The following is a 54,767-nucleotide window of genomic DNA, read 5'->3' as shown; positions in this document are numbered from 1 at the left end:
TATGCGCGACTGCTGCGCGGCTATCCGCAGGTCGGCATCGGCGGCATCGATGCGGTGCGGCTGCCGGAGGTGCTGGCCACCGGCGTGGGCTCCGTCGCCGTGGTGCGCGCGCTTGTCGCGGCCGACGACCCGGAAGCCACGGCCGCGCAGTGGATCGCGGCCATCGATGCCGCTGCAGGCGAATGAACAGAATGAAAAAGACCGAGCTTCCCTTCGATTCTTCCGGCCGGCATCGGCTTTCTCCCGTTTCTCGTGCGCTGGCGGCCCTGTTCTTCGCGGCGGCATGTTCAGTGCATGCGCAGCAGCAATCGGCGCTGCCCGAGATCACCGTCAGCGAAGGCACGGCGGCGCCTCAGGCCGACGTGAGCGGCTTCGGCGACGTGCCGCTGCGCGAACTGCCGATCTCGGCCACGGTGATCGACAGCCAGCAGCTGCAGGCCAGAGGCGCGCGCCGGCTCGCAGATCTCACGCAGTTCGACGCCTCGGTCACCGACGCCTACAACTCCGCGGGCTACTGGGACTACCTCACGGTGCGTGGCTTCGTGCTCGACAACCGCTTCAACTATCGGCGCGAGGGCCTGCCGATCAGCGCCGAGACATCGATCCCGCTCGACAACAAGGAGCGCATCGAGATCCTGCGCGGCACCAGCGGCATACAGGCGGGCACCAGCGCGCCGGGCGGACTGGTCAACTACGTCGTGAAGCGCCCCACCGACCAGGACCTGCGCACGGTGCGCATCGAGACCACGAGCCGTGGCAGCCTGCTCGGCGCCATCGACCTCGGCGGGCGCTTCGGCGAGAACCGGCAGTTCGGCTACCGCATCAACGTGGCGAGCGAGAACCTCAAGCCGCTGACGCACAACCTCGACGGCAACCGCAACCTGTTCTCGCTCGCGGCCGACTGGCGCATCACGCGCGACTCGGTGCTGGAGTTCGAGATCGAGCAAAGCCGCAAGACGCAGCCCAGCCAGAACGGCTACAGCCTGCTGGGCAGCGTGCTGCCCGCGCCGGTGGATCCGCGCATCAACCTCAACAACCAGCCGTGGTCGCAGCCCTCGGTGTTCAAGGCGCTGACGGGTACGGTGCGCTTCAGCCAGGCGCTGAATGCCGACTGGCGCTGGAGCGCGCAGATCGGCCAGCAGCGCCTGAAGAGCGACGACCGACTCGCCTACGCCTTCGGCTGCGGCGCCGAAGGCAACTACGACCGCTACTGCTCCGACGGCACCTTCGACTTCTACGATTTCCGCAGCGACAACGAGCGCCGCACGCTGACGGCCGGCAGCATCAACCTCAAGGGCAACGTGACGACGGGCAGCGTGCGGCACGAACTCGGCTTCGGCCTGCTGCAAAGCCGCGTGCGCAACCGCTTCGACAACCAGGCCTACAACTACGCGGGCACCGGCAACATCTGGGGCACGGCCATCGTGCCGCCGGCGCCGGATGCCACCACGCCGCAGACCAATCGCGACGAACGGTCGACCGAGTTCTCGGTGCAGGACGCGATCCGCTGGAACGACCGCTTCACCACCTGGCTCGGCGCGCGCCACACGCGGCTCGACCGCAGCAGCATCGGCAACGACGGATCGAACCCGACCGGCTACAAGCAGGACGTGACCACGCCGTGGATCGCGGCGAGCTACGCCATCCAGCCGGGGCTCCTGGCCTACGCGAGCTGGGGGCGCGGTGTCGAATCACAGGTGGTGCCGAACAGGATCTCGCAATACAGCAACGCGGGGCAGGCCTTGCCGGCACTGCGCTCACGGCAGTGGGAGCTGGGCCTCAAGGGCGGCAACGATGCCTTCAATTGGCAGCTCGCCTGGTTCGACATCTCGCGGCCTCTGACCAACATCGACCTGTGCACCGGCCTGTGCGAAGTGCGCAACGACGGCAAGGCGGTGCATCGCGGCCTCGAAGCTGGCGCGCAGTGGTACCAGGGGCCGTGGCGCGTCGGCGGCAGCGTGACGTTGATCGATGCCAAGCGGCGCGGCAGCACTGCCGATCCGGCGCTCAACGGGCAGTCACCCACCAACGTGCCCAAGCAGGTGCTGCGCGCGCAGACCGCGTATCGCTTCGCGTCGGTGCCGGGCCTCGAAGTGGCCGGACAGCTTTCGTACGAAGGCCGCCGCAACGTGCTGCCCGACGGCTCGGTCACCCTGCCCTCGTGGACGCGCGTCGATGCCGTGTTGCGCTACGACACCAAGCTGCGCGGCGCGAACGCGAGCTGGACGCTGTCGGTCGACAACCTGTTCGATCGCCGCTACTGGAAGGAATCGCCCTACCAGTTCGGGCATGTCTACCTGTTCCCAGGCGCGCCGCGCACGCTGCGCCTGGGGCTGAGCGTTGCGCTTTGAACGCGCGGCCTAAAAGTCGCGAAAAATGACGCTATAATCTAAGGCTTGTTCCTCGATAGCTCAGTCGGTAGAGCGCCGGACTGTTAATCCGTAGGTCCCTGGTTCGAGCCCAGGTCGAGGAGCCACCATCAAGCCGCAAGGCCTCTGGATGCCCCGCTACTCACAAGGTAGCGGGGCATTTCATTTGAAGTGGTGCGCGGTGTTTGTCGCAGGCAATCGTCGCATCGATGCAAAAAATGCAGTCGAAGAGCCAAGATCGGCAAATCCATTGCATATAATTTAAGGCTTGTTCCTCGATAGCTCAGTCGGTAGAGCGCCGGACTGTTAATCCGTAGGTCCCTGGTTCGAGCCCAGGTCGAGGAGCCACCATCAAGCCGCAAGGCCTCTGAAGAGCCCGCTGTCTTTCCGGACAGCGGGCTTTTTCTTTGGGCCAGCCTGCTTCACTGCGATCTGCGCAAAGTCGGCTAAGCGCCCTTCACGCGCAGGGCGCACACTCGCGCGCATGGAAAGCAGCCGCCGCACCGAGCAGGACTACCGCGCCCGCGTCGCGCGCGCCGTCGCAGCCATCGTGGCCGATCCAATGGCCGAGCACCGGCTCGAAGATCTCGCACGGCTCGCGCATTTCTCGCCCTTCCACTTCCATCGCGTCTACGCAAGCGTGGCCGGCGAAACCGTTGCCGCCACCGTGCGGCGCGTGCGGCTCGCGCTCGCGACACGGCTGCTGGAAGCCGGCGACCAGAGCATCACCCAGGTCGCGCTGGCAGTGGGCTACGAGAGCCCGCAGGCCTTCACGCGGGCCTTCGGGCAGTTCACGGGACAGTCGCCGCGTTCGTTCCAGCAGAAGGTGGTGCGGGCGATCCTCGATGTCGACGCATTGCCGCAGCCGGATGAAGGCATCGCCGCGCCGGCCGTGCGGATCGTCGAGCACCACACGAGACGACTTCATGCACTGCGGCACCAGGGGCCGTTCTCCACCATTCCCCATACGCATCGGCGGCTGCGCCAGCACGCAGGCTCCGCACGCATTTCGGACCGCTGGGGCGCTTCCTTCGGCGATCCCGAGAGCGGCGTCGGCTACAGCTACTACGCCGCGGTGGATTCCCCCGATCCCTGGCCCGACGCCGTCGACGTGGAGATGCTCGACATTCCCGGCGGCTGCTACGCGGCGCATCGCCTGGCCGGGCCGTACTCGCAGATCAACGCCGCCGTGCGCGCCCTCTACATCCGCTGGCTGCCCTCCAGCGGCTACGAGCCCGACGACAGGCCCACGCTGGAGCACTACCTGAATTCGCCGCGGCAGGTTTCGCCGTCCGAACTGCGCACCGACCTGCTGATCCCGATCCGCCGCGCGATTGCGGCTTGAAACAGCACAGCTAGCGGGGCTGGAAAGCCATGAGCCCCATGCCCGCGAGGCACACCGCCACGCCAGCCACGTCCCACGTCGTCGGCCTCACGCCATCCACCGCCCAGAGCCAGGCGATCGCCACGCCGATGTATACGCCGCCATACGCGGCATAGACACGCCCGGCGGCCGTCGCGTGCAGCGTGAGCAGCCATGCGAACAGGGCGAGGCTGATCGCAGCGGGCACCAGCAGCCATACGGAGCGGTCCTGCTTGAGCCAGAGATAAGGCAGATAGCAGCCGACGATTTCCGCGAGCGCCGTCGCGACGTAGAGAAGAAAGGTCCGCATGCGTGGATTGTGAGGCGCGGCTCGCAGCGCGCTTACCGGCAACGAACGCGGGGCCATTGCTTGATGGGCCCGGGAGGCATCCCTACACTCGCGCGAATGGCCCGTCTTTCGTTCGACTCCCGCAAGCACGCTGCACTCGATGCAGCGCGCGTCGGCGATGTCGCGACCACGGCGACCATGGCCGTCTACCGACGCACCTGCGCACTTTCCTGAGCCCGGCGGTCCGCTACCCTTCCTTCTGATGCGCAAACCATTGACCGCCGGGCACCCGCCGCGCGGCCGCGACGCCGTTCATTTCATTCCTCATTGACGGCGCCGCACTCGATTGGAGTGCTTCATGCTTGCAACCATTCACGGAGAGCGCACGCTCACCGAACTCGACTTCGTCCGGCTGGGCAAACTCGCCGATCAACAACTTCCACCAGCGCTCGCCGAACTGCTTGACGCGGCGGACGTGCTGCCCTCGCGCGAAGTCCCGGCCGATCTTGTGACGATGAATTCGCAGGTCGAGATCGAAGACCCGGCCACGGGCCAACGCCAGCAGATCACGCTGTGCTATCCGGGCGACTCGCAGCCCGGTGCAGGCTTCGTTTCGGTGCTGTCGCCGGTCGGCATCGGCCTGCTGGGCGTGAAGGCCGGCACGCTCGCCTGCTGGCGCATGCCCAACGGGGTGGAGCGCTCCGCGCGCGTGTCGGCGGTGCTCTTCCAGCCGGAAGCCAGCGGGGACTTCACGCGCTGAAGCGGGGCTTTCGCTCAGTGCTTGATGACTGCGCTGGTGCGGTCCTTGGCGCTGTCGATGGTCGCACTCACGGAGCTCGTGTTGATCGCCAAAGCGACCAGGACGGCGCCGACGAAAGCAGGATCGGCGGGACTGTTGAAGTTCGAAGCGCCCGCGATGGCCAGCGCCTGCTGTACCTGCTGGCGGGTCAGTTCCGGAGCCGCTTCTCCAACGATGTTCTTCTTGGTCGCCATCTGAAACTCCTGGGAGTAAAGGAGCGACTGTAACTTTCGAGACAGCGCGTTCGCTGTCCGGTCGCTCGCAGGCTGCGGGTACGGACTCGTGCCTGGTTGCAGCGTGTTCCAGGAAGTATCCAAAGTAATAGAATCGCCGCGCCCTACCCGCCCGTCCCCCGGTGCAGTGCGCCGGCCGACGCCGCGGCCCAGGGCGATCGAGGACATGGGCTGCCGCAGCCCGTACCTCCCCACTTCGGGCTCCGGCCGATGCACCACCCGCGCGGTGGAAACCACTCGGCCGCACCGCGTGCATGCACATGACTTTCGGCACTGGCGTGCCGGATTCACGGGTCGTATCGTCGCGCGGTCGCCGGCGGCGCGTCGAATCGGGAGGTCATACAGGCCAAGGCAGATCCATCTTCGATCTTGACAAGTGACGTCCGCACCGGGCGCCGCATTCTTTTCACTTGACAGATCGGGACATGGCTTTTTCTAAACTCTCTCTCGCAAGCGCACTCGCCGGCCTGCTGGCCCTTTCGGGCTGCCAGACCATGGACATGCAAATGGGCAGCCAGTCGGCCAAGACCGTGGCCACCGGCAGCGCAGCCGGCAGCGCGACCTCCGGTGAAAGCAGCCAGCTCGAGCGCTGCGATTCGCCGCTGGGCACGATCTCGCTGATCGAGAACGTGAACGCGGGCTGGTACACCATCCTCACCGGCGAATACAAGCTGCCTCCCACGGCCAACCTGCTGCGCCTGCTGGTGCAGCAATCGAACTGCTTCGTGGTGGTCGAGCGCAGCGCCGCCGGCATGAACGCCATGACGCGCGAACGCGCACTGCAGCAGTCGGGCGAAATGCGCGGCGGCAGCAATTTCGGCCGCGGCCAGATGGTCGCCTCCGACTATGGCCTGTCGCCCGAGATCGTGTTCAGCAACAGCGATGCCGGCGGCATCGGCGGCGCGCTCGGCGGGCTGGTGGGCGGCGGCCGTGGCCGTGCGCTCGCAGCCATCGGCGGCAACATGCAGACCAAGGAAGCCAGCGCGCTGCTGACGCTGATCGACAACCGCTCGGGCGTGCAGGTCGCGGCCTCCGAAGGCAGCGCGTCGAAGACCGACTTCGCGGGCTTCGCAGGCTTGGGCGGTCTCTCCGCTGCCGGCGGCATCGGCGGCTACACCCGCACGCCGCAGGGCAAGGTGATCGCCGCGGCCTTCATGGATGCCTTCAACCAGATGGTCCGCTCGCTGCGCAACTACAAGGCGCAGACGGTGCGCGGCCAGGGCCTAGGCGGCGGCGGCCGGCTGGGCGTGGATGGCGGCGCGGCACCGTCGCAGACCTACGTGCCGTCGGAGAAGGCCCCGGCACGCCGCCGCAAGTAAGAGGCAATGCCCCGCCGGCCGGCCCACCTCGCTCAGAGGTAGCGCGTCTCGGCCGGCGCCTCGAACCAGTTGTTGTTGCGCCCGTCCATGTACCGGACGGGTGCCGTCGACAGTTCGTCCAGCGTCACGTCGTCCAGGCAGTTCACCGCCACGCTCACGTAGGCGCCGCCGATCTGGGGCACATTGCCGCGCCCGAACGAGCGCACGCCGCAGTTCCGGCAGAACAGCCACTCGGTGCTGTGCGAGTTGAACTGGTACAGCGACAGCTCCTCCTGCCCCGACAGCAGCGTGAAGGCGTCCGGCTTCACGATCGCGCCCCATGCGCGGGTCTTGGTGCAGATCGAGCAGTTGCACTTGCCCGTGCCTTCGGCCAGATCGATCAGGGCCTGGAAGCGGACCTTGCCGCAATGGCAGCTGCCGTTGTACGTTTTCTTCATGGTCTGTGTTCCTGTTTTCCTCGCTGCGGAGGCTGTTGAGCGAAGACCCGAGGCTACGCCCCATTGCGGACAGTTCCTGTCCTCGATTGCAGGCATGATGTGCGCATGCTGTCTGCCACCGCACGCCTGATCCGGCTTCTTTCCCTGTTCCAGGCGCAACGCTCCTGGACGGGCGCCGACCTTGCCGCCCGGCTCGAGATCACCGAGCGCACGCTGCGCCGCGACGTAGACCGCCTGCGCAGCCTGGGCTACACGGTCGACTCGACCTCGGGCGTGGCCGGCGGCTATCGGCTGGGTGCGGGCACAGCGATGCCGCCGCTGCTGCTGGAAGACGAGGAAGCCATCGCGGTCGCCCTCGGCCTGGGCAACCCCGCAGGCGCGTCGGCAGACATCGGGAACGCCTCGATGCGCGCGCTGGCCAAGCTCGAACAGCTGATGCCGCCGCGCCTGCGCCGCCGGCTCGACAGCGTCCGCGCATCGGTGGTGCCGGTGATGCAGGACAAGTCGCCCGTGCGCCTGAAGGCCGTGTCATTGCTTGCCGAGGCCTGCACGGAGCGGCTGGAGTTGCGCTTCGGCTACCGCGACCACCACGACGCCCCGACCGAGCGCACCGTGCAGCCTCATCGCGTGGTGCAGACCGGCACGCGCTGGTATCTGCTGGCCTGGGACGTGGCGCGCGAGGACTGGCGCACCTTCCGGCTCGACCGCATCGTCGAGCCCGTGCCGACCGGCGAGCGCTTTACCCCGCGCCGGCTGCCTCATGGCGACGTGGCTGCCTACATGGAGCATGCGCTGAAGGTGTCGCCCTACCTGCACCATGCGCAGATCGTGGTCCACGCGCCCATCAAGGCGCTGGAGCCCTATCTCGCCTGGGTCGGCGGAACGCCCCAGGCCGTCGGCGATGGTTCCACGCGCATCGCCACGGCGGCCAATTCGCTCGACGCGCTGGCCGTCTGGCTCGGCTGCATGCCGCACGATTTCGAGGTCGAGTCGCCGCCGGAGCTGGTCGCGCACCTTTCGCTCGTGGCGGGGCGGCTGGGCAAGGCGGCGTCCCGTGCATCCCGCCCATCCCATAGGCCACCGAAAGCGGTAGGCCGCCTCCCCCGTATATAGGATGGGCAGCGAACCAGCCGCCCCCTACCCTCTGCGACATCAGCAACCCAGGCCTTTTCTTCCCATGCGCCTCGTCACCACGCCATGCATGAGCGCATGCAGCTTCTCCTCCACAGGCCCGGTCCACGCATGATCGCGGAAACACAGGTCGCCCTCGTCGAAGACGACACCGGCATGCGCGAGCGCATCTCGCGCGTGGTCGATGCAGACCCCTCCCTGAGCCTGGCCTACAGCGCCTCCAATGCGAGCGACATCCTGCGCTGGCTGATCGACAACCCGGTCGACGTGCTGCTGGTGGACCTCGGCCTGCCCGACCGGCCCGGGCTGCAGGTGATCAGCCAGTGCCGCAACATGCAGCCGGCCTGCGCGGTGATGGTGCTTTCGATCTTCGGCGACGAGGCCAACATGGTCCAGGCCTTCGAGGCCGGCGCCAGCGGCTACCTGCTGAAGGACGGCACCGAGGCCGATCTCGCCACCCACATCCGCCACCTGCGCGCCGGCGGCTCGCCGATGTCGCCGGTGATCGCGCGCAAGCTGCTGCGCCGCTGGCAGGCCCACTCAGGCGGTGCATCCAGGGAACAGGCTGCGGCCAAGGCCGCCGGTGCCCCGACGGTCGCGCCAGAACGACTTTCGCCGCGCGAGTTCGAGGTGCTCGACCTGGTCTCTCGTGGTTTCACCTATGTCGAAGTCGGGATGCAGATGGGAGTCTCGGCCTCGACCGTCCAAACCCATATCCGCAATATCTACGGCAAGCTGGATGTGCACAACAAATCGGAAGCTGTTTTCGAGGCCCGCAACCTCGGCTGGCTTCCCTAGCGTGACCGGCGGCGGCCTGTGCCGCCTGCTGCTCGCCGCCCTGTGCCTGTGGCTCGTGCTGGCGTCGGCAGGGACCCCAGCCAACGCGGCGGAAGCGCCTGATGCCTTCGACGTGATCTGGGCCGAAGCGGAACTCGAACCCGATGGCCAGCCCGCGCTGCAACGCCGGGTACAGCTGCCCTTCCGCTGGGACCACGAGTTTCCGGGGCGCGGCGGCAAGGCCACCTACCGCATCGAGTTGCCCGCCTCCGCGGTACCGGTGGGCCAGTCCGCGGCCCTGCTGCTCTCGGGTGCGGGCAACCAGGTGGCGATCTCCTTCAACGACGCGCTCGTGGCCAGCTACGGCACCCTTGGCGCGCCGAACTACGACGCATCCAAGAGCAACCTGCTGGTGCCGGTGCCCACCGTGCTGCACCAGCAAGGCCAGCCGCAGTTGCTGGTGGTGCGCACCACCATCCAGCGCCAGCGCGGCGCGGGGCTGGCCAGCGTCCACTACGGCCCGGAGACGTCCCTCGCGGCGGTCTACCGGGCCAGGCAGAACTGGCGCAACACATCGGCCATCGTCTATGCCGTCAGCCTGCTGCTGATGGGCGGCATCGCCGGAGGGCTCTGGCTGCGCCAGCGCGACGCACTCTACGGCTGCTTCGCGCTGGCCGCGCTCTCGGGCGTGGCGCGCAACCTCGACCGCGTGTGGCCCGACGTGGCCATCCCCTGGCCGCTGTGGGGCGCCATCGTGGCGGTCTGCTACGCCTGCCACATCGGGCTGATCGCGCGCTTCGTGCTGCTGGTGCTGGAGCGCAATCCGCCGTGGCTGGTGCGCTCCATCTATACCGCGCTGGCGCTGTCGGTCACGCTGGCCTGCGCTTCTTTCGCGTTCGCGCAGCCGCTGCTGTGGACCGGCGGGCTGGTCATCCTGCAGCTCACCAGCATCATCTGCCTGCCCTACGTGGTGTACGGCGCGCTGGTGGACCGGCGACGCATTGCCGGCGTGCTGATGGCCGCGGGCACGCTGGCCATCCTGGCCGGCGCGCATGACCTGCTGCTGGTGCGCATGGGCCTCTTCGGCGGCGCCTACTACACGCTCACGGCGCACGCGATGTTCTTCTTCGTGATGATCCTGGCCGGCCTGGTTGTCGAGCGCTACAGCCGCACCGTGGCCGACTACCGCGCACTCAACGCCAACCTCGCGGCCCGCGTGGCCGAACGCGAAGACCAGTTGCGCAGCGCCTTCGACACCATGCGCCAGCAGCAGCAGGAACAGGCCGTGCTGCTGGAGCGCCAGCGCATCATGCGGGAGATCCACGACGGCGTGGGCTCGCAGCTGGTCGGGCTGCTCAACGTGGTGACGCAGGCACGGCCCGACCGCTCGGTGATCGAGGAACACGTCAAGCTCGCGCTCGACGAGATGCGCATGGCCGTCGATTCGCTGCAGCCCACACACGACGACCTGGCCACCGTACTGGCCACGCTGCGCTACCGCCTGCAGCCGCGGCTCGATGCCGCCGGCATCGAGCTGGTGTGGGACGTGGAAGTGATCCCGCAGTTGGAGCCCTTCGCCGCGCAGGCGGCCCTGCAGCTGCAGCGCATCCTGCTGGAGGCCTTCACCAACGTGCTCAAGCACGCGGGTGCCACGCGCATCGTGATGCATGCGAGCTGGCACGGGGAAGAGACGCCCTCGCTGGTGCGCATCATGCTCACCGACAACGGACGCGGCCTGCCTTCGGCGCCGGCCAGCGGCGGGCGAACGGGCCACGGCATCGCCAACATGCGGGCACGCGCCCAGTCCATCGGCGCGCGGCTGCAGATCGAGACGGTGGATCCGGCCGCTGGAGGCACGCGCATGCAACTCGACTGGCCCTGCTCGCCGGCCTGAGGCGCTGCCCGGTCAGCGCAGGGCGAAAGCCAGCGTCACCGCGCCCAGCGCCAGCAGCCCGAGGCCGGCGATGAACACCATCTCGCCCCACGCCTCCAGCTTCGCGCCGGAAATGCGTGAGCGCATCGAGATGAAGGACAGCAACGCGCTGGCCAGGAAGACCAGCGCGTCCACTGCGAGCAGGCGGTCGATCAGCAGCCGCATGTCGTCGCGCGGCCCGAGGTGCCCGATGGACATCACCGTCATGCACACGCCGATCATGGTGGCCGACGTGGGCAGGATGTGCGCCGAGAGGCTCTGTGCAGGTGACGTCATTCGAGCGGCGGTTCTGAAGTCTCGGTTCCTTCGTGGAACACCGAGGAACCGGCCTCGCCGGGCCTCGGGTGTTTCCCGCAGGGGTTGGCGGCGCGACACGAAGTGCGCGTAGCCCGGGGGGTCAGCCAATCCTCACGGGCACGAAGATCTTGTCTTCGCCGCGCTGGATCAGCAGCGCCACCGACTTGTTGCTGGCCTTCGCCACCACTTCGCGCACCTGCTCCACGCTCTGCGCCGGCGTACCGTTGATGGCCAGCAGCACGTCGCCCGCCTGCACCCCGGCCTGGGCGGAGGGGCCGGCCGCGTCCTCGATCAGCAGGCCGTTGTCGACGGAGGCTTCTCGCTTTTCCTGCGGCTGCAGCGGCCGCAGCGCCAGGCCCAGCTTGCCCTGGCCCACGTCGGCATCGGCCTTCGCGACCTTGGCGGGCTTGTCGCTCGCATCGCCGAGCTTGGCCTGCAGCTCCTGGCGTTCGCCCTGGCGCCACACTTCCAGCGTGACCTTCTTGCCCGGAGCCTGTTGGCCGATCACAGCCGGCAGGTCGCCCGAGGACACGATGGGCTGGCCGTCGACCTTGCGGATCACGTCGCCCGCCTTCAGGCCGGCCTTGTCGCCGGGGCCGCCCTTCTCGATGTTCGAGACCAGCGCGCCTTCGGGCTTGTCGAGCTTGAACGAATCGGCGAAGGCCTGGTTCACCTCCTGCACCGCAATGCCGAGGCGTGCGTGCTGCGCCTTGCCGGTGGCGACGATCTGGTCCTTCACCTGGATCGCCACGTCGATCGGGATCGCGAACGACACGCCCTGGTAGCCGCCGCTGCGGCTGTAGATCTGCGAGTTGATGCCGACCACCTCGCCGCGCGTGTTGAGCAGCGGGCCGCCGGAATTGCCGGGGTTCACAGCCACGTCGGTCTGGATGAAGGGCACGTAGCTGTCGTCGGGCAGCGAGCGGCCCTTGGCGCTCACCACGCCGGCCGTCACGGTGTTCTCGAAACCGAAGGGCGAGCCGATGGCCAGCACCCATTCGCCGACCTTCAGGTCCTTCGTGTTGCCCAGCGCGAGCACCGGCAGGTTCTTCGCGTCGATCTTGAGCACCGCGATGTCGGTCTTGGCGTCGGCGCCCAGCACCTTCGCGCGGTATTCGCGGCGGTCGGTGAGCTTGACGGTGACTTCCTTCGCGTCCTTCACGACGTGGGCGTTGGTGATGATGATGCCGCTGGGGTCGACGATGAAGCCCGAGCCCTGCGCACGCACCGGCACCTCGCGCTGCTGTTGCTGGCCGCGCGGATTCATCTGGCCCTGGAAGCGGCGGAAGAACTGGAACATCGGATCGTCCGGATCGACGCCCTGGATCTCGGCGGCGGCCTCGTCGTCGGACGCCTTCATGGTGCCGGTCACGCTGATGTTGACCACGGCCGGGCCGTCGCGCGAAGTGATCGTCGAGAAGTCGGGCAGCGTGACCATGGCGGCCGGCGCTGTCGCGACGGCGTTGGTGGTCGGCGCACCCACGGCGCGGGCGCTGGTGTAGGCGCCGGCGCCGACGGCACCGATCACGCCGGCGCTTGCCAGGGCGATGGCCAGGGCACGGGGAGAAGTCAGACGTGAGTTCATTCGTCGGTTCCTTTCAAGGCGTATGGACGCAAAACGATGAAAGGAATGTCGCGGGTTTGACTTAAGCGCCGCTTAAACGGCGCGGCGCCGCCGCAAGGGACTCAGGCGCGCGCCGGAAAGCGCACCAGCACGCGCAGGCCGCCGAGGCTGGACGACTGGTCGAGCGCCACCGTCGCCCCGTGCAGGTCGGCGATCGACTTGACGATGGCCAGCCCCAGCCCGCTGCCCGGCGCCTGCGACTCGCCGGAGCGGTAGAACCGGTCGAGCACCCGCTCGCGCTCCTCGGGCGGCAGGCCCGGTCCGCTGTCGTCCACGGTGAGCTCGACGGTGTCGCCCACGCGGGCGATGCCGGTGTCGACCCGGCCCTCGACCGGCGTGTACTTGATGGCGTTTTCCAGCAGGTTGCGAAGCAGCATTCGCAGGGCCTCCGACTGTCCAAGCACCACCGCAGCCTCGTCGGCATGCGCGATGCCGATGTCGATGCCTCTCGCCTGCGCAGCCGCCACCGCGTCGGACACCGCGAGCCGCGCGACCTCGGCCAGGTCGACCGGCTCGGGCCTGGCGCCGGCCGCGATGCTGGCCTCGTGCCGGGCCAGCGCGAGCATCTGCTCGACCAGCCGCGTGGCGCGGTCGATGCCCGCCACCAGCCGGCTCACGGCGAGTTCGCGCGAGGCATCGTCGGGTGCGCGCTGCAGGCCCTGCACCTGCAGCTTGAGCGCGGCCAGGGGCGAGCGCAGTTCGTGCGCGGCATCGGCGACGAAATGCTTCTGCGCATCGAAGGCATGGCGCACGCGGTCGAAGAGCAGGTTCAGCTCCTGCACCAGCGGACGCACCTCGTCGGGCAGATTCTCGTCGCTCACCGGGGAGAGATCGTCCGCCTGCCGCGAGGCGACCTGCCTTCGCACGCGCGCCACCGGCGCAAGCGACCTGCTCACCACCCACCACACGACCAGCATCAGAAGCGGCGCCATCAGCGCCACCGGCGCGATGGTGCGCAGCGCCAGCGTACCGGCCATGTGGCGGCGCGCCGCCATGTCCTGCGCCACCTGGATCACCAGCCCGCGCGTCTGCATCGAGAACACGCGATACGTGGTGCCGCGCGCGTTCACGTCGGCAAAGCCCAGCACCGCCAGCTGCGGCAGCGCGGCCTGCTCGGCCGATTCGAAGATGCGCACGCCGTCGGCTGTCCACACCTGCACGACGAAGTCGAAGTTCTGCTCGGCGGCGCCCGGCCCTCCCACCGCGGCGCTCGGCGGCAGGCCCGCGCGCAGCGACAGCGCCATCTGCTGCATGTGATAGTCGAAGATGTCGTCGGCCTCCGCGAGCACCGTGCGATAGGCCACCAGCGCCTGTGCGCCCGCAGCCAGAACGATGGCTGCAAGAAGGAACCACAACAGGCGCGCGCGCAGCGAGCCGGTCAGCGACCCAAACAGCCGCCTCATGCCCCCTCCCTTCGCGGGACGTCACGGAACCGGCTTCGCTGGTCAATAGACGTCGCCCCCGGAAGGGGGTTGGCGAAGCGACACGAAGTGCGCCAAGCCTGGGGGCGAGTCATAGCTTCGGCACCATGTAGCCGACCCCCCTCACATTGCGGATGAACTCCGCGCCGAGCTTCTTGCGCAGCCCGTGCACATAGACCTCGACCGCGTTGCTGCTGATCTCGTCCTTCCAGCTGTAGAGCTTCTCCTCGAGCTGCGCGCGCGACAGCACCATGCCGGGCCGCGCCAGCAGGGGCTCCAGCACGGCCCATTCGCGCGCCGACAGCACCACCGGCTGGCCGGCCACCGTGACCTCGCGCGTGGCCGGGTTGATGCTCACGCCCATGTGCTCGTACACCGGCTCTGCGCGCCCCGCCGCCCGGCGCAGCAAGGCGCGTATGCGGGCGAGGAGCTCGTCGAGGTCGTAGGGCTTGAGCACATAGTCGTCGGCGCCGGCATCGAGGCCTTCGATGCGCTGCTGCACCGAGTCGCGCGCGGTGGCGATCAGCACCGGCATGCGCTGCTTGCGCGCGCGCAGGTTGCGCAAGACCTCGAGGCCGTCGCGCCTGGGCACACCCAGGTCGAGCATCACGAGGTCGTATTGCTGGGTCCGCAGCGCCGTTTCGGCGGCCTCGCCGTCTTTCACCCAGTCCACCGCGTACTGTTCGGCGCGCAGCAGGTCGAGCACCGCTTCGCCGATCATCACGTCGTCTTCGAGGAGGAGCAGTCGCATGGTTGTGTCCGTTTCGGGGGTTCGAGGCGCGGGCTTCGGCCAAAGTTCAGATCGGGCCGGCGCTCAGAGCAGAGACCGGACTTCGCGCGCGGCTTCGAAGAGCAGCGGCAGCATCTCGCGCTGCAGTGTCTCCTCCTGGTAGCGCGTGCCCGAGAGCACCACGTTGAGCGCCGCCACCGTGCGGCCCTGCATGTCGCGCAGCGGCACGGCCAGCGCCTGCACACCCAGCTCGTGTTCCTCGCTGGCGAAGCAGTAGTCGTCCTTGCGCGTGCGGGCGATCAGCTGCCGCAGGCCCCGTGCCTGCGTCACCGTGCGGGGCGTGAGCCGCGCCAGGTGCCGGCCCTTGAGCCATTGCGTGAACTGGGTCGGCGCCATCGCCGCCAGCAGCACGCGCCCGGTGGAGGTGGCATGCGCGGGCAGCCGCGCGCCCAGGTGCAGGCCGTAGGCGAGCACCCGGGTCGGCGTGCCGTAGGTGCCGCTGCGCGCAACGATGACGACCTCCTCGCCATCGAGCACCACGGCCGAGAAAGACTCGCCGGTCTGCGCCGCGAGCCGGTTCAGCGTCGGCTGCAGCGCGCGCGGCAGGCGCGACGAGGCGAGATAGCTGCCCGAGAAGCGAAGCACCTTCGGCGCCATCCAGAAATAGCTGCCGTCGGTCTCCAGGTAGCCCAGGTGGGTCAGCGTCAGCAGGTGGCGGCGGGCGGCGGCGCGCGTGAGGCCGGCGCGCTCGGCGGCCAGCGTGGCGTTCAGGCGCTGGCGCTCGGTGTCGAAGCTTTCGAGCACGGCCATGCCCTTGGCGATGCCCTCGATGAAGTCGGCCTTGGCGATGCTCATTCGGCGGGATGGTTCGTCGTCTGTGGAAGTGTTGCGCGATGATCGCGCACGCATTCGCATGATCGCACACAGCCGCGCAAGCGGCCTCCACGGAACGCCCCGCGCGCCCTACGCTCCGCAAAACCCTTTCGGAGACACCCACATGCGCACCCAGGTCGCCATCATCGGAGCCGGTCCCGCCGGCCTGCTGCTCGGTCAGCTTCTGTACAAGGCAGGCATCGACAACGTCATCGTCGAACGCCAGAGCGGCGACTACGTGCTCGGCCGCATCCGCGCCGGCGTGCTGGAACAGGTCACCATGGACCTGCTGGCGCGTGCCGGCGTCGACACCCGCGCCAAGGCCGAGGGCCTGCCGCACGAGGGCATCGAGCTGCTCTTCAAGGGCGCGCGCCACCGCATCGACATGCACGGCCTCACCGGCGGCAAGCAGGTGACGGTGTACGGCCAGACCGAAGTGACGCGCGACCTGATGGAAGCACGCGCGGCCGAGGGCCTGACCACCATCTACAGCGCGGCCAACGTGAGCCTGCACGACTTCCAGTCGGGCAAGCCGCGCGTGCGCTACGAGAAGGACGGCCAGACGCACGAAATCGAATGCGACTTCATCGCCGGCTGCGACGGCTACCACGGCGTGAGCCGCGCCAGCGTGCCGGCCGACGCGATCCAGACCTACGAGAAGATCTACCCCTTCGGCTGGCTCGGCGTGCTGGCCGACGTGCCGCCGGTTTCGCACGAACTCATCTATGCCAACACCGCGCGCGGCTTCGCGCTGTGCAGCATGCGCAGCGCCACGCGCAGCCGCTACTACGTGCAGGTGCCGACCGAGGAGCGGGTGGAGAACTGGAGCGACGAGGCCTTCTGGAACGAGCTGCGCGAGCGGCTCGACCCCGAAGCGCGCGAGCGCCTGGTGACTGGCCCTTCGCTGGAAAAGAGCATCGCGCCGCTGCGCAGCTTCGTCGCGGAGCCGATGCGCTTCGGCTCCCTCTTCCTGGCGGGCGACGCGGCGCACATCGTGCCGCCGACCGGCGCCAAGGGCCTGAACCTCGCCACGGCCGACGTGGGGTATCTCTCGCGTGCCTTCGAAATCTTCTACGGCGAGAAGTCGGCCTCGGCGCTCGACCGCTACTCCGACCTGTGCCTGCGCCGCGTCTGGAAGGCCGAGCGCTTCTCGTGGTGGTTCACTTCGCTGATGCACCGCTTTCCCGAGACGGGCGCCTTCGGGCAGAAGATCCAGGAGGCGGAGCTCGACTACCTCGTGCACTCGACCGCAGCCTCCACCGCGCTGGCGGAGAACTACGTCGGGCTGCCGCTCGAAGACTTCTAGGCCGCAGCCGTAGCCTTGGCCGCAACAGGCCGGCCTTCCAGCGCGGCCTTCATGGCCGCCCCGCCCTGCTCCATCATCGGTGCGATGTAGGCAGCCATGGCGTCGGGCAATACGTCGGTGATCCAGACGAAGCGAGAGCGGCCCTCGCCTTCCTCGAACACCTGCGCCGTCGCATGGTGATGCGTCGCCTTGCCGCCTGAGACGGTGTAGGCCAGCCGGCGATGCGCCTCGTCGATGCCCACCAGCACCTCTCGCGCAACGAGGCCGTTGGCGAAGGTCAGGATGCGGGCGCCCTCCGCGTCGATCGTGCAGGCCGTGAGAAAACCCGGCGCGAGCCGCGTGTGCACGGCGTTGAAATCCCGCAGCGCATCCCAGACCTGCGCTGCGCCTGCCTCGACGACGAATTCCTTGTAGACCGTGGCCATGGTGCCGCTCCTCTCGTTCAGGGGCAGACCGTCTCGACGTTTTTGCCGTCGGGATCGATCAGGAAGGCCGCGTAATAGGTCGGGCTGTAGTCCGGCCTCGGGCCTGCACCGCCGTTGTCGGTGCCTCCGGCTTGCAGGCCTGCCTTGTGGAAGGCGGCCACGGCCTCGTGGCTGGGTGCGCGGAAGGCGATATGGGTGCCCGGCCCTTTTGCCGCGCCCTTGGCGGCATAGAGCCACAGTGCCGGCTCGTCCGCAGGGCCGATGCCGGCGTAGCTGTCGTCGTGCGGGCCCGGCACGTGGCCCAGCGGCGCGAGCGCGGCCTCGTAGAAGCGGCGGCTCGCGGCGAGGTCCGCGACTTTCAGTCCGATGTGGTCGTACATGATGGTTTCCTGCTCGATGTGTTGATCAGGAGTCCATCATCGAAGAGCGCCGCGATCCGCTCTTGGAGAATCTTGCGATCGCCCTTTGCCGCCCTGCGGAAGCCGCCGGGCGACACCCCTGCGGCCCGATGGAAGGTGCGCACGAAGTTGCTCAGATCGGCAAAGCCCACGTCCAGCGCGACCTCGGTCACCGGCCGGTGATCGTCTTCGGCCAGCAGCCGCGCGGCGCGCCGCAGGCGCGAGCGCACGAGGTACTGGTGCGGCGTGACGCCCAGCACCTGCGAGAACAGCCGCAGGAAGTGGAAGGAGCTCAGGCCGGCTTCGGCAGCGGCGCCGTCGAGGCCGATGTCGTGCTGCAGGTTGGCGTCGATCCACATCGCGGCGTCGACCGCGCGGCGGCGGTCGCGGGAGATGGCCGACGAAGGCAGCTTCGGCTTCGCCCGCCCCGAGACGACCTCGACGAAGCGGCTCGCGAACCACATGCCCAGCTCGTCCAGCCCCACGTCGCTTTGCCCGTCGGCCGCGGCCTGGGCCAGTTCGCCGATGACCACCAGTTCCGCCAGCGGCGGCACACCACCGGCGCGCCAGGTCTTGCCGTCGCCGCCGATCAGGTCGACGAAGCCCGGCGAGAGGTGAAAGGCCAGGCACTCGTCGCCGCAGACGTGGTGGTCGTGCGTGCAGACGTACTCGTCGCCCGGGCAGCCGACCAGCACCGAGCCGGCGACCAGTTCATAGGCATTGCCGCGCGTGCGATAGCCGAAGCTGCCCTTGCGCACGTACGAGACCGAATATCCTTCGTGCATTTCGGTGAAAGGCTGCGCGTCGGGACCCGCATCGCAGCGGTAGCTGGCGATGCGGATTGCGTCGGTCTGTACTTCGTTGGTGACAAGCATGGCCGACGCCCTCGTGCCCCACGAAAACGATTGCTCAATCGACCGTTTGCATCGCCTGCCAGACGCGTGCGGGGCTCAGCGGCATGTGCAGGCGCGGCGCGCGCGTGGCGAGGCCGTTGCGCGCGAAGGCATCGGCCACCGCGTTCACGATGGCCGGCGTGGCGCCGATGGTGCCCAGCTCGCCCACGCCCTTCACGCCCAGCGGGTTGTTCTTGCAGGGCGTGGACTCGTCCATCTCCATGTTGAACATGGTGTCGACGATGTCCGCGCGCGGCGCCGCGTAGTCCATCAGGCTGCCGGTGACGGGCTGGCCGGTCTCGTGGTCGTACACCACCTGCTCGTACAGCGCCTGGCCGATGCCCTGCACAGCGCCGCCCTCGAGCTGGCCGCGCACGATCATCGGATTGATCACGCGACCCACGTCGTTGACCGAGCTGTAGGCCACCACGCTGATCTCGCCGGTGGGCGGATCGATCTCGATCTCGCAGATGTGGCAGCCGTTGGGCCAGGTGGGTCCCGCCACGGTGCTGGTGGAGTCGACGAAGATCTCGCGCCCGGGCTGCTTCGCCGCCAGCGTGAACAGGTCGAGCTCGAGGTCGGTGCCGGCCACGTTGAACACGCCGCGGCTGTAGACGATGTCGTCGAGCGAGGCCTCGAACTCCTGCGCTGCGAGTTCGCGCGCCTTGTCGATGGTGCGCTCGGCGCCGATGCGCACGGCCGAGCCGCCGGTGAAGAGAGAGCGCGAGCCGGCGCTGCCGAAGCCGTCGCCGCGGTCGGTGTCGCCGAGCACTACGCGGACCTTCTCGATGGGCACGCCGAAGGCGTCCACAGCGAGCTGGGCCAGCGAGGTGGCGATGCCCTGCCCCATGGCGTTGACGGCCGAGAAAACCTCGATCACGCCATCGGCCTGCACCGAGACGGTGACGCGCTCCTCGAAGACGTTGCCGCCCGTCCACTCCAGGAAGGTAGCGATGCCCAGGCCGCGGTGCTTGCCCCGGCCGGCCGACTCGGCGGCGCGGGCCTCGAAGCCCTGCCAGTCCGCGAGCGTAAGCGCCTGGTCCATCACCGACTCGAAGTTGCCGGTGTCGTAGGTCTGCGCCATCGGGTTCTTGTACGGCATCTGCTCCGGGCGGATGAAGTTGCGCCGGCGCAGCGCGACGCGGTCGATGCCGGTCTGCCGCGCGGCCTCGTCCATGAGCCGCTCGATGGTGAAGATGGCTTCGGGGCGCCCCGCGCCGCGGTAGGCGCCGGTGGGCGCGGTGTTGGTGAGCACCGCCTTGAAATGGAAGTCGATGGTCTGGATGTCGTAGACGCTGGTCTGCACCCAGGGGCCGATGAGCAGTTGTATCGCGACGCCCGTGCCGGTGGCGTAGGCGCCGACGTTGGCGAGCGTCTTGATGCGCAGCGCGAGGATCCTGCCGTCGGCGTCGAGCGCCATCTCGGCGCGCGCCTCGATGTCGCGGCCGTGCGCGCTCGAGAGGAACTCCTCGCTGCGGTCGGCCACCCATTTCACCGGCCGGTCCACCTGCAGCGCCGCATAGGCGACGGCGATGTCCTCCGGATAGGCACCGGTCTTCATGCCGAACCCGCCACCGACGTCGCCCACCACGACGCGCACCTTCTCCTTCGGCAGGCCGATGGCGGCGCAGATGGCGTCGCGCACGCCGGACGGCATCTGGGTGCTCATGCGGATCGTGAGGCGGCCGGTCTTGGGGTCGCGCGCAGCGAGCACCGAACGCGGCTCGATCGTGAGGGCGACCACCCGCTGGTTGATCACGTCGAGGGCGATCACGTGGCTGGCCCGGGCGAAGGCAGCCGTGGCGGCCTCGCTGCTGCCGTGGCGCATTTCTGCGCTGATGTTGCCGGTGGCCTCCTCGCACAGAAGCGGCGCGCCCTCGGCGGTGGCGCTGGCGAGGTCGACCACCATGGGCAGCTCTTCATAGTCGACCATGATGGCTTCGGCCGCGTCGCGCGCCTGCTGCACGGTCTCGGCCACCACCGCGGCCACCACCTCGCCGACGAAACGGGTGCGCTCATGGGCGATGGCCCGGCGCGGCGGGCTGGCGCTGTCGCTGCCGTCCGCGCGCTTGAAACCCGCGGCGCCCGGCAGGGGCTTGACGCCGGCATCGGCCATCTCGGCGCCGGTGATCACGCGCAGCACGCCGGGCATGGCGGCGGCGGCGCTGGTGTCGATGGAAACGATCCGCGCATGCGGATACGAGGATCGGAGGAAGACGAGGTGCGCCTGCTCAGGCAGCGTGACGTCGTCGGTGTAGCGTCCGGCGCCCGAGAGAAGGCTTTCGTCTTCGAGGCGGCGAACTGCCTGGCCGCTGCCGAAGCGGGTGGGATTGGGTTCAGTGGTCAACGTTGTCCTCTTGTACTTATCCCCGGCGTTCGCTCGGGCCTGCCTGATCTGGTCGTTGATGCTGCAAATGCAAGCTGTGCACTATAGGGTTTCCGGCGGGTCTTGTGGCGCCGGGTCGTAGGAGCCGACTGCTGGTGGCGATGTCGACCGGACGCGATTTTCACCGACTGGCCCCATGTTTGCGAAGCCGTGTATACCTATGGACATGCGACAACTGCCCTGGCTCGAACCCGGAGATGCCCTGCCCGACCCCGCTTCGGCCTGGGGAGCAGCCGACCCGGTACCCGGTCTGCTGGCCGCCGGCGGCGCGCTCGACGTCGATACTTTGATGCAGGCCTACGGCAACTGCGTCTTCCCCTGGTTCAGCGAGGATCAGCCGATCCTGTGGTGGAGCCCCGACCCGCGCATGGTGCTGCAGGTGAACGAGTTCAGGCTGCACCGATCGCTGCGCAAGACCCTGGCGCGCTTCGTGGAAACACCCGGCTGCGAGGTGCGCATCGACCACGGTTTCGAGGCCGTCATCAGGGCCTGCTCGGCCTCGCCGCGGGTGGGCCAGTCGGGCACCTGGATCGTGCCGGACATGGTGGCGGCCTATACGGATTTGCACCGCGCGGGCCACGCCCACAGCGTCGAGACCTGGATCGACGGCGAGCTCGCTGGCGGCCTGTACTGCGTTTCGCTGGGTCGCGCAGTCTTCGGCGAGTCGATGTTCACCCGCCGTCCGGACGCATCGAAGATCGCGCTGGCGGCGCTGGTGTCGCTCTGTCGCCACTTCGGCGTGCGGATGATCGACTGCCAGCAGAACACCGCCCACCTCGCGAGCCTCGGTGCCCGCGAAATGCCGCGCAAGCGCTTCGTCGCGCACGTGGCAGGGGCACGGCAGGAACAGGGCCCACGGTGGCGATTCGAGCCCGTATACTGGTCCGAACTCCTTTCAGCGCGACCTCCCTCCCTGACGTGACGCACCTCAAGGATCTCCCGCTCCACACACTGCAGTTCTATGCGACTGCACCCTACCCCTGCAGCTACCTGCCGGACCGGCAAGCCCGCTCGCAAGTGGCCACGCCCAGCCACCTGATCCACAACGACGCCTACTCCGACCTCGTGCTCAGCGGCTTCCGGCGCAGCGGCATGTTCACCTACCGGCCCTATTGCGATGGCTGCCGCGCCTGCATCCCGCTGCGCGTGCTGGCCAACTCCTTCCGTCCCAACCGCAGCCAGCGCCGGGCGGTGAAGCAGCATGCCAACCTGCAGGCCCGCGTGCTCAAGCTGTGCTTCATGCCGGAGCACTACCAGCTCTACCTGCGCTACCAGAACGGCCGTCACGCCGGCGGCGGCATGGACCACGACAGCATCGACCAGTACACCCAGTTCCTGCTGCAGAGCCGGGTCAATTCGCGGCTGGTGGAATTCCGCGAGACCCTGCCCGACGGCAGCGCTGGCGCGCTCAGGATGGTGTCGATCCTCGACGTGCTCAACGACGGCATCTCGGCCGTCTACACCTTCTACGAGCCCGACTCGAGCGCCGGCTACGGCACCTACAGCGTGCTCTGGCAGATCGAGCAGGCCCGCAAGCTGGGGTTGCCGCACGTCTATCTGGGCTACTGGATCGAACACAGCCCCAAGATGAACTACAAGGCGCGCTTTTCCCCTCATGAAGTGTTGTTGGACGGCCGCTGGCAGGCACCAGGCGATTTCACAAGATAAAATGGCGCTCGGTCATCACCGCAGAGCGCCATGAGAAAAAACCAATCCGACATTCCCGCCGTTCCCGTGATCCAGGTGATCGAGCGCATGTTCGCGCTGATCGACGTCCTGGCCTCCCGCGAGGACGCGATTTCGCTGAAGGAGATCAGCGAAAAGACAGGGCTCCACCCGTCGACCACGCACCGCATCCTCAACGACCTGGCCGTCGGCCGCTTCGTCGACCGCCCCGAAGCAGGCAGCTACCGGCTCGGCATGCGCCTGCTGGAGCTCGGCAACCTGGTCAAGGGCCGGCTCAACGTACGCGATGCAGCCCTGGGCCCGATGCGCGAGCTGCACAAGCTGACGCAGCAGCCCGTCAACCTCAGCATGCGCCAGGGCGACGAGATCGTCTACATCGAGCGCTCCTACAGCGAGCGCTCCGGCATGCAGGTGGTGCGCGCCATTGGCGGCCGCGCCGCCCTGCACCTGACCTCGACCGGCAAGCTGTTCCTGGCAGCCGACGACCCGCAACGGGTGCGCAGCTACGCCACGCGCACCGGGCTGGCTGGCCACACCCGCAACAGCATCACCCAGCTGCCCGCGCTGGAGCGCGAACTGTCGAAGGCACGCCAGTACGGCATTGCCCGCGACAACGAAGAACTGGAACTGGGGGTGCGATGCATGGCTGCAGGCATCTATGACGACCAGGGCAAGCTGGTGGCCGGCTTGTCGATCTCGGCGCCAGCCGACAGGTTGGACGAAGGCTGGCTACCCAAGCTGCAGGCCACGGCCAACGAGATCTCGGGCGCGCTGGGGTTCAAGGAAGGCATGTCGGCCACGCCCTCGCCTTCCGCCAGCTCCTCACCTTCCGCTGGTGCTTGACCTGGCACCGGCAGCAGCCACGCCGCCCGTCAAAAACAAAACAGGCCCTCGCAGGGCCTGTTTTTCGTTGGGGGCAGGATCTGCCTGATCAGCCAGCCACCTGGTATGCAGCGTTGCGCGACGAGGCCGCCGGCGAACCGACCGCATGCGTGGCTTCCACCCAGCGGCGCACGCGCTCCGCATCGGCAATGCGGCTGAACTTGCCGGCCGAATCCAGGAACACCATGATCAGCTTGCGGCCGGCAACCCGGGCCTGCATCACGAGGCATTGGCCGGCCTCGGAGATGTAGCCGGTCTTCTGCACGCCAATTTCCCAATCGGGGCTCTTCACGAGACGGTTGGTGGTGTTGAACTGCAGCACGCGGTTGCCGACTTCGACCTGGTACTCAGGCGAGGTCGACAGCGAACGCACGGTGGCATCGGCGTAGGCGGCGTTGACCAGCAGAGCCAGGTCCTGCGCACTCGACTGGTTGCGGCTCGACAGGCCGGTGGGCTCCACGTAGCGCGTGTCCTTCATGCCGAGCATCTTGGCCTTGGCGTTCATGATGCTCACGAAGGTCGCCAGGCCACCCGGATAGGTGCGGCCGAGCGCGTGCGCTGCACGGTTCTCGCTCGACATCAGCGCCAGGTGCAGCAGTTCGCCGCGCGAGAGCGTGGTACCGACGGTCAGACGCGAGCTGCTGCGCTTCTCGGTGTCGACGTCGTCCTGGGTGATGGTGATGAGTTCGTCGTTCGGCAGATGGGCCTCGCTGATGAGCAGGCCGGTCATGAGCTTGGTGAGCGACGCGATCGGCAGCACGGCGTGGTCGTTCTTGCTGAGCAGAACTTCGTGGGTGTCCTGGTCGATGACCAGCGCAACGCTCGACTTCAGGTCGAGCGCATCTTCGGTTCCATGCAGGCCGGCCATCTGGCCGAAGGATTGGCGCGGAGCCTCCACGACGCGAACCACCGAGCGGCGCTGCACGGCCACCACGGTCTTGCCGTTCTTCTTGTGGATGGTGGCGACGACGTTGCGGCCGCCGCGAACCACCTTCTCGGCGCGTTCGGCCTTTTCGGCACGGCCGCCGCGCTTGGCGACGACGGCGGTCTTCGAGGAAGCGGCGCTGCGCTTGACTTCGACGGGCACAGGCCCCTTCGCCTTCTTGGCGGCGACGGCGGTCTTGGCGGCGGGCTTTTCCTTCTTTGCTGCCTGGGCGCCAGGCAGCAAAAACGCCGTGGCGCAGAGCGCGACGGCGATGACTTTGAAAGCGGGCAGGAACCGCTGGCTGGAAACTCGGCTTAGGCGGGCTTCAGGCATTAATAAATCTCCAGCGGCGACAAACGAGGACCGCAGTGTATCGAAATCAAAAAAGACACGCAATATCAGTTACTTGCATCCTCTTCTTCATTCGAATAACAAGGATCGCCCGACAACCTAACCTTGTGCCGCAACTCTCTCAGCTTGGCTCTGTAACTTGTTGAGCGCACTCAAATAAGCCTTAGCCGAAGCGACAACGATGTCCGGATCTGCACCCACACCGTTGACTACCCGCCCTGCGTTTTGTAACCGGACTGTAACTTCTCCCTGGCTTTCCGTCGAGCCGCTGATGGCGTTTACAGAGTAAAGAACCATCTCGGCACCACTCTTGACATGCGACTCGATGGCCTTCAGGGAAGCATCAACCGGGCCATTCCCGTCGGATTCGCCGGTGACTTCCTTGCCCTGGACGGTGAACACGATTTTCGCCTGGGGGCGCTCGCCGGTTTCGCTGTGCTGGGAGAGAGAGACGAAAGCAAACTGCTCACCAACGTTCGACACCTCCTCCGCGCTGACGAGCGCGAGGATGTCCTCGTCGAAAATCTCGGACTTCCGATCGGCCAGTTCCTTGAAGCGCAGGAAGGCAGCGTTGATCTCGCCTTCGCTGTCCATGGCCACGCCCAGCTCCTGCAGGCGCTGCTTGAAGGCGTTGCGGCCGCTGAGCTTGCCCAGCACGATCTTGTTGGCGGTCCAGCCCACGTCTTCCGCACGCATGATCTCGTAGGTGTCGCGCGCCTTCAGCACGCCGTCCTGGTGGATGCCCGAGGCATGCGCGAAGGCGTTGGCGCCCACCACCGCCTTGTTGGGCTGCACCACGAAGCCGGTGGTCTGGCTGACCATGCGGCTGGCGGCCACGATGTGCTGGGTGTCGATGCGCAGGTCGAGCCCGAAGTAGTCCTTGCGGGTCTTCACCGCCATGACGACCTCCTCGAGCGAGCAGTTGCCCGCGCGCTCGCCCAGGCCATTGATGGTGCACTCCACCTGGCGCGCGCCGCCGATCTTCACGCCGGCCAGCGAGTTGGCCACGGCCATGCCCAGGTCGTTGTGGCAGTGCACCGACCAGATCGCCTTGTCACTGTTGGGAATGCGCTCACGCAGCATCTTGATGAAGTTGCCGTAGAGCTCGGGGATGGCGTAGCCGACGGTGTCGGGCACGTTGATGGTGGTGGCGCCTTCGGCGATCACGGTTTCGAGCACGCGGCACAGGAAGTCGGGGTCGCTGCGATAGCCGTCCTCGGGGCTGAATTCCACGTCGCCGATCTGGTTGCGCGCGAAGCGCACCGCCAGTCTCGCCTGTTCATGCACCTCCTCGGGCGACATGCGCAGCTTCTTTTCCATGTGAAGCGGCGAGGTGGCGATGAAGGTGTGGATCCGCCCGCGGGCCGCGCCCTTGAGGGCCTCGGCTGCTCGGCCGATGTCGCGGTCGTTGGCGCGCGAGAGGCCGCACACCGTCGAATCCTTGATCGTGTTGGCGATCGCCTTCACCGCCTCGAAGTCACCGTTCGAGCTGGCCGGGAAGCCCGCCTCGATGACGTCGACCTTCAGCCGCTCCAGCAGCTTGGCGATGCGCATCTTCTCGTCGCGCGTCATCGAGGCGCCCGGCGATTGCTCGCCGTCGCGCAGGGTGGTGTCGAAAATGATCAGCTGGTCGGTCATCGTGGTTCTCCTTCGTACGCGCCTTTCCTGCGCGTCCGGACCGGACCAGCGCTTCAGCGTCAGGCGACTTCAACCACCGATTGTGCGCTGTGCGCGCCCCGGGTACGCGCACGTTGCACGCCCGAGACGATCGCCTTCAGCGAAGCGGTGACCACGTTCGCGTCCACGCCCACGCCGAAGAGCGTGTGCGTGCCGTCCACGCGCAGCTCCAGGTAGGCCACCGACTTCGCGTCGGCACCCGCGCCGATGGCATGCTGGTGGTAGTCCATCACACGCACGGAATGACCCGTGGCCTGGCTCAGCGCCTGCGTGAAGGCGTCGATGGGACCGTTGCCGCGGCCCTCGATGGCGCGGACTTCGCCGTCCCATTGCACGTCGGCCTGAATCGCCACGGCAGCCTCTGCGCCCTCGCCCTTTTCCTCGATCAGGCGATGCGGCAGCGACTGCGCGGTCTCGATGCCGTATTCGCGCACGAACAGCTGCCAGAGGTCGGCCGCGGTGAGCTCCTTGCCGGCCACGTCCATCACACGCTGCACCGACTGCATGAACTCCATCTGCAGGCGGCGCGGCATCTCGATGCCGTACTCGCTCTCGAGGAGGTAGGCCATGCCGCCCTTGCCCGACTGGCTGTTCACGCGGATCACCGCCTCGTAGCTGCGGCCGACGTCCTTCGGGTCGATCGGGAGGTACGGAATCTCCCAGACGTCGCCGTCCTTGCGCGCCGCGAAGGCCTTCTTGATCGCGTCCTGGTGCGAGCCCGAGAACGAGGTGTAGACCAGGTCGCCCACGTACGGATGGCGCGGGTGCACCGGGATCTGGTTGCAGTGCTCGACGGTGGCGCGGATCTCGTCGATGTTCGAGAAGTCGAGCTCCGGCGATACGCCCTGGGTATAGAGGTTGAGCGCGACGTTCACCAGGTCGAGATTGCCGGTGCGCTCGCCGTTGCCGAAGAGGCAGCCTTCGATGCGCTCGGCGCCGGCCATCAAGGCCAGTTCACCCGCCGCCGTGCCGGTGCCACGGTCATTGTGCGGATGCACGCACAGCACGATGGAGTCGCGGCGCGCGAGGTTGCGGTGCATCCACTCGATCATGTCGGCAAAGATGTTCGGCGTGGAGTGCTCGACCGTGGTGGGCAGGTTGATGATGCACTTGCGCTCGGGCGTCGGCGCCCAGACTTCGGTCACCGCATCGACCACGCGCTTGGAGAAGTGGACGTCGGTGCCCGAGAACATCTCGGGCGAGTATTGGAAGGTCCACTTCGTGTTCGGCTGCTTGGCAGCGAACTCGTTGAACATGCGGGCGTGGCTGCTGGCGAGTTCGACGATCTGGTCCTCGTCCATGCCGAGCACCACGCGGCGCATGACGGGCGCAACCGCGTTGTAGAGATGCACGATCGCGCGCGGGGCGCCCTGCAGCGCTTCGAAGGTGCGGGCGATGAGGTGGTCGCGCGCCTGCGTCAGCACCTGGATCGTCACGTCGTCGGGAATGCGGTCTTCCTCGATGAGCTTGCGCACGAAGTCGAATTCGATCTGCGAAGCCGAGGGGAAGCCGACCTCGATCTCCTTGAAGCCGATGGCCACGAGGGTTTCGAACATGCGCATCTTGCGCGCGATGTCCATGGGTTCGACCAGGGCCTGATTGCCATCGCGCAGGTCTGTCGACAGCCAGATCGGCGCCTTGGTCAGCACGGCATCGGGCCAGGTACGGTCCTTGAGGCCGATCGGGGCGAATGCGCGGTACTTGCTTTGAGGTTGCTTGAGCATGTCGATTTCTCTGTGATGGTTGGTAATCGACCAGCAACCCCAAAAAACAAACGGCCCGTTGCTGGTGCGAACGGGCCGTGATGAGGGATTTGCGCGTGCGCTACCGTCTCCGCCCGTGAGGGAGGGCTAGTAGGGCCAGAAGCGAAATCTTGTTCATGAGGGTGTCGAATGTAGCACAAGCCACGCTCAGTTATGCAAGCCCCGTTCGTCGGGCTCCTCCGTCGAGGTGCTGATCACGCTGGCCTGCTGGCCCTTGGCCTTGCGCCAGGCATAGACCACGTAGCCGCTCAGGCCGTAGACGACGAACAGGCCGAACAGCACCGTCGGCGGGTGGATGTTGATGACGGCGATGCCCAGCGCGATCAGCACGATCACCGCGAAAGGCACGCTCTTCTTCATCTGGATGTCCTTGAAGCTGTAGAACGGCGCATTGGTGACCATCGTGAGGCCCGCGTACAGAGTGAACGCGAAGGTGACCCACGTGATCTGCGTCCACGAGAGATACAGCACCTCGCCGCCGCGCTTGCCCCACTCGTTCACCAGCCAGATGAAGCCCGCCACGAGCGCAGCAGCTGCAGGTGAAGGCAGCCCCTGGAACCAGCGCTTGTCGACCACGCCGGTGTTGACGTTGAAGCGCGCGAGGCGCAGCGCCGCGCATGCGCAATAGACGAAGGCAGCGATCCAGCCCCAGCGGCCCAGCCCCTTGAGCGACCACTCGTAGGCGATGAGCGCCGGCGCTGCGCCGAACGACACCATGTCGGACAGCGAATCCATCTGCTCGCCGAACGCGCTCTGCGTATTGGTCATGCGCGCAACGCGGCCGTCGAGGCTGTCGAGGATCATCGCCGCGAACACGCCGAGCGCCGCGAGGTCGAAGCGCGCGTTCATGGCCATCACGACCGAATAGAAGCCGCCGAACAGCGCCGCCAGCGTGAACAGGTTCGGCAGGATGTAGATGCCTTTGCGGCGCTTGCGCGGCGGCACATCGTCGGGAAGCGTGTCGTCATGCATCGAATTTGCCTCCATCCCTCGTGCGTGCTGCGTGGGTAGCTATCCATTCGATAGCATCTTGATCTGTGAATCGCATGGTTCGCAGTGTAGTTCAGGGGCCCGCGTCGTCCCCTTTCAAACAAAAGGGCCACCGCAACGGGTGGCCCTCGGGAAACGGGCGCCGAAGCGCCCTCCTGGCTGGCAGATCAGTTGCGGGTCTGGTCGACCAGCTTGTTCTTCTTGATCCAGGGCATCATCGCGCGCAGCTTCTCGCCGACGACTTCGATCTGGTGCTCTGCATTCAGGCGGCGGCGGCTGATCAGCGTGGGAGCGCCAGCGGCGTTTTCCAGCACGAAGCTCTTGGCGTATTCGCCGGTCTGGATGTCCTTCAGGACCTGCTTCATGACCTTCTTGGTCTCTTCGGTCACGACACGCGGGCCGGTGACGTACTCGCCGTACTCGGCGTTGTTCGAGATCGAGTAGTTCATGTTGGCGATGCCGCCTTCATAGATCAGGTCGACGATCAGCTTCAGCTCGTGCAGGCATTCGAAGTACGCCATTTCGGGCGCGTAGCCGGCTTCCACCAGCGTTTCGAAACCAGCCTTGATCAGCTCGACCGTGCCGCCGCACAGAACCGCTTGTTCGCCGAACAGGTCGGTCTCGGTTTCTTCACGGAAGTTGGTCTCGATGATGCCGGCCTTGCCGCCGCCGTTGGCAGTGGCGTAGCTCAGCGCGAGGTCGCGCGCCTTGCCGGTCTTGTCCTGGTGCACGGCCACGAGGTGGGGCACGCCGCCACCCTGGGTGTACGTGCTGCGCACGGTGTGGCCCGGGGCCTTGGGAGCGACCATCCACACGTCGAGGTCGGCGCGCGGCTGCACGAAGCCGTAGTGCACGTTGAAGCCGTGCGCGAAGACCAGCGAAGCGCCTTCCTTGATGTTCGGGGCGACGTCGTTCTTGTAGACGTTGGCGATCTGCTCGTCGGGCAGCAGGATCATGACCACGTCGGCGGCCTTCACGGCCTCGGCCACTTCGGCGACCTTCAGGCCGGCCTTCTCGACCTTGGGCCAGGAAGCGCCACCCTTGCGCAGGCCGACCACGACCTTCACACCGCTGTCGTTCAGGTTCTGCGCGTGCGCATGGCCCTGCGAGCCGTAGCCGATGATTGCAACCGTCTTGCCCTTGATGAGGCTCAGGTCAGCGTCCTTGTCGTAGTAAACCTTCATTTGAATCTCTCCTAAAAAATCTCTCGCACCCGTGCGGGATGCATTTCACTCAAAGGCCGGAGGAATTCCGGTCCTTCATCTGCCGGTTGATGGACACGAGGCTGTCGTGGATGCGGAACAGCACGATGAGCAGTTCGCTGTAGATGCGTACGCCGATGGTGCCGAAGATCAGGACCGTGAAGGCCGGCAGGTACTGGCGCTGCAACAGCGCTGCCACCGCCAGCACGACCACGCCCAGCAGGCCGAGGAAATAGAGCACCCGGACGATCGCCGGGGTCACCATCCTGTCGAAACCAAGCAGTCCTCGCATCACTCTCGCCTCATGTGTGGATGAACGTATGAACTGAGGGCGCCTTCACCCTCCTACACGCGCAGGATGCGCTCGCCGCGCCCGATGCCGCTGGCACCGGTACGGACAGTCTCGAGGATAGCGCTACGCTCGATCGCTTCCAGGAAAGCGTCGTTCTTGCCGTGGTCGCCGGTGAGTTCGATGGTGTAGCTCTTGTCGGTCACGTCGATGATGCGGCCGCGGAAGATTTCCGCCATGCGCATCATCTCCTCGCGTTCCTTGCCGACCGCGCGCACCTTCACCATCATGAGCTCGCGCTCGGTGTAGGCGCCTTCGGTGAGGTCGACGACCTTCACCACCTCGATCAGCCGGTTCAGGTGCTTGGTGATCTGCTCGATCACGTCGTCCGAACCGGTGGTGACGATGGTCATGCGCGAGAGGCTTGCGTCCTCCGTGGGCGCCACCGTGAGCGATTCGATGTTATAGCCGCGGGCCGAGAACAGGCCCACCACGCGGGAAAGAGCACCCGGCTCGTTTTCCAGCAGCACTGCGATGATGTGTTTCATGTTTGCGTGACTCCTCTTTTCGCCGCCCTCCCCCGTGCACGGTAATGCGCGGGCTTGGCGGGCAATAGATTCGTCAGTAGTAAAGAGTTGAGCGAATGTCCGTTCCGTCGATCCGGTCAGAGATCTTCGGAACCCAGCAGCATCTCGGTGATGCCCATGCCGGCCTTCACCATCGGGAACACGTTCTCGGTCGGATCGGTACGGAAGTCCATGAACACCGTGCGGTCCTTGAGCTTGCGCGCCTCGCGCAGCGCCGGCTCCACGTCTTGTGGACGCTCGATCAGCATGCCGACGTGGCCATAGGCCTCGGCGAGCTTCACGAAGTTGGGCAGCGCATCCATGTAGCTGTGGCTGTAGCGGCCGGAGTATTCGATCTCCTGCCACTGGCGAACCATGCCCAGGTAGCGGTTGTTGAGCGAGCAGATCTTGATCGGCGTGTTGTACTGCAGGCAGGTGGAGAGTTCCTGGATGCACATCTGCACCGAGCCTTCGCCGGTGATGGTGAACACTTCCGAATCGGGCTTGGCGAGCTTGATGCCCATGGCATAGGGAATGCCCACGCCCATGGTGCCAAGGCCACCGGAGTTGATCCAGCGGCGCGGCTCGTCGAAGCGGTAGTACTGGGCGGCCCACATCTGGTGCTGGCCGACGTCCGACGTGATGTACGTGTCGGTGTCCTTGGTCATGTTCCAGAGGGTCTCGACCACGTACTGCGGCTTGATCACGTCCTTGTTGCCGCGGTCGTACTTCAGGCAGTCGCGCGAACGCCATGCCTCGATCGTCTTCCACCAGTCGGCCAATGCGCCAGCGTCGGGCTTGGTGGTGCTCTCGCGGATCATCGAGATCAGCTCGGTGAGCACGTCCTTCACGTCGCCGACGATCGGGATGTCGACCTTCACGCGCTTCGAGATGCTCGAGGGGTCGATGTCGACGTGGATGATCTTGCGTTCGTTCTGCGCGAAGTGCTTGGGGTTGCCGATCACGCGGTCGTCGAAGCGCGCGCCCACGGCCAGCAGCACGTCGCAGTTCTGCATCGCGTTGTTGGCTTCGATGGTGCCGTGCATGCCCAGCATGCCCAGGAATTTGCGGTCGCTCGCCGGATAGGCGCCCAGGCCCATCAGCGTGTTGGTGACCGGATAGCCCAGCATGTCGACCAGCGTGCGCAGTTCGTTGCAGGCGTTGCCCAGCAGCACGCCACCGCCGGTGTAGATGTAGGGGCGCTTGGCGGCCAGCAGCAGTTGCAGCGCCTTGCGGATCTGCCCGCCATGGCCCTTGCGCACCGGGTTGTACGAGCGCATCTCGACCTTGTCGGGATAGCCCGCATACGGAATCTTCTTGAACGAGACGTCCTTGGGCACGTCCACCACCACGGGGCCCGGACGGCCGCTGCGCGCGATGTGGAAGGCCTTCTTCATCGTCATGGCCAGATCCTTGGGATCCTTGACGAGGAAGTTGTGCTTGACGATGGGGCGGGTGATGCCGACCGTGTCGCATTCCTGGAAGGCGTCGAGGCCGATGGCTGCCGTTGGCACCTGGCCCGAGATGATCACCATCGGGATCGAGTCCATGTACGCCGTCGCGATGCCGGTGACTGCATTGGTCAGGCCGGGACCGGAAGTGACAAGCGCCACGCCGACCTCACCGGTGGCACGGGCGTAGCCGTCGGCAGCGTGGACGGCGGCCTGTTCATGGCGCACCAGCACATGCTGGATGGTGTCCTGCTTGTAGAAAGCGTCGTAGATATAGAGAACCGCGCCGCCCGGGTAGCCCCAGACGTACTGGACGCCTTCGGCCTGCAGTGCCTTCACCAGCACTTCGGCGCCCATGAGTTCTTGAGTCGAATTGCCTGCGCCAGCGGACGCAGCGGCTGCGGAGACGATTTCCGCCTTGGAGATTTCCATGATCAACCTTTGTTTATTTCGGGAACGAAATACCTTGGGTGCCCCTTGCCAACCCTTGTGAGGTCGCGCCAGGACTTGAGGCCAAAGCCATGGACGGACTGATGTTCCGCCGGACCGTGACCCGTTTGCCTTTTGACTTGCAAGGCGGATTATGACATTTCCGGGCGTTCATATTCGCTTCAGCTGCCTTGTAAAGCTACAAAGGCATAATCCGCGGCGATAAACGTAGCGATCGCTAGACCCCATTCCCACGCGGCGCGCCCTGCGCGCCCCCTCTCGCTTGGCCACTGAACAAGAACTCTCCGACTTCCTGAAAAGCGTCGAACGGCGCGCTTTCAAGCGCTCGGTCTACCACGTGCGGGATGAAGAAGCGGCCCTCGATATCGTGCAGGACAGCATGATGAAGCTGGCCCAGCACTACGGGGACAAGCCCGCGGCCGAGCTGCCGATGCTGTTCCAGCGCATCCTGTCGAATTGCACGCTTGACTGGTTCCGCCGCCAGAAGACCCGGCGCGCCCTGTTCTCCAACCTCAGCGATTTCGATTCGGTCGACGAAGACGGAGATTTCGATCTGCTGGAGAACTTCGTCTCGCCCGCCGACTCTAGGGAGGCGGAGAGCGCCGAAGACACCACCCGCCGCGCCCAGATCTTCAAGGAGATCGAGGAGCAGATCGCAGCTTTGCCGGGCCGTCAACGCGAGGCTTTCCTGATGCGTTACTGGGAGGAAATGGACGTCGCAGAGACGGCCGCTGCGATGGGCTGCTCCGAGGGCAGCGTCAAAACCCATTGCTCGCGAGCCGTCCACGCTCTGAGCAAGGCGCTCAAGGCCAAGGGAATATCGCTATGAACACTAAGGTTCCAACCTCGATCAACACCGTTGCCGAAGACCAGTTCGGCCAGCGTCTGGCAGCCCGCCTCTCGGCTGGCAACCAGGAACTGCCGCACGACATCGGCGAGCGGCTGCGCGTGGCGCGTGCGCAGGCTGTGGCGGCGCGCAAGCAGGCCCCGCAACTGAGGACCGCGCCTGCGGTGGTGCGCTCGGGCAACACGCTCACGATGGGCGGCAGCTGGTGGACTCGCATAGCATCGGTGGTGCCGCTGATCGCGCTCGTTGCGGGCCTGATCACCATCAGCGTGATGCAGGACGAGGACCGCGCCAGCGAACTGGCCGAAGTGGATTCCGCTCTGCTGACAGGCGATCTGCCCCCCGCCGCCTACACCGACCCCGGTTTTGCCCAATTCCTCAAGGCCGAAAACGCCTCCGACTGAACCTTCATCGATCGAATGCGACGTCGCACCTCTTCCAGCTTGAACAGCCCCCGCCCGTTGCGCCCGCTTCCGGCGGGCGCATTCATTTGGGCGGGCGCGTTCGCTGTCGCGGCCTTCGGCCTGACGCTCGCCTGCGCCCAGCCTCCTTCCGAGACCGCCTCGAAGGCGACTGGGAACCCGCCTTCGAGCACTTCGGCGTCGGCAAGCAGCCCCAAGGCCGTAGCCCCGACGAAGCCGCTGTGGAACGAACTCACGGCCGAGCAGCAGCAGGCGCTGAAGCCGCTGAGTTCGCACTGGAACACGCTGAACATCGGTCAGAAGAAGAAATGGCTGGCGCTGTCGCGCAACTTCGGCAGCATGTCGACGGAAGACCAGTCCACCCTCCACAGCCGGATGATCGAATGGGCCGCCCTGAGCAACCAGCAGCGCATCCAGGCCCGCCTGAACTTCGCCGAGGTGAAGCGCATTCCGGCCGATGAGCGCAAGCTCAAGTGGGAGCAATACCAGGCTCTGAGCGAGGAAGAAAAGCGCAAGCTGGCCGAGCGCGCCGCCGCCAAACCGCGCGGCGCCGCAATTCCCGTGCGACCGGTGTCTTCCCAGAAGCTGGTGCCGGTGCCTCCCATTGCGCCTGCCGGGCACTCGCCGCGGATCCTGCTCGCCCCTCCCCCTGCGCCGGCCGAGACGGTTCTGGTCGCCTCGCCTCCGGAACGTGCTCCCGCAGCGGCTGCCGCGGCGACACCGGCTGTTTCCGTCACGCCAGCCGCCCCGGCCTCCTCCGGCGCCACGGCACAGCCTGTTCCCGCAGAAGCCCAGGTGCCGGCACCATCGACGGCAGCGGATCAACCGTCGTCTTCCACCCCCTGAGCGCAGGCCTCGATGGTTTCCAGCCCCTCCGAAGCTTCGAGCTCCGATCAGCCCGCCTCGCCCAACCCTCTTGCTCCCAGCGCTCCTGTTTCGATAGTGCCCGGCCTCTGGCGCCGCATGGCCTGCTGGCTCTACGAGGGCATGCTGCTCTTTGCCGTGGTGTTCGTCTCGGGCTGGCTCTTCAGCACGCTGGGCCAGATGCGCGACGCGATGGATTCGCGGCGCCATCTCCTTCAGGCTTTTCTTTTCGTGGTATTCGGCGTGTACTTCGTCTGGTTCTGGACCAAGGGCCAGACCCTCGCCATGAAGACCTGGAACATCCGCATCGTCGACGTTCACGGCCAACCCGTGAGCCAGCGCCGCGCGCTCGCGCGCTACCTGCTGAGCTGGGTCTGGTTCCTGCCGCCGCTGGCCGCCATCGCGCCCTTCAAGCTCTCGGGCGGCGAGTCGACCGTGCTGATCTTCGGCTGGGTGGCCGTCTGGGCCGTTCTGGCACGCTTTCACCCCGACCGCCAGTTCTGGCATGACGCCTGGGCCGGTACACGGCTCATCACCTCCAAACCGATGAGCCGCCGATGAGTGCCGTGCCGAAGCTTCCCGATCCCGCCGTCAACCCGCAGAAGGCCCGCAAGGGCCTCGATCGCGTCTGGCATGCCACGCTGATCTCCCTGCACGGCCTGCGCGCCGGCTGGAGCGAGCCCGCCTTCCGCCAGGAAGCCATCCTGTCGATCGTGATGATCCCGGCAGCCTTCTGGCTGGGGCGCAGTTGGGTCGAGGTCGCGCTGCTCGCCGGCAGCGCCGTGCTCGTGATGATCGTGGAGCTTCTCAACACCGCCGTGGAGGCCGCCATCGACCGCATCGGGCCCGAGTGGCACGACCTCTCCAAGCGCGCCAAGGACATGGGCAGCGCCGCCGTGCTGCTTTCGCTGACGCTTTGCGCAGGGATCTGGGCAGCGGCGCTGTGGCAACGCTTCATGTCATGAGGCAGCCCATCGGCTGCGGCATGATGGCGGGATGACTCCCGAATTTTCGATCTGTGTGTACTGCGGCTCGCGCCCCGGCGAGCGCCCTGAATTCACCCAAGCCGCCCAGGCCGTCGGCCAATGGATCGGCCGGCATCGCGGCCAGCTTGTCTACGGCGGTGGCCGAACCGGCCTGATGGGCACGGTGGCCGAGGCCACCCGCCAGGCCGGCGGCCGTGTCGTTGGCATCATCCCCAAGGCGCTGGTCGACAAGGAACTGGCCAATCCCCTTTGCGACGAGCTCCACGTGGTCGACACCATGCACGAGCGCAAGGCCATGATGGGCGAGCGCGCCGACGCCTTCGTCGCCCTGCCGGGCGGCATCGGCACGTTCGAGGAACTGTTCGAGATCTGGACCTGGCGCCAGCTCGGCTACCACGACAAGCCCACCGGCATCCTCAACACCGCCGGCTACTACGACGGCCTGCTCGCCTTCCTGGCGCACAGCGTGCGCGAGGGCTTCATGGGCGAATGGCAGATGGAACTGATCCGCACCGGCACCGACGTGACCGAACTGCTCACGGCGCTGCGCGCCGAAGTACCGCTGCACGCGCGCGGAGACCGCCTCTCGGAAAACCTCTGACCTCGGACAGCCCCGGGGGAAGTCAATCCAGAAACACCGAGGAACCGGCTCCGCCGGGCCTCAGGTGTTGCCCCCGGAAGGGGGTTGGCGCAGCGACACGAAGTCGCGCGCAGCCTGGGGGCGAACCAATCAAACAGCGTTCTCGTTCTCTTCGCCGGTACGGATGCGCACGATGCGCTCCACGGCGGTCACGAAGATCTTGCCGTCGCCGATCTTTCCGGTGCGCGCGGAATTGACGATGGCTTCGATGCAGCGCTCCACGTCGGCCTCGTTGACGACCACTTCGACCTTCATCTTGGGAAGGAAGTCGACGACGTATTCGGCGCCGCGGTAGAGCTCGGTGTGCCCCTTCTGGCGGCCGAAGCCCTTGACTTCGGTCACTGTCAGGCCGGTGACGCCCACTTCGGCCAAGGCCTCGCGCACGTCCTCGAGCTTGAAGGGTTTGACGATGGCGGTGATCTGCTTCATGGTTTTTGCGCTCCGGCGGTTTCGTTGAATTTGCTGGTGATAGGGTAACGCCAATCCTTGCCGAAGCTTCGGTGGGTGACCCGGATGCCTACCGGCGCCTGGCGCCGCTTGTACTCATTGATCTTGATCAGCCGCGCGACCCGCTCGACCACCGCGCGCTCGTAGCCGGCCGAAATGATCTCGTCGATGCCCTCGTCGTCCTGCATGTAGCGTGCCAGGATCCCGTCGAGGATGTCGTAGGGCGGGAGGCTGTCCTGGTCGGTCTGGTCGGGCCGGAGCTCGGCGCTCGGGGGGCGCGTGATGATCCGCTCGGGGATCGGCTCGCTACCCGTGCCGTACGGGTCGTGGGCATTGCGCCAGCGCGCCAGGGCGAAAACAGTGGTCTTGAGCAGGTCCTTGATGACCGCGAAGCCCCCTGCCATGTCGCCGTACAGCGTGCAGTAGCCGGTGGCCATCTCGCTCTTGTTGCCCGTGGTCAGCACGATGGAGCCGAACTTGTTCGACAGCCCCATCAGCAGCGTGCCGCGGATGCGGGCCTGGATGTTCTCCTCGGCCGTGTCCTCGGGCCGGCCCTTGAACTCCTCCGCCAGCGCGCCCTTGAAGGACTCGAAGGTGTGCCTGATGGAAATCTCGTCGTAGCGCACGCCCAGGCGGCCGGCCATGTCGCGTGCGTCGATCCAGCTGATGTCGGCGGTGTAGGGCGAAGGCATCATCACCGCTCGGACCTTGTCCTTGCCCAGTGCATCGACCGCGATCGCGAGCACCAGCGCGGAGTCGATGCCACCCGAAAGCCCCAGGATGGCGCCCGGAAACCCGTTCTTGCCGATGTAGTCGCGCACGCCGAGCACCAGGGCATCCCAGAGCTGAGCCTCGGCGTCGCGCGGGGGGGCGACGGCGCCCGGCTCCGCGACGAAGCCCACGCCGCCCTGCGGCTTGCGCTCCAGCTGCACGAAAACCAGCTTCTCCCGGAAACTCTCGGCCTGCATGGCGGTGGCGCCGTCGGCCTGCAGCGCGAAGGAAGCACCGTCGAAAACCACCTCGTCCTGCCCGCCCACCAGGTGCGCGTAGACCAGCGGCAGCCCGACCGCACGCGCCCGGTCGGCCATGCGCGCGACGCGCTCGCCCTCCTTGCCGACGTGGTAGGGCGAGGCGTTGATCACCGCCAGCACCTCGGCGCCGCCATCGCGCGCCAGTTCCGCCGGCTGGTCGAACCAGGCGTCCTCGCAGATCAGCAGGCCGACCGAGACGCCCTCCACCTCGAACACGCAGGTGCCCTGCCCCGGCGTGAAGTAGCGGCGCTCATCGAACACCTGGTAGTTGGGCAGCTCGCGCTTGGCGTAGGTCTCGAGGATGCGGCCTTCCTTGATGACGCTGGCCGCGTTGTGGCGCATCTGCACGGCCACCGAGCGGCTGCGCAGGCTGCCGCCCGTCGGATGCCCCACCACCACGACCATGTCTTTGAGGTCGGCCAGAGCGGCGGCGATGCCTTTCACGGCATCATCACAGGCTTCGGTGAAGGCGGGGCGCAGGAACAGGTCCTCCGCAGCGTAGCCGGCAATCGAGAGTTCGGGCGTCAGCAGGAGGCGCGCACCCTGGGCATGGGCTTCGCGCGCGGCATCGACGATCTTCTTCGCGTTGCCGGCGAGGTCGCCCACCACAAAATTGAGTTGCGCGATGGCGAGCTTGAGCGTCATACAGAAGGAAGAAAAAGGCTTGAACGATTATGTCATTCGGGTTCTGCCGTCTCCGTCGGACGTGAGCCCGGAAGCGTGGAACGCGCTGCTCGCCGCCCAGGCCGAGCCGTCGCCCTTCATGCGCCACGAATACCTCTCGGCTCTGACGGACAGCCGCAGCGCCACGCCCGACAGCGGCTGGCTGCCGCAGTTCGTCACGCTGTGGCAGGGCGAGCAGTTGCAGGCCGCGTGCCCGCTATACGTCAAAGACCATTCCTACGGCGAATACGTCTTCGACTGGGCCTGGGCCAATGCCTACGAGCAGCATGGGCTGGCCTACTACCCGAAGGCGGTGGTGGCGGTGCCTTTCACGCCGGTGCCCGGTGCACGGCTGCTGGCGCGCGATGCCGAGAGCCGCACTTTGCTGGTGCAGGGGCTGATCGCGCTGTGCAAGCAGCTCGAACTGTCGTCGCTGCACCTGCTGTTCGGCGCCGACGCGGACATCGCCGCCTGCACCGAGGCGGGCCTCATGCTGCGCAACACGGTGCAGTTCCATTGGACGAACGCGCAATACGCCGATTTCGACGCCTTCCTCGCCAGCCTCTCCCACGACAAGCGCAAGAAGATCCGCCAGGAGCGCCGCAAGGTGGCCGACGCCGGGGTGCGCTTTCGCTGGTCGCGCGGCGCCGACATCGGCAAGGCCGACTGGGATTTCTTCTACCGCTGCTACGAACGCACCTACCGCGAGCACGGCAACCCGCCCTACCTCACGCGCGACTTCTTCCGGCGCATGGCCGACACGATGCCCGAGGCCTGGCTGCTCTTCGTCGCCGAGCGCGACGGCAAGCCCATGGCGAGCAGCCTGATCGCACTCTCCACGGAACCCGACAGCCCCCTGGTCGCCTACGGTCGCTACTGGGGCGCGCTGGAGCGCGTCGACTGCCTGCATTTCGAGGCCTGCTACTACCAGCCGCTGGCCTGGTGCATCGAGCACGGCGCGCAGCGCTTCGAAGGCGGTGCCCAGGGCGAGCACAAGATGGCGCGGGCGCTGATGCCGGTGAAGACCACCAGCGCGCACTGGCTGGCGCATCCGTCCTTCGCCGACGCAGTGGAGCGCTTCCTCGAACGCGAGGGGGCGGGCATCGAGAACTACATGGACCATCTGGGAGAGCGCAGCCCCTTCAAGTCAGGTTGAGCTGCAATTCGGCGCTGCTATAAAAGCGCCGACATCCACAACAATCCAGAGAGGAAGAACTCGATGCCATTCATCGGACTGGGCCTGCACGTCCTCATCGCGCTGTTCTTTGCCGTGCATGCGATGCGCCACGGCAAGCAGATGTACTGGCTGCTGATCCTGTTCAGCTTTCCGCTTCTCGGCAGCATCGTGTACTTCGTGGTCGAGTACCTGCCGGCCTCGCGCATGCAGCGCACCGCGGGCAAGGTGGCGAACGCGGCCATCGGCTTCATCGACCCCGAGCGTGAGTACCGCGCCGCCGCCGAGGCCTACGACCTCGCGCCCACGGCACAGAACAAGCTGCGCCTCGCCAAGGCCGCGCTCGACAGGGGCCAGGCCGCCGACGCGGTCGGCCACTACCGCGACGCACTGAAGGGCCCGCTGGCTTCCGACCCGGAACTGCAGTTCGGCCTCGCCAGCGCCCTGCTCGCGGCGGGTGGCGCCACCGCCGGGCGCGACGCCCTTCAGGCCCTGCAGACGCTGCGCTCCACGCGCGACGACTACCGCAAGGACGAAGTGGCAGTGCTCATCGCCCGCGCCCTCGCCGCCGACGGCCAGCAGGCGGAGGCGCGCCAGGCCTTCGAGGATGCGCTGAGCCGCTACAACACCGTCGAGGCCCGCGCCCGCTACATCGCATGGCTCGCCCAGCAAGGCGACGCCGCCGGCGCGCAACGCCATTGGGACGAGCTCCAGCAGGCCGCGCGCCACTGGAACTCGCACGCACGTTCGGTCAATCGCGAATGGATGCAGTTGGCCGGCGACGCCGTCCGGGGCTGAGCGTTCTCTGTCCAAGGGCATAGCGCCCTTGTCCGTTTGGCACATCGACGGCGTGTCCGCCCTCTCCTAGCATTCGCTTCGAGGAGAGAACCCCAGCATGCAGACATCCACACGCCGGGCCGTCGCGGCACTCTGCTTCATCGCAGCCGGGCCCTGGGCGTCGGCCACCAGCTTCGATTGCTCCAAGGCCGGCAACGCCACCGAGAAGGCGATCTGCGCCGACGCCGGACTCTCGCGGCAGGACGAAGCGATGGCCGCGCTCTACAAGCGGCAGGCCGAGATGCCCGGCACGGGCCAGTGGCCTGCCATCCTGAAACGGGACCAGCGCGACTGGATCGCGGTGCGCAATCGCGAATGCAAGGCGAACACGGAGTGCCTGAAGCAGGACTATGAGCGGCGCATCAGCTATCTCAGCCACCCTCTTCTCCAGTGGATGGGCCGCTATGTGGAGGGCCGCTGCCCGCGGGACGGCCGCTTCCTCGACGTGACGCCCGAGGTGGGCGGCACGCTGAGCATCGATCTCTACATCTGCCCCGATTCGCGCGGGAACATGCTGCTGCAGGGCAAGAACGTGCTCGACGGGCAGCGGCGCCTCGTGGTGCAGGAGTCCGGGCGTTGCACCCGCACCCTCCAGTTCGATACCGACCGCGTCACCGTCTCCGACGGGCCGGGCTGCGCACCTGCGCTGGCCGGCAGCTTCGCTCGCGACCCGCGGCGCTCGCCCTTCGAGAACGAATAGGCGAGCTTTTTACTTTCAGCTTCTTACTTCTTGTAGTTGGCCACGCCGTCCATGATTTCCTTCCTGGCCGAGTCGATGCCTTCCCAGCCCAGCACCTTGACCCACTTGCCCGCTTCCAGGTCCTTGTAGTGCTCGAAGAAGTGGCTGATGGCCTTCAGGCGCATCGGGTTCACGTCGTCCACCGACTTCCAGTGGCTGTAGATCGGCAGCACCTTGTCGGTGGGCACGGCGAGCACCTTGCCGTCGACGCCGGCTTCGTCTTCCATCATCAGGATGCCCAGGGGACGACACGGCACCACCACGCCCGGCAGTAGCGGGTACGGCGCGATCACCAGCACGTCGACCGGGTCGCCGTCGCCCGACAGGGTCTGCGGCACGTAGCCGTAGTTGGCGGGGTAGTACATGGCCGTCGTCATGAAGCGGTCAACGAAGATCGCGCCCGATTCCTTGTCCACCTCGTACTTGATCGGGTCGGCGTTCATCGGGATTTCGATCACGACGTTGAAGGCGTCGGGCAGGTTCTTGCCGGGGGAAACTTTGTCGAAGGACATGACGTTTTTCGAGTAGTTGAAAAGTATGAGAGGGACGGGGACAAACCCTGAGTTTACTTTCCGTGTCACCGGCCGGTCGCACACGCATCTGTTTTTGCCTGTAAATTGCAACCGTTGGCCAATCGGCTCCGCACCCCGGTGCAGCGAGCTTCGAGGAAGCAACGCGGCGGAAATCACGGTCCCGTACGCGTTGCACGCAAGGGCCCGTGCTGTCCGTCTCCACTAGTCACAACGAACGAATGGAGAAGCAAAGCATGATCGGCAACACCCCCCTGATACTGGCCATCGTCTGCGGTCTCGTCGCCGTGGCCTACGGTTTCTGGGCCCGAAGTTGGATTCTGGCGAAGGACGCGGGCAACGCCCGCATGCAGGAGATCGCGGCGGCCATCCAGGCCGGCGCCTCGGCCTACCTCGCCAAGCAGTACAGCACCATCGCCGTCGTCGGCATCGTGCTCGCCATCCTGATCGCCGTCTTCCTCGACCTCACCACCGCCGCCGGCTTCATCGTGGGCGCGGTGCTTTCCGGAGCCTGCGGCTTCATCGGCATGAACGTGTCGGTGCGCGCCAACGTGCGCACCGCGCAGGCCGCTACCCACGGCATCGGTCCGGCGCTCGACGTCGCGTTCCGCGGCGGCGCCATCACCGGCATGCTGGTGGTCGGGCTGGGCCTGCTGGGCGTGTCGGCCTTCTACTGGGTGCTGATCGGCAGCGGGACGCCGGCTGCGGGGCACAGCCTGTCGGCGGTGCTCAATCCGCTCATCGGCTTCGCCTTCGGCTCCTCGCTGATCTCGATCTTCGCGCGACTGGGCGGCGGCATCTTCACCAAGGGCGCCGACGTCGGCGCCGACCTGGTGGGCAAGGTGGAGGCCGGCATCCCCGAGGACGATCCGCGCAACCCCGCCGTGATCGCCGACAACGTGGGCGACAACGTCGGCGACTGCGCCGGCATGGCCGCCGACCTGTTCGAAACCTATGCCGTGACGCTGATCGCCACCATGGTGCTGGGCGCGCTGATGGTCGCGGCGGCGCCCACCAACGCGGTGCTCTACCCGCTGGCGCTGGGCGGGGTGTCGATCATCGCGTCGATCATCGGCTGCTTCTTCGTGAAGGCGTCGCCGGGCATGGTCAACGTGATGCCGGCGCTTTACAAGGGGCTGGCGGTGTCGGGCATCCTGTCGCTGATCGCCTTCTGGTTCGTCACCAGCTGGCTGATCCCGGACAACGCGATCGCCGCGAGCGGCAGCCAGCTCAAGCTGTTCGGCGCCTGCTTCGTCGGTCTGGCGCTGACGGCCGCGCTGGTGTGGATCACCGAGTACTACACCGGCACGCAGTACAAGCCCGTTCGGCACATCGCGCAGGCATCGACCACGGGCCACGGCACCAACATCATCGCGGGCCTGGGCGTGTCGATGCGCTCCACGGCCTGGCCGGTGATCTTCGTTTGCATCGCGATCCTGGCGGCCTACTCGCTGGCCGGCCTCTACGGCATCGCGGTGGCCGCCACGTCGATGCTGAGCATGGCCGGCATCGTGGTCGCGCTCGACGCCTACGGCCCCATCACCGACAACGCCGGCGGCATCGCCGAGATGAGCGAACTGCCCGACAGCGTGCGCGCCGTGACCGACCCGCTCGACGCGGTCGGCAACACCACCAAGGCCGTGACCAAGGGCTACGCCATCGGCTCGGCGGGCCTGGCCTCGCTGGTGCTCTTCGCCGACTACACGCACAAGCTGGAGAGCTTCGGCCAGGCGATCAGCTTCAACCTGAGCGACCCGATGGTGATCGTGGGCCTGTTCATCGGCGGCCTGATCCCCTACCTCTTCGGTGCGATGGCCATGGAGGCCGTGGGCCGCGCAGCCGGCGCGGTGGTGGAGGAAGTGCGCCGCCAGTTCCGCGACATCCCCGGCATCATGGAAGGCACCGGCAAGCCCGAGTACGGCAAGGCCGTGGGCATGCTGACCGGCGCGGCCATCAAGGAAATGATGATCCCCTCGCTGCTGCCGGTTCTGGTGCCGATCATCGTCGGCCTGGTGCTCGGGCCGAAGGCGCTGGGCGGGCTGCTGATGGGCACCATCGTCACGGGCCTGTTCGTCGCCATCAGCATGTGCACCGGCGGCGGCGCCTGGGACAACGCCAAGAAGTACATCGAGGACGGCCACTTCGGCGGCAAGGGCAGCGAGACGCACAAGGCCGCCGTCACCGGCGACACCGTGGGCGACCCCTACAAGGACACGGCCGGACCGGCGGTGAACCCGCTGATCAAGATCATCAACATCGTGGCACTGCTCATCGTGCCGCTGGTGGTGAAGTTCCATGCGGGCGATGCGGCTGCGGCGGCACCTGCGAAGGTGGAGACGCCGCCCGCCGCCGCTGCACCGGCGGCCATGGCCCCGTCGACACCCGCGGCAACGGTCGCATCGGGTGCCGTATCGGCAGCCGAAGCCGCCGCGGTGAAGGTGGAGAACGGCGTCGTGAAGTTCTACTTCGCGACTGCCAGCGCCGAGGTGGCGCCCAACGCCAAGGAGGCGCTGGCCGACGTCATCAAGGCCGTGCAGAGCGGCAGCACCGTGCTCGTGAGCGGCTACCACGACGCCAGCGGCGACCCGGCCAAGAACGCCGAGCTCGCCAAGCAGCGCGCGATGGCCGTGAGCGATGCGCTCAAGGCCGCCGGTGCGCCCGAGGACAAGATTGAGCTGGCCAAGCCGGAGCAGTCGCAGGCCGACGGGCCTCCTGCCGAGGCTCGCCGCGTCGAAGTCAAAGTAAAGTCATGAGATGACGCTCCCCCAGGCTTCGCGCGGTTTGCGTCGCTACGCCGGCCCCCTCGCCGGGCCCACACCTGCGGCCCGGCAGTGCCGGTTCCGCGGTGTCTCGCGCACGGCCTGCTCGAGCCTTGCATGTCACTGAAGGCGCGTTGCGCCATGGACCACTGAAAGATGCCCACGACCGAACGACTCGAATCATTCATCGCCGCCGTCGAAGGCGGCGCGCATGCCAAGGCCATCGAGGACTACTACACCGAAGACGCCACCATGCGCGAGAACCAGGCCGAACCGCGGCGCGGCCGCAGCACGCTGGTGGCCCAGGAAACCGCCGTGCTGGAGCGCACCGAGTCGGTGGTCTCCACCTGCGTTCGGCCGGTGCTGGTGAACGGCGACCACGTCGCGATCCACTGGATCTTCGAGTTCAGGTTCAAGGGCGGCGGCAGGATGCGCATGGAGGAGATCGCCTGGCAGCGCTGGGAGGGCGAGCGCATCGCCGAGGAGCAGTTCTTCTACGACCCCGCCCAGCGAAAGCCGGGCTGACCGGGACCCTCCCCGACCGCTCCATCCACCGCCATGGCGCTGCTGCCAGTCTCCTAGCCCCATGCGATACCTCCATGCCCTGTTCGCCGGCACCTGGGCCATCGCCCGGGCCGAGGTGGCGATCGTGCGGCGCTTTCCGCGCATCCTGCTGGCCGTGGCGGCGGTGGGCGTGGTGCCCGCGATCTATGCGCTGATCTATCTCTCGAGCGTGTGGGACCCGGCCGGCCACACATCCGACCTGCCCGCCGCCATCGTCAACCAGGACCGGGGCGTGACCTACATGTCGCGCACGGTCAACGTGGGCGACGAGCTCACGCGCACCCTGCTCGACAAGCGCGCCTTCGGCTTCCGCACGATGACCGACACCGAAGCGGCACGCGCCGAGGTGCGGCGGGGCACGCTGGCCTTCGCGCTGCTGATCCCGCCCGACTTCAGCGCCAACGCGGTGCCCGGCGCGCAGCGCGGTGCGGGACAGATCGTGGTCTACACCTCCGAAGGCAACAACTACAGCTCGGCCGGCCTGGCGCGGCGCTTCGCGGGCGAACTGGGGCACCAGGTCAACGAGATGCTCAACGAGCAGCGCTGGGGCCTGGTGCTGAATGCCGCCTCGGGCTCGCAGGCGCGGCTCGACAAGCTCAAGCAGGCCCTGATGGAGCTGCGCGACGGCAGCCAGGCGCTGGCCAGCGGCGCTGCCCAGTACGGCGCAGCCGCACAGCAGGTGGGCAGCGGGTTCAAGCAGGTCAACGGCGGCATCCGCACCATCGAATCGAAGCTGCCGGCGGATGCCGACCTGCGCGCGCTCAAGGCCGGCTCGCAGCAGCTGGCGGCGGGCCAGCGCGAACTCGGCAGCGGACTCGCGCAGATCGGCGACGGGCTCGAGCAGCTCGAAGGCGGCGCCGGGCAGCTCGGCGACGGCGCGCGCCGGATGCAGAAGGACACGGCCGACATTCCCTTCGTGGGCGAGCGCATCGCCAAGGGTGCTGGCGAGCTCGCGGCGGGCGCCGACAAGCTGCGCGGAGGCATCGAGCAGGCGCAGGCCGCCATGACCAAGGCGCAGGACGGCAGCCGCAAGCTCGCGACCGGCGCGACCGCTCTCGACGGCGGCGTGGGCAAGCTCACCGACGGCATGGCGGCGCTGGCGGCGGGCGTCCACACCATGTCTGGCAGGCTGCCGCCCGACCGCAAGCTCGACGAGTTCGTGCAGGGCGGCGTGCAGCTCGCCCAGGGCGCGGAGCGGCTTTCGACCGGCGTGCGCACCATCGAGGCCGCCCTGCCCGCCTCGATCACCCGCATCCAGGGCAGCGCCTCGGGGCTGGCGGACTCGGTCGAGCCCAAGGTGGAGGTGGTGGCGCCGGTGGCCAACAACGGCAGCGCCTTCGTGCCCAACATGGTGTCGGTGGCGCTGTGGATCGGCGCGGTGATGGCGGGCTACCTGTTCAACATCCGCATCGTGCTGTCGGACCACAGCCACTACCCCAAGCTCGCGAAGACGCTGGGCAAGATCACCATGCCGGCGCTGATCGTGCTGCTGCAGGTGGCGCTGGTGCTGGCCACGCTGGTGGGCGTGCTCCAGGTGCAGGCCCCGGACGTGCCGGCCCTGGCCTTGACGATGGCGCTGGCCTCGCTGGTGTTCCTGGTGGTGCTGTTCGCGATCCTGCACGTGTTCGGCGACTTCGGCCGCATCCTCACCGTGCTGCTGCTGACGCTGCAGCTGTCGGCCGGCGGCGGCGTGCTGCCGGTGGAGCTTTCGGCCGGCTTCTTCCGCGACGTGCATGGCTGGCTGCCCTTCAGCTGGGTGGTGCAGGCCTTCCGCGCCGTGATGTTCGGCGCCTTCGACAATGGCTGGGCGCATGCCTGCGGGGCCGTGCTGCTGTCGGGCGCGGTGGCCGTCGGGCTGATGGCGATCTTCGGCAAGTGGAACGAAGTGCTGCCGGCGGACTACAAGCCGACGATCCAGGTCTAGGGCTCAACATGTGACATCAATGATGTAACATTCAATCTGTCACATGAACACGCCAGCCGCCACCGATGCCGCCCAGGAACTCTCCGTCGAGGAGCTGGCCGCGCGCACCGGCGTGACGGTGCGCAACATCCGCGCCTACACCACCGCCGGCCTGCTGCCGCCGCCCAGGCTGCGCGGACGGCTCGGCCTGTATGGCGACGAGCATGCGCAGCGCCTGGCGCTGATCCGCGAACTGCGCGACCAGGGCTTCGGCATAGAAGCCATCCGCCGCATCTTCGACCGCGCGCCGGCCTCGGCCTGGCGCGACCTCGTGGCCGTTGCCCGGTCCGTCTCGGGCAGCCTCTTCGCCGAGGAAAAGCCGGTGGTGGTCTCGGCCGACGCGCTGGCCGCCAAGTGGAAGGGCCAGATGACGCCCGCCCTGCTCGCCCGCGCCACCAAGGCCGGCCTCATGCGCGAACTGCCCGACGGCCAGGTGCAGATGCTCAGCCCCGCGCTCGGCCAGATCGCCGAGCAGCTTGCCGCCCTGGGCCTGCCGCTGGAAGAGGCCATCCGCATGCAGGAGACCATGGCCCGCACGCTGCGCACCGTGGCGCGCCACTGGCTGCGCACCCTGGCCGACAACCTGCTGAGCAGCGACGCCATCGACGCCGGGCGCGCAACCCAGCTGCTCGAACAGGCCCGGGGCCTCGCCACCGGCGCGGTGCAGGCCGCGTTCCCCGTGATCCTGCAGCAGGAGCTCGACGCCCTGCTGCGCAAGACCGCCTGAACCGATGACGAAACGAACACGCCACGCCGCAAGCCCCTTCACGCCGAGCCTGTTGCCGGCATTGCTGGTGCTGTGCGGCACCGCCTTCGCGCAGGCACAGCCACAGGCCCAGACGCCAGCCCAGCCGCAAGCCGGCGACGACACCCTCTCCCTGAGCTTCGACGCGGCCCGCGCCCGCATGATCGACCGCTCCGACAAGCTGGCCGCCGCCCGCGCCGCCGTCGACGCGAAGGAGCTGCAAAGCCAGGGCCTCAAGCGCCTGGGCGGCCCCTCGGTCAGCGTCTCCGCGCTGGCCTATGCCTACAACGCGAACCTGAACCTCGATCTCGATCCGCTCAACCAGCGGCTCGGGCAGCTGGGTTCGGCGCTGCCGTCGTCCATCCAGAGCGTGATCGCGCGCGTGCCGATACCGCAACTGCCCAACAGCTACACCCTCAACCGCCACGACACCGGCACCAACGCCTCGATCTCCGCCGTGTGGCCGATCTACGTGGGCGGCGCGACCGACGCGGTGCGCGGCTTCGTCTCGGCCCAGACGCGCGAGGCGCAGGCCGACGCCGAGCAGGCCGGCCACGAAGTCGACACCCTGCTCGTACAGCGCTACTTTGGCGCGCAGCTCGCCCGCCGCGCTGCCGCCCTGCGCCTGCAGGCCGAGCGCACCATCGCGCAACACGACTCGGCGGCGCAGAAGATGCTGGCCGCCGGCGTGATCTCGCGCGTCGAGCGGCTGCAGGCCAGCGCCGCGTATGAAGAAGCCCGCCGCAACGCACGCAAGGCCGAGAACGACGCGGCGCTGGCCTCCGTGGCGCTGGCCCGCACCGTACGCGCCGACGGCAGCGTGGCGCCGCAGACGCCGCTCTTTCTCATCAGCACGCCGATCGAGCCGCTGAACTACTTCATCGATTCGGCGCTCACGCGGCACCCGGGCCTGGACAAGGTCGCGGCCAAGAAGTCGCAGGCCGAGCAGCTGCACGAAGGCGAAGAGGCGCTGCGCAGGCCGCAGGTGATCGCCTTCGGCACGCGCGAGCTCAAGAGCGGCAACGCCGACTGGGTGGCCGGCGTCGGCGTGCGCTGGACGCTTTACGACTCGGTGGACCGCGACAAGCTCTCGGCCGCCTCGCTCAAGCAGGTCGAGCAGGCCGAACGCACCGATGCGCAGGCGCGCAGCGACATCTCGCTGCTGGTCGAGCGCAACTGGCGCGCGCTGGAGAACGCTCGCCGCCAGTACCTGGAGATGAAGGCCTCGGTCGAGCTCGCGCAGGAGGTCGTGAAGCTGCGCACCGCCGGCCTGCGCGAAGGCACGAGCACCACGCTCGACCTGATCGACGCAGAGACCAACCAGGCCAAGGTGCTGACCGAACGCGCGCAGGCCGCCAACGACTACGTGCAGGCGCTCGCGCAGTTGCTCGAAAGCGCCGGGCTTTCCGACAGGTTTTCCGACTACATCGCACGTGCCGACGTGAAGGTGAATTGATGATGAGTGCCAAGACCCGAAAACTGATCGCGATACTGGCCGCCCTGCTCGTGCTGGCGCTGCTCGTCTGGGGCTTCTGGCGCGCCTCGCGTCCGGCGCCCGAGGTGTTCCAGGGCCAGATGGAAGCGCGCGAGACCGACGTCGCGGGCAAGGTGACCGCGCGCGTCGCCGAAGTGCCGGTGAAGGAAGGCGATCGCATCCAGGCCGGCACGGTGCTGGTCCGCATGGACAGCCCCGAGGTGCGCGCCAAGCTCGCGCAGGCAACCGCCGCCGAGCAGGCCGCGCAGGCCGTCGCCGAGAAGGCGCAGAACGGCGCCCGTCCGCAGGAAGTGGAAATGGCGCGCATGCAGTGGCAGCGTGCCGAGACCGCCGCGCAACTTGCGCAAACCTCTTTCCGCCGAGTCGACGGACTCGCGCGCGAGGGCCTGGTGGCCGACCAGAAGCGCGACGAAGCAGAGGCCAACTGGAAGGCCTCGCGCGACGCCGCCATCGCGGCGAAGGCGCAGTACGACATGGCCCGCACCGGCGCCCGGCCCGAGGACAAGGCCGCAGCCAGCGCACAGGCCCGCCAGGTCGCCGGCGTGGTGGCCGAGGCGGAAGCCGCCAAGGCCGAGACCGAGCTGCGCAGCCCCGTGGCCGGCGAAGTGGCCAAGGTGCTGGCGAAGGTCGGCGAACTTTCGCCGCAGGGCGTGGCGGTGGTCACGGTGGTCGACCTGAACGACCAGTGGGTGGTGCTCAACGTGCGCGAAGACCGGCTCGCCCGCTTCGCGCTGGGCGACGAATTCGACGCCCACCTGCCCGCGCTGCCCGAGGGCAAGCGCACTGCCCGCTTCAAGGTCTACTACAGCGCCGTGCTGCCCGACTTCGCGACCTGGCGCGCCACGCGCGGCGGCACCGGCTTCGACGTGCGCACCTTCGAGGTCCGCGCACGTCCGCTCAAGCCCATCGAAGGTGCGCGGCCCGGCATGAGCGTGCTGGTGGACTGACCGGCGGCACGGATTCCCTCGATGAGCCTCCGTGGCTTCTCCACCGCCAGCGCACGACGCGAGCTCGCGCTGCTGCGCGCGCGTCCGTGGGACCTGGCCATGATCTCCTGGGTGCCGCTGCTCGCGGTGTTCCTGATCTGGTGGATATTCTCGGCCGGCCTGCCCGAGCGGCTGCCGATCGGCGTGCTCGACCAGGACCACTCCTCGCTCTCGCGGCAGGTGGTGCGCTTCCTGGACGCCACGCCCGGCCTGCGCGTGGCGCAGCGCTACAGCGACGAAGGCGAGATGGCGCGCGCGCTCACCAGCGGCGCGGTCGACGCGGCGGTGCAGCTGCCGCGCGAACTGAGCCGCGACGTCAAGCAGGGCCGAGTCGGCCAGGTCGTGCTGCTGCACAACGCGCAGCTCGGTACGCATTCGAGCCTGATCCAGCGCGACGTTCGCACCGCCGTGGCAACGGTCTCGGGCGGGGTCGAGCTCACGGTGCGCAACAAGCGCGGCGAGTCGATGACGGCCGCGCGCGTGAGCATGGAGCCGATCAAGGTGAGCATGGTGGCGCTGTTCAACACGTCGACCGACTACGAGCAGTTCCTGGGCGCGGCGCTCATTCCAGCGCTGCTGCACATCCTCGCGATGACCGCTGGCGCATGGGCCGTGGGCCGCGAGCTGCGCGACCGCAGCATCGGGGGATGGCTGGGCGCCTCGCCGCAGTGGCACGAGGTGCTGGCCGCGCTTGCGGGCAAGCTGGCGCTGCCGTTCGCGAGCCTGTCGGCGGTGGCGCTGGCCGCGATGCTGTGGATCACCGCGGGCCGCGGCTGGCATCCGGTCGGTTCGCTCGGATGGACGCTCTTCGCGCTGGTCGTCTTCATGGCGCTTTCGATCGCGCTGGGGGCCTTCGTGGCGGCGCTCACGCGATCGCTGCGCACGGCCCTGTCGGCCACGGGGTTCATCACGGCGCCCGCCTTCGCGTTCGGCGGCGTGGGCTTTCCGCTGGTCGCGATGCCCGTGCTGGCGCAGGTCTGGGCCAACCTGCTTCCCTACACGCACTACATCCGCGTGCAGATGGAGCAGCTGCAGATGGGCGCGCCGGTGGCGTACTCGGCGGCGACGCCGCTGTGGATGGTCCTGGCCACGGGCGTGCTGCTTGCCGCGTGCGCTGCGGCACTGGTGAAGGCCGCCAAGGCGCCCGAGAGCTGGGGTGGACGCTGATGACTGACGAACGGCTTCGCTTCGGCCCGGCATGGCGCGAGACCGCATTGGCGGTACTGCGCGACAAGGGCGTGCTGCTGATCATGCTGCTCGCGCCCATCATCTACGGCTTCTTCTACCCCTGGCCCTATGGCACGCAGGCCGTGACGCGCGTGCCGGTGGCGGTGGTCGACCAGGACCACACCGGCCTGTCGCGGCAGATCGCACGCTTCGCAATGGCCAACCCGCGGCTGGACGTGCGCATGGTCACTGGTGACGTCGGCGAGGCGCAGCAGGCGCTGTGGCGCGGCGAGATCGAGGGCTACGCGCTGCTGCCGGCCGACCTGAAGCGCAGCGTGCTGCGCGGCACCTCTGCGGTGGTCACCATCGAGGGCAACGGCGCCTATGCGCTGCTCAACAAGGCGGTGCTGTACGGTTTCTCGGAGGCCGTGGGCACCGTCTCGGCGGGCGTCGAGATCCGCAAGCTGCAGGCCGGCGGCCAGAGCGCGATCCAGGCGGCTCGCAGCCGCAGCCCGCTCAACACGCAGCTCGTCGCGCTCTTCAACCCGACCGAAGGCTACGGCAGCTACGTGGTGCCCGCGGTGGCCCTGCTGATCCTCCAGCAGACGCTGCTCATGGGGGTGGCGATGCTGGCCGGCACCTGGGCCGAGGCCGGACGGCTGCGGGCATCGATGGGCGCCTGGCTGGGCCGGCTGGGCGCGCTGTCGGCATTCGGCTTCCTCAGCGGCGTCTTCTACTTCGGCTGGGTGTTCTTCCTGCAGGACTACCCGCGCGGCGGCAATCCGTGGGGGGCGCTGGTGCTGCTCGCGTTCTACGTGCCGGCGATCTGCACGCTCGGACTGCTGCTGGGCTGCTGGTTCCGCGAGCGCGAACGGGCCTTGCAGGTGCTGTTGTTCACGGCACTGCCGATGGCTTTCCTCTCAGGCTTCTCGTGGCCCGTGGAGGCCCTGCCGGAGCCGCTGCAGGCGCTGCGCTGGCTCTTTCCGAGCACCGCGGGAATCCAGGCCTCGCTGCGGCTCAACCAGATGGGCGCGCCACTGCACGACGTGCTGCCCCATCTGGGCGTGCTGCTGGCGCTGACGCTGGCTGGGCTCTTCACGCTGTGGCTCGCTGCCACGGCGCCGAAGCATCGGCGGGCCTAGCGTCGGCTCTCTGCAGCCACTGCGCGCACGAGCCGCGTGGCGGGTTCCACCAGCTCGCGCAGATCGCCTGCCCTGTTCTGCTCGATTGCCTGCAGCACCAGTTCGTTGATGCCGCCCACCACCGTCATCGCCATCTCGCTCGTCAGGTGCACCGCGGGGCTGTCGGCATTGCCGTCCGAACTGGTGTTGATGGCGGTCTGGATGAAGTTGGCGATCTCGTCGTTCACGCGGCGGCGTACCGCGAGGCCCGGCAGGCCGAGCCCCAGGATCTCGACGAAGAGCGTGCGCAGCAGCGCCGGGTCTTGCGCAAGGTAATCGAAGTACGCCGTCATGGCCTGCTCGACCTGCGCATGCCAGGGTTGGGCCGGATCGAAGGCCTCGCTCACCGTCTGCAGCGCGAGGCGGCTTGCGGTTTCGTAGAGCGCGATCAGGCACTCGGTCTTGGTGCTGAAGTGCTCGTAGAAGGTGCGGCGCGACACGGCCGCCTCTCGCACGATGTCCGCAATGGTGGTCTCGGCATAGCCCTTGGCAGCCACGGCATGCGCCATGCCTTGGAGCAGGCGCGCGTAGTGCTCGCTCCCGGGGCCCTCCGCGGACTTGGACGGAGCAGTTTTTTCGATGGTTTCGCTCATGGACGACACATTTTCCTACGCCCAGGTACTTGACAGTACCAAATCACAATTGCAACATGGCGGCACGCGGTACGAAGATGTACCAGCAATTCCGCTCCACGCAATCAGTGCTTATTCGAGGCTTGTTCTCATGACCGATCTTGTCGTACGCCGCCTTCTGATCGACCTGCAACCGCCGTTCGCCCGTGACTGGTGTGGCGGCGACGCATTCTCTACCGCTTTCTTCAACGCGCTGTCGATGAGCTTTCCCTTCGGCGAACAGTTCTTCATCGACGCAGTCCGCGACGCCGTCGCAACGCTGCCGCCAGAGCTTCAGGAGCAGCACAAGGCCGACGTGCGCGGCTTCATCGGGCAGGAGGCCACGCACCGGCGCATCCACTCGCTCTTCAACAACCATCTCGAGAAGCAGGGGCTGGTCGACCGCTGGACGGCTCGCGCCAGCAAGCGAATGGAACTGATGGAAGGCGCCGACCCGCGCCACGCGCTGGCAGTGACGGCGGCCACGGAACACTTCACCGCCATGTTCGCCGAATGGCTGCTGGCCCACCCGGGCGTGCTCGACGGCGCCGAGCCGCGACTGCGCACCATGTGGCTGTGGCACAGCGCGGAGGAGCTGGAGCACAAGAGCGTGGCCTTCGACATCTACAAGGCCGCGGGCGGCTCCGACGAGTGGCGCACGCGCTGGTTCCGCCGCGTCACCTTGATGTTCCTCGGCGACTTGATGCGCCAGACCGTCGACAACCTGCGCCACGAGAAACAACTGTGGAAGTGGTCGACCTGGAAGAGCGCCGCGCGCATCCTGCTGAGCCGCGACGGCCTGCTGCGCGGCAACCTCGCCGGCTGGCGCAGCTACCTGCGCGCCGACTTCCATCCGATGCAGCAGGACAGCAGCCTCTCGG

At 67.4% G+C, this 54,767-nt stretch carries 54 protein-coding genes and 2 tRNA genes (2 of these 56 only partly in view); 32 read left to right on the top strand and 24 right to left on the bottom strand.

Annotation, left to right across the window (positions count from 1 at the left end):
• The 5 genes from ACTJLF_RS08345 to ACTJLF_RS08325 all read left to right on the top strand — a co-directional run.
• Positions 1 to 186, top strand: partial view of a thiamine phosphate synthase gene (locus ACTJLF_RS08345; RefSeq protein ID WP_440882828.1) — the 3' end only. Its footprint begins 750 nt before the window's first position; the window shows 186 of its 936 coding nt (coding positions 751–936); its start codon lies beyond the left edge, outside the window; the stop codon is at positions 184 to 186.
• Between the two features lie 5 nt (positions 187 to 191).
• Positions 192 to 2,351: a TonB-dependent siderophore receptor gene (locus ACTJLF_RS08340; protein ID WP_440882827.1), complete on the top strand. Its 2,160-nt coding sequence runs from the start codon at positions 192 to 194 to the stop codon at positions 2,349 to 2,351.
• 49 nt (positions 2,352 to 2,400) lie between these two features.
• Positions 2,401 to 2,476 (top strand) — tRNA-Asn (locus ACTJLF_RS08335).
• Between the two features lie 165 nt (positions 2,477 to 2,641).
• Positions 2,642 to 2,717, top strand: a tRNA-Asn gene (locus ACTJLF_RS08330).
• Positions 2,718 to 2,853: 136 nt separating this feature from the next.
• Positions 2,854 to 3,714 (top strand): AraC family transcriptional regulator, encoded by an 861-nt coding sequence (locus ACTJLF_RS08325; RefSeq protein WP_440882826.1) that lies wholly within the window; start codon positions 2,854 to 2,856, stop codon positions 3,712 to 3,714.
• Between the two features lie 10 nt (positions 3,715 to 3,724).
• Here ACTJLF_RS08325 and ACTJLF_RS08320 read toward each other — a convergent pair whose 3' ends face one another.
• Positions 3,725 to 4,042: a YnfA family protein gene (locus tag ACTJLF_RS08320; RefSeq protein ID WP_440882825.1), complete on the bottom strand. Its 318-nt coding sequence runs from the start codon at positions 4,040 to 4,042 to the stop codon at positions 3,725 to 3,727.
• Between the two features lie 337 nt (positions 4,043 to 4,379).
• Between ACTJLF_RS08320 and ACTJLF_RS08315 the strand changes: the two genes are divergently transcribed.
• Positions 4,380 to 4,781: a GreA/GreB family elongation factor gene (locus ACTJLF_RS08315; protein WP_132750844.1), complete on the top strand. Its 402-nt coding sequence runs from the start codon at positions 4,380 to 4,382 to the stop codon at positions 4,779 to 4,781.
• Positions 4,782 to 4,795: 14 nt separating this feature from the next.
• On the opposite strand, the gene ACTJLF_RS08310 is transcribed toward ACTJLF_RS08315, so the two are convergent.
• A complete protein-coding gene (locus ACTJLF_RS08310; protein ID WP_440882824.1) occupies positions 4,796 to 5,014 on the bottom strand; it encodes a hypothetical protein in 219 nt (72 codons plus the stop codon).
• 464 nt (positions 5,015 to 5,478) lie between these two features.
• On the opposite strand from ACTJLF_RS08310, the gene ACTJLF_RS08305 reads away from it, so the two are divergent.
• Entirely contained in the window at positions 5,479 to 6,372 is an 894-nt protein-coding gene (locus ACTJLF_RS08305; protein WP_440882823.1) for a CsgG/HfaB family protein, read from the top strand.
• Between the two features lie 32 nt (positions 6,373 to 6,404).
• On the opposite strand, the gene ACTJLF_RS08300 is transcribed toward ACTJLF_RS08305, so the two are convergent.
• Positions 6,405 to 6,809 carry a GFA family protein gene (locus tag ACTJLF_RS08300; protein WP_184603053.1) on the bottom strand — a complete coding sequence of 135 codons (405 nt, stop codon included), beginning with the start codon at positions 6,807 to 6,809 and terminating at the stop codon, positions 6,405 to 6,407.
• Between the two features lie 105 nt (positions 6,810 to 6,914).
• Here ACTJLF_RS08300 and ACTJLF_RS08295 point away from each other — a divergent pair, with 105 nt between their 5' ends.
• The 3 genes from ACTJLF_RS08295 to ACTJLF_RS08285 all read left to right on the top strand — a co-directional run bounded on the left by ACTJLF_RS08295 (position 6,915) and on the right by ACTJLF_RS08285 (position 10,611).
• The gene (locus ACTJLF_RS08295; RefSeq protein WP_440882822.1) at positions 6,915 to 7,922 is read left to right on the top strand and encodes a helix-turn-helix transcriptional regulator; all 1,008 of its coding nucleotides are present in this window, start codon (positions 6,915 to 6,917) and stop codon (positions 7,920 to 7,922) included.
• Positions 7,923 to 8,051: 129 nt separating this feature from the next.
• Entirely contained in the window at positions 8,052 to 8,738 is a 687-nt protein-coding gene (locus ACTJLF_RS08290) for a response regulator transcription factor (RefSeq protein ID WP_019652963.1), read from the top strand.
• 1 nt (position 8,739) lies between these two features.
• Positions 8,740 to 10,611, top strand: coding sequence for a sensor histidine kinase (locus ACTJLF_RS08285; RefSeq protein ID WP_440882821.1), 1,872 nt, complete (start codon positions 8,740 to 8,742; stop codon positions 10,609 to 10,611).
• A gap of 12 nt (positions 10,612 to 10,623) precedes the next feature.
• Here the strand turns inward: ACTJLF_RS08285 and ACTJLF_RS08280 are convergent, their stop codons facing one another.
• The 5 genes from ACTJLF_RS08280 to ACTJLF_RS08260 form a co-directional block, all read right to left on the bottom strand.
• Positions 10,624 to 10,926, bottom strand: coding sequence for a hypothetical protein (locus tag ACTJLF_RS08280; RefSeq protein ID WP_019652965.1), 303 nt, complete (start codon positions 10,924 to 10,926; stop codon positions 10,624 to 10,626).
• 121 nt (positions 10,927 to 11,047) lie between these two features.
• Positions 11,048 to 12,532 carry a DegQ family serine endoprotease gene (locus tag ACTJLF_RS08275; RefSeq protein ID WP_019652966.1) on the bottom strand — a complete coding sequence of 495 codons (1,485 nt, stop codon included), beginning with the start codon at positions 12,530 to 12,532 and terminating at the stop codon, positions 11,048 to 11,050.
• Between the two features lie 101 nt (positions 12,533 to 12,633).
• Positions 12,634 to 13,974 carry an ATP-binding protein gene (locus ACTJLF_RS08270; RefSeq protein ID WP_440882820.1) on the bottom strand — a complete coding sequence of 447 codons (1,341 nt, stop codon included), beginning with the start codon at positions 13,972 to 13,974 and terminating at the stop codon, positions 12,634 to 12,636.
• A gap of 109 nt (positions 13,975 to 14,083) precedes the next feature.
• Positions 14,084 to 14,743, bottom strand: a complete 660-nt coding sequence (locus ACTJLF_RS08265; protein WP_019652968.1) for a response regulator — start codon at positions 14,741 to 14,743, stop codon at positions 14,084 to 14,086.
• Positions 14,744 to 14,806: 63 nt separating this feature from the next.
• Positions 14,807 to 15,577, bottom strand: a complete 771-nt coding sequence (locus tag ACTJLF_RS08260) for an IclR family transcriptional regulator domain-containing protein (protein ID WP_440882819.1) — start codon at positions 15,575 to 15,577, stop codon at positions 14,807 to 14,809.
• 142 nt (positions 15,578 to 15,719) lie between these two features.
• On the opposite strand from ACTJLF_RS08260, the gene pobA reads away from it, so the two are divergent.
• Positions 15,720 to 16,901: a 4-hydroxybenzoate 3-monooxygenase gene (gene pobA / locus ACTJLF_RS08255; RefSeq protein WP_126184257.1), complete on the top strand. Its 1,182-nt coding sequence runs from the start codon at positions 15,720 to 15,722 to the stop codon at positions 16,899 to 16,901.
• Here the strand turns inward: pobA and ACTJLF_RS08250 are convergent.
• The 4 genes from ACTJLF_RS08250 to ACTJLF_RS08235 are packed head-to-tail and all read right to left on the bottom strand — an operon-like array spanning position 16,898 to position 20,964.
• Entirely contained in the window at positions 16,898 to 17,326 is a 429-nt protein-coding gene (locus ACTJLF_RS08250; protein ID WP_132750837.1) for an SRPBCC family protein, read from the bottom strand. The genes pobA and ACTJLF_RS08250 overlap by 4 nt on opposite strands.
• Positions 17,327 to 17,343: 17 nt before the next feature.
• Positions 17,344 to 17,706, bottom strand: coding sequence for a VOC family protein (locus ACTJLF_RS08245; RefSeq protein WP_440882818.1), 363 nt, complete (start codon positions 17,704 to 17,706; stop codon positions 17,344 to 17,346).
• Positions 17,685 to 18,599: a helix-turn-helix domain-containing protein gene (locus tag ACTJLF_RS08240; protein ID WP_132799862.1), complete on the bottom strand. Its 915-nt coding sequence runs from the start codon at positions 18,597 to 18,599 to the stop codon at positions 17,685 to 17,687. The genes ACTJLF_RS08245 and ACTJLF_RS08240 overlap by 22 nt, the downstream gene beginning before the upstream one ends.
• 34 nt (positions 18,600 to 18,633) lie before the next feature.
• Complete coding sequence (locus ACTJLF_RS08235) at positions 18,634 to 20,964, bottom strand: xanthine dehydrogenase family protein molybdopterin-binding subunit (protein WP_354408286.1); 2,331 nt, start codon at positions 20,962 to 20,964, stop codon at positions 18,634 to 18,636.
• 205 nt (positions 20,965 to 21,169) lie between these two features.
• On the opposite strand from ACTJLF_RS08235, the gene aat reads away from it, so the two are divergent.
• From aat to ACTJLF_RS08220, 3 genes are read left to right on the top strand one after another with little or no spacing between them, the layout of a single operon-like run.
• Positions 21,170 to 21,925, top strand: coding sequence for a leucyl/phenylalanyl-tRNA--protein transferase (aat, locus tag ACTJLF_RS08230; protein WP_184603041.1), 756 nt, complete (start codon positions 21,170 to 21,172; stop codon positions 21,923 to 21,925).
• On the top strand, positions 21,922 to 22,671 hold the full coding sequence (locus ACTJLF_RS08225; protein ID WP_019652976.1) for an arginyltransferase: 750 nt from the start codon (positions 21,922 to 21,924) through the stop codon (positions 22,669 to 22,671). The genes aat and ACTJLF_RS08225 overlap by 4 nt, the downstream gene beginning before the upstream one ends.
• A gap of 30 nt (positions 22,672 to 22,701) precedes the next feature.
• Positions 22,702 to 23,532 carry an IclR family transcriptional regulator gene (locus tag ACTJLF_RS08220; protein WP_019652977.1) on the top strand — a complete coding sequence of 277 codons (831 nt, stop codon included), beginning with the start codon at positions 22,702 to 22,704 and terminating at the stop codon, positions 23,530 to 23,532.
• Between the two features lie 88 nt (positions 23,533 to 23,620).
• Here ACTJLF_RS08220 and ACTJLF_RS08215 read toward each other — a convergent pair whose 3' ends face one another.
• The 8 genes from ACTJLF_RS08215 to ACTJLF_RS08180 all read right to left on the bottom strand — a co-directional run bounded on the left by ACTJLF_RS08215 (position 23,621) and on the right by ACTJLF_RS08180 (position 33,217).
• Complete coding sequence (locus ACTJLF_RS08215; protein ID WP_184603038.1) at positions 23,621 to 24,829, bottom strand: serine hydrolase; 1,209 nt, start codon at positions 24,827 to 24,829, stop codon at positions 23,621 to 23,623.
• A gap of 117 nt (positions 24,830 to 24,946) precedes the next feature.
• A complete protein-coding gene (locus tag ACTJLF_RS08210; protein ID WP_019652979.1) occupies positions 24,947 to 26,485 on the bottom strand; it encodes a 2-isopropylmalate synthase in 1,539 nt (512 codons plus the stop codon).
• 59 nt (positions 26,486 to 26,544) lie between these two features.
• Positions 26,545 to 28,248, bottom strand: a complete 1,704-nt coding sequence (gene leuA / locus ACTJLF_RS08205) for a 2-isopropylmalate synthase (RefSeq protein WP_132799858.1) — start codon at positions 28,246 to 28,248, stop codon at positions 26,545 to 26,547.
• A gap of 186 nt (positions 28,249 to 28,434) precedes the next feature.
• Positions 28,435 to 29,259: a CDP-diacylglycerol--serine O-phosphatidyltransferase gene (pssA, locus tag ACTJLF_RS08200; protein WP_019652981.1), complete on the bottom strand. Its 825-nt coding sequence runs from the start codon at positions 29,257 to 29,259 to the stop codon at positions 28,435 to 28,437.
• Between the two features lie 185 nt (positions 29,260 to 29,444).
• On the bottom strand, positions 29,445 to 30,461 hold the full coding sequence (gene ilvC, locus ACTJLF_RS08195; protein WP_019652982.1) for a ketol-acid reductoisomerase: 1,017 nt from the start codon (positions 30,459 to 30,461) through the stop codon (positions 29,445 to 29,447).
• Positions 30,462 to 30,510: 49 nt separating this feature from the next.
• Positions 30,511 to 30,771 carry a DUF4282 domain-containing protein gene (locus tag ACTJLF_RS08190; RefSeq protein ID WP_184603036.1) on the bottom strand — a complete coding sequence of 87 codons (261 nt, stop codon included), beginning with the start codon at positions 30,769 to 30,771 and terminating at the stop codon, positions 30,511 to 30,513.
• A gap of 53 nt (positions 30,772 to 30,824) precedes the next feature.
• Positions 30,825 to 31,316 carry an acetolactate synthase small subunit gene (gene ilvN, locus ACTJLF_RS08185; protein WP_007834236.1) on the bottom strand — a complete coding sequence of 164 codons (492 nt, stop codon included), beginning with the start codon at positions 31,314 to 31,316 and terminating at the stop codon, positions 30,825 to 30,827.
• Positions 31,317 to 31,432: 116 nt separating this feature from the next.
• Entirely contained in the window at positions 31,433 to 33,217 is a 1,785-nt protein-coding gene (locus tag ACTJLF_RS08180; protein ID WP_019652984.1) for an acetolactate synthase 3 catalytic subunit, read from the bottom strand.
• Between the two features lie 280 nt (positions 33,218 to 33,497).
• Here ACTJLF_RS08180 and ACTJLF_RS08175 point away from each other — a divergent pair, with 280 nt between their 5' ends.
• From ACTJLF_RS08175 to ACTJLF_RS08150, 6 genes are read left to right on the top strand one after another with little or no spacing between them, the layout of a single operon-like run.
• Positions 33,498 to 34,064: an RNA polymerase sigma factor gene (locus ACTJLF_RS08175; protein ID WP_019652985.1), complete on the top strand. Its 567-nt coding sequence runs from the start codon at positions 33,498 to 33,500 to the stop codon at positions 34,062 to 34,064.
• Complete coding sequence (locus ACTJLF_RS08170) at positions 34,061 to 34,486, top strand: DUF3619 family protein (protein ID WP_019652986.1); 426 nt, start codon at positions 34,061 to 34,063, stop codon at positions 34,484 to 34,486. Before ACTJLF_RS08175 ends, ACTJLF_RS08170 begins: the two co-directional genes overlap by 4 nt.
• A gap of 57 nt (positions 34,487 to 34,543) precedes the next feature.
• Positions 34,544 to 35,350, top strand: coding sequence for a DUF3106 domain-containing protein (locus ACTJLF_RS08165; protein ID WP_354408274.1), 807 nt, complete (start codon positions 34,544 to 34,546; stop codon positions 35,348 to 35,350).
• A 12-nt stretch (positions 35,351 to 35,362) separates the two neighbouring features.
• Positions 35,363 to 35,929 carry an RDD family protein gene (locus tag ACTJLF_RS08160; protein ID WP_132750830.1) on the top strand — a complete coding sequence of 189 codons (567 nt, stop codon included), beginning with the start codon at positions 35,363 to 35,365 and terminating at the stop codon, positions 35,927 to 35,929.
• The gene (locus ACTJLF_RS08155) at positions 35,926 to 36,333 is read left to right on the top strand and encodes a diacylglycerol kinase (protein ID WP_019652989.1); all 408 of its coding nucleotides are present in this window, start codon (positions 35,926 to 35,928) and stop codon (positions 36,331 to 36,333) included. The genes ACTJLF_RS08160 and ACTJLF_RS08155 overlap by 4 nt, the downstream gene beginning before the upstream one ends.
• Positions 36,334 to 36,364: 31 nt before the next feature.
• On the top strand, positions 36,365 to 36,955 hold the full coding sequence (locus ACTJLF_RS08150; protein ID WP_019652990.1) for a TIGR00730 family Rossman fold protein: 591 nt from the start codon (positions 36,365 to 36,367) through the stop codon (positions 36,953 to 36,955).
• Between the two features lie 129 nt (positions 36,956 to 37,084).
• Here the strand turns inward: ACTJLF_RS08150 and ACTJLF_RS08145 are convergent, their stop codons facing one another.
• Both ACTJLF_RS08145 and ACTJLF_RS08140 read right to left on the bottom strand, forming a co-directional pair.
• A complete protein-coding gene (locus ACTJLF_RS08145) occupies positions 37,085 to 37,423 on the bottom strand; it encodes a P-II family nitrogen regulator (protein WP_019652991.1) in 339 nt (112 codons plus the stop codon).
• Positions 37,420 to 39,117, bottom strand: coding sequence for an NAD+ synthase (locus ACTJLF_RS08140; RefSeq protein WP_440882817.1), 1,698 nt, complete (start codon positions 39,115 to 39,117; stop codon positions 37,420 to 37,422). Before ACTJLF_RS08140 ends, ACTJLF_RS08145 begins: the two co-directional genes overlap by 4 nt.
• 19 nt (positions 39,118 to 39,136) lie before the next feature.
• Here ACTJLF_RS08140 and ACTJLF_RS08135 point away from each other — a divergent pair, with 19 nt between their 5' ends.
• From ACTJLF_RS08135 to ACTJLF_RS08125, 3 genes are all read left to right on the top strand, one after another.
• Entirely contained in the window at positions 39,137 to 40,291 is a 1,155-nt protein-coding gene (locus tag ACTJLF_RS08135) for a GNAT family N-acetyltransferase (RefSeq protein WP_126184267.1), read from the top strand.
• A 63-nt stretch (positions 40,292 to 40,354) separates the two neighbouring features.
• On the top strand, positions 40,355 to 41,107 hold the full coding sequence (locus ACTJLF_RS08130) for a hypothetical protein (protein ID WP_126184268.1): 753 nt from the start codon (positions 40,355 to 40,357) through the stop codon (positions 41,105 to 41,107).
• Positions 41,108 to 41,204: 97 nt separating this feature from the next.
• Complete coding sequence (locus tag ACTJLF_RS08125) at positions 41,205 to 41,846, top strand: lysozyme inhibitor LprI family protein (protein WP_126184269.1); 642 nt, start codon at positions 41,205 to 41,207, stop codon at positions 41,844 to 41,846.
• A 23-nt stretch (positions 41,847 to 41,869) separates the two neighbouring features.
• Here ACTJLF_RS08125 and ppa read toward each other — a convergent pair whose 3' ends face one another.
• Positions 41,870 to 42,397, bottom strand: coding sequence for an inorganic diphosphatase (gene ppa / locus ACTJLF_RS08120; RefSeq protein ID WP_019652996.1), 528 nt, complete (start codon positions 42,395 to 42,397; stop codon positions 41,870 to 41,872).
• Positions 42,398 to 42,651: 254 nt separating this feature from the next.
• Between ppa and ACTJLF_RS08115 the strand changes: the two genes are divergently transcribed.
• The 8 genes from ACTJLF_RS08115 (at position 42,652) to ACTJLF_RS08080 (ending at position 53,236) form a co-directional block, all read left to right on the top strand.
• On the top strand, positions 42,652 to 45,168 hold the full coding sequence (locus ACTJLF_RS08115; protein ID WP_132799842.1) for a sodium-translocating pyrophosphatase: 2,517 nt from the start codon (positions 42,652 to 42,654) through the stop codon (positions 45,166 to 45,168).
• 162 nt (positions 45,169 to 45,330) lie between these two features.
• The gene (locus tag ACTJLF_RS08110; protein WP_132750824.1) at positions 45,331 to 45,699 is read left to right on the top strand and encodes a nuclear transport factor 2 family protein; all 369 of its coding nucleotides are present in this window, start codon (positions 45,331 to 45,333) and stop codon (positions 45,697 to 45,699) included.
• A gap of 61 nt (positions 45,700 to 45,760) precedes the next feature.
• Complete coding sequence (locus tag ACTJLF_RS08105) at positions 45,761 to 47,662, top strand: YhgE/Pip domain-containing protein (protein WP_132799839.1); 1,902 nt, start codon at positions 45,761 to 45,763, stop codon at positions 47,660 to 47,662.
• A 43-nt stretch (positions 47,663 to 47,705) separates the two neighbouring features.
• Complete coding sequence (locus ACTJLF_RS08100) at positions 47,706 to 48,428, top strand: MerR family transcriptional regulator (RefSeq protein WP_132799836.1); 723 nt, start codon at positions 47,706 to 47,708, stop codon at positions 48,426 to 48,428.
• Positions 48,429 to 48,432: 4 nt separating this feature from the next.
• Entirely contained in the window at positions 48,433 to 49,902 is a 1,470-nt protein-coding gene (locus tag ACTJLF_RS08095) for a TolC family protein (RefSeq protein WP_240650025.1), read from the top strand.
• Entirely contained in the window at positions 49,902 to 50,888 is a 987-nt protein-coding gene (locus ACTJLF_RS08090) for an HlyD family secretion protein (RefSeq protein WP_132750821.1), read from the top strand. The genes ACTJLF_RS08095 and ACTJLF_RS08090 overlap by 1 nt, the downstream gene beginning before the upstream one ends.
• Before the next feature lie 21 nt (positions 50,889 to 50,909).
• A complete protein-coding gene (locus ACTJLF_RS08085; RefSeq protein ID WP_440882816.1) occupies positions 50,910 to 52,094 on the top strand; it encodes an ABC transporter permease in 1,185 nt (394 codons plus the stop codon).
• Positions 52,094 to 53,236: an ABC transporter permease gene (locus tag ACTJLF_RS08080; protein WP_019653004.1), complete on the top strand. Its 1,143-nt coding sequence runs from the start codon at positions 52,094 to 52,096 to the stop codon at positions 53,234 to 53,236. Before ACTJLF_RS08085 ends, ACTJLF_RS08080 begins: the two co-directional genes overlap by 1 nt.
• Here the strand turns inward: ACTJLF_RS08080 and ACTJLF_RS08075 are convergent.
• Entirely contained in the window at positions 53,233 to 53,868 is a 636-nt protein-coding gene (locus ACTJLF_RS08075; RefSeq protein ID WP_019653005.1) for a TetR/AcrR family transcriptional regulator, read from the bottom strand. The genes ACTJLF_RS08080 and ACTJLF_RS08075 overlap by 4 nt on opposite strands.
• A gap of 130 nt (positions 53,869 to 53,998) precedes the next feature.
• On the opposite strand from ACTJLF_RS08075, the gene ACTJLF_RS08070 reads away from it, so the two are divergent.
• Positions 53,999 to 54,767, top strand: partial view of a metal-dependent hydrolase gene (locus ACTJLF_RS08070; RefSeq protein ID WP_019653006.1) — the 5' portion only. 74 nt of this gene lie beyond the right edge of the window; 769 of the gene's 843 nt are visible here — the first part of the coding sequence; its start codon is at positions 53,999 to 54,001; the stop codon falls past the right edge of the window.

Source organism: Variovorax sp. 22077 (assembly GCF_052044195.1).
Lineage (GTDB): Bacteria > Pseudomonadota > Gammaproteobacteria > Burkholderiales > Burkholderiaceae_C > Variovorax > Variovorax atrisoli.
The sequence above is the reverse complement of the archived record's forward strand: the minus strand, read 5'-3'. Positions and strand labels throughout refer to the sequence as shown.

Excerpts from the sequence above, each read along its gene's own strand:
- ACTJLF_RS08260 (WP_440882819.1), bottom strand. The coding sequence starts at position 15,577 with ATGAGCATCGCCAAGGCCGACTTCATCGAGGGCATCGCCAAGGGCATG.
- ACTJLF_RS08160 (WP_132750830.1), top strand. The coding sequence starts at position 35,363 with ATGGTTTCCAGCCCCTCCGAAGCTTCGAGCTCCGATCAGCCCGCCTCG.
- ACTJLF_RS08170 (WP_019652986.1), top strand. The coding sequence starts at position 34,061 with ATGAACACTAAGGTTCCAACCTCGATCAACACCGTTGCCGAAGACCAG.
- ACTJLF_RS08270 (WP_440882820.1), bottom strand. The coding sequence starts at position 13,974 with ATGAGGCGGCTGTTTGGGTCGCTGACCGGCTCGCTGCGCGCGCGCCTG.
- ACTJLF_RS08115 (WP_132799842.1), top strand. The coding sequence starts at position 42,652 with ATGATCGGCAACACCCCCCTGATACTGGCCATCGTCTGCGGTCTCGTC.
- ACTJLF_RS08190 (WP_184603036.1), bottom strand. The coding sequence starts at position 30,771 with ATGCGAGGACTGCTTGGTTTCGACAGGATGGTGACCCCGGCGATCGTC.
- ACTJLF_RS08320 (WP_440882825.1), bottom strand. The coding sequence starts at position 4,042 with ATGCGGACCTTTCTTCTCTACGTCGCGACGGCGCTCGCGGAAATCGTC.
- pobA (WP_126184257.1), top strand. The coding sequence starts at position 15,720 with ATGCGCACCCAGGTCGCCATCATCGGAGCCGGTCCCGCCGGCCTGCTG.
- ACTJLF_RS08145 (WP_019652991.1), bottom strand. The coding sequence starts at position 37,423 with ATGAAGCAGATCACCGCCATCGTCAAACCCTTCAAGCTCGAGGACGTG.
- ACTJLF_RS08215 (WP_184603038.1), bottom strand. The coding sequence starts at position 24,829 with ATGCCTGAAGCCCGCCTAAGCCGAGTTTCCAGCCAGCGGTTCCTGCCC.
- ACTJLF_RS08080 (WP_019653004.1), top strand. The coding sequence starts at position 52,094 with ATGACTGACGAACGGCTTCGCTTCGGCCCGGCATGGCGCGAGACCGCA.
- ACTJLF_RS08150 (WP_019652990.1), top strand. The coding sequence starts at position 36,365 with ATGACTCCCGAATTTTCGATCTGTGTGTACTGCGGCTCGCGCCCCGGC.
- ACTJLF_RS08295 (WP_440882822.1), top strand. The coding sequence starts at position 6,915 with ATGCTGTCTGCCACCGCACGCCTGATCCGGCTTCTTTCCCTGTTCCAG.
- ACTJLF_RS08075 (WP_019653005.1), bottom strand. The coding sequence starts at position 53,868 with ATGAGCGAAACCATCGAAAAAACTGCTCCGTCCAAGTCCGCGGAGGGC.
- leuA (WP_132799858.1), bottom strand. The coding sequence starts at position 28,248 with ATGCTCAAGCAACCTCAAAGCAAGTACCGCGCATTCGCCCCGATCGGC.
- ppa (WP_019652996.1), bottom strand. The coding sequence starts at position 42,397 with ATGTCCTTCGACAAAGTTTCCCCCGGCAAGAACCTGCCCGACGCCTTC.
- aat (WP_184603041.1), top strand. The coding sequence starts at position 21,170 with ATGCGACAACTGCCCTGGCTCGAACCCGGAGATGCCCTGCCCGACCCC.
- pssA (WP_019652981.1), bottom strand. The coding sequence starts at position 29,259 with ATGCATGACGACACGCTTCCCGACGATGTGCCGCCGCGCAAGCGCCGC.
- ACTJLF_RS08275 (WP_019652966.1), bottom strand. The coding sequence starts at position 12,532 with ATGAACTCACGTCTGACTTCTCCCCGTGCCCTGGCCATCGCCCTGGCA.
- ACTJLF_RS08340 (WP_440882827.1), top strand. The coding sequence starts at position 192 with ATGAAAAAGACCGAGCTTCCCTTCGATTCTTCCGGCCGGCATCGGCTT.
- ilvN (WP_007834236.1), bottom strand. The coding sequence starts at position 31,316 with ATGAAACACATCATCGCAGTGCTGCTGGAAAACGAGCCGGGTGCTCTT.
- ACTJLF_RS08305 (WP_440882823.1), top strand. The coding sequence starts at position 5,479 with ATGGCTTTTTCTAAACTCTCTCTCGCAAGCGCACTCGCCGGCCTGCTG.
- ACTJLF_RS08130 (WP_126184268.1), top strand. The coding sequence starts at position 40,355 with ATGCCATTCATCGGACTGGGCCTGCACGTCCTCATCGCGCTGTTCTTT.
- ACTJLF_RS08155 (WP_019652989.1), top strand. The coding sequence starts at position 35,926 with ATGAGTGCCGTGCCGAAGCTTCCCGATCCCGCCGTCAACCCGCAGAAG.
- ACTJLF_RS08220 (WP_019652977.1), top strand. The coding sequence starts at position 22,702 with ATGAGAAAAAACCAATCCGACATTCCCGCCGTTCCCGTGATCCAGGTG.
- ACTJLF_RS08250 (WP_132750837.1), bottom strand. The coding sequence starts at position 17,326 with ATGGCCACGGTCTACAAGGAATTCGTCGTCGAGGCAGGCGCAGCGCAG.
- ACTJLF_RS08265 (WP_019652968.1), bottom strand. The coding sequence starts at position 14,743 with ATGCGACTGCTCCTCCTCGAAGACGACGTGATGATCGGCGAAGCGGTG.
- ACTJLF_RS08095 (WP_240650025.1), top strand. The coding sequence starts at position 48,433 with ATGACGAAACGAACACGCCACGCCGCAAGCCCCTTCACGCCGAGCCTG.
- ACTJLF_RS08125 (WP_126184269.1), top strand. The coding sequence starts at position 41,205 with ATGCAGACATCCACACGCCGGGCCGTCGCGGCACTCTGCTTCATCGCA.
- ACTJLF_RS08290 (WP_019652963.1), top strand. The coding sequence starts at position 8,052 with ATGATCGCGGAAACACAGGTCGCCCTCGTCGAAGACGACACCGGCATG.
- ACTJLF_RS08300 (WP_184603053.1), bottom strand. The coding sequence starts at position 6,809 with ATGAAGAAAACGTACAACGGCAGCTGCCATTGCGGCAAGGTCCGCTTC.
- ACTJLF_RS08180 (WP_019652984.1), bottom strand. The coding sequence starts at position 33,217 with ATGGAAATCTCCAAGGCGGAAATCGTCTCCGCAGCCGCTGCGTCCGCT.
- ACTJLF_RS08280 (WP_019652965.1), bottom strand. The coding sequence starts at position 10,926 with ATGACGTCACCTGCACAGAGCCTCTCGGCGCACATCCTGCCCACGTCG.
- ACTJLF_RS08085 (WP_440882816.1), top strand. The coding sequence starts at position 50,910 with ATGAGCCTCCGTGGCTTCTCCACCGCCAGCGCACGACGCGAGCTCGCG.
- ACTJLF_RS08140 (WP_440882817.1), bottom strand. The coding sequence starts at position 39,117 with ATGACGCTCAAGCTCGCCATCGCGCAACTCAATTTTGTGGTGGGCGAC.
- ACTJLF_RS08310 (WP_440882824.1), bottom strand. The coding sequence starts at position 5,014 with ATGGCGACCAAGAAGAACATCGTTGGAGAAGCGGCTCCGGAACTGACC.
- ACTJLF_RS08240 (WP_132799862.1), bottom strand. The coding sequence starts at position 18,599 with ATGCTTGTCACCAACGAAGTACAGACCGACGCAATCCGCATCGCCAGC.
- ACTJLF_RS08090 (WP_132750821.1), top strand. The coding sequence starts at position 49,902 with ATGATGAGTGCCAAGACCCGAAAACTGATCGCGATACTGGCCGCCCTG.
- ACTJLF_RS08315 (WP_132750844.1), top strand. The coding sequence starts at position 4,380 with ATGCTTGCAACCATTCACGGAGAGCGCACGCTCACCGAACTCGACTTC.
- ACTJLF_RS08325 (WP_440882826.1), top strand. The coding sequence starts at position 2,854 with ATGGAAAGCAGCCGCCGCACCGAGCAGGACTACCGCGCCCGCGTCGCG.
- ACTJLF_RS08245 (WP_440882818.1), bottom strand. The coding sequence starts at position 17,706 with ATGTACGACCACATCGGACTGAAAGTCGCGGACCTCGCCGCGAGCCGC.
- ACTJLF_RS08210 (WP_019652979.1), bottom strand. The coding sequence starts at position 26,485 with ATGACCGACCAGCTGATCATTTTCGACACCACCCTGCGCGACGGCGAG.
- ACTJLF_RS08100 (WP_132799836.1), top strand. The coding sequence starts at position 47,706 with ATGAACACGCCAGCCGCCACCGATGCCGCCCAGGAACTCTCCGTCGAG.
- ACTJLF_RS08105 (WP_132799839.1), top strand. The coding sequence starts at position 45,761 with ATGCGATACCTCCATGCCCTGTTCGCCGGCACCTGGGCCATCGCCCGG.
- ilvC (WP_019652982.1), bottom strand. The coding sequence starts at position 30,461 with ATGAAGGTTTACTACGACAAGGACGCTGACCTGAGCCTCATCAAGGGC.
- ACTJLF_RS08110 (WP_132750824.1), top strand. The coding sequence starts at position 45,331 with ATGCCCACGACCGAACGACTCGAATCATTCATCGCCGCCGTCGAAGGC.